Origin of the sequence: Gordonibacter sp. 28C (assembly GCF_003339845.1) — a bacterium.
In the GTDB taxonomy this organism is placed as follows: domain Bacteria; phylum Actinomycetota; class Coriobacteriia; order Coriobacteriales; family Eggerthellaceae; genus Gordonibacter.
This window is the reverse complement of record NZ_PPTR01000017.1, coordinates 1-50,881: the sequence shown is the minus strand read 5'-3', so window position 1 is coordinate 50,881 and position 50,881 is coordinate 1. Positions and strand designations below refer to the sequence as shown.

At 65.9% G+C, this 50,881-nt stretch carries 46 protein-coding genes and 5 tRNA genes; 26 read left to right on the top strand and 25 right to left on the bottom strand.

Annotated features, from left to right (window positions below; all coding sequences use genetic code 11):
• Positions 1-166: 166 nt before the first annotated feature.
• The 5 genes from C1878_RS15430 to C1878_RS15410 all read right to left on the bottom strand — a co-directional run bounded on the left by C1878_RS15430 (position 167) and on the right by C1878_RS15410 (position 1,136).
• Positions 167-242: transfer RNA gene (locus C1878_RS15430), tRNA-Gly, on the bottom strand.
• A gap of 44 nt (positions 243-286) precedes the next feature.
• Positions 287-360, bottom strand: a tRNA-Cys gene (locus tag C1878_RS15425).
• Positions 361-429: 69 nt separating this feature from the next.
• A tRNA-Gly gene (locus tag C1878_RS15420) sits at positions 430-505 on the bottom strand.
• Positions 506-757: 252 nt separating this feature from the next.
• Positions 758-832 (bottom strand) — tRNA-Val (locus C1878_RS15415).
• 151 nt (positions 833-983) lie between these two features.
• The gene (locus C1878_RS15410; RefSeq protein WP_114602490.1) at positions 984-1,136 is read right to left on the bottom strand and encodes an FmdB family zinc ribbon protein; all 153 of its coding nucleotides are present in this window, start codon (positions 1,134-1,136) and stop codon (positions 984-986) included.
• Positions 1,137-1,439: 303 nt separating this feature from the next.
• On the opposite strand from C1878_RS15410, the gene C1878_RS15405 reads away from it, so the two are divergent.
• Both C1878_RS15405 and C1878_RS15400 read left to right on the top strand, forming a co-directional pair.
• Positions 1,440-2,639 (top strand): GAF domain-containing sensor histidine kinase, encoded by a 1,200-nt coding sequence (locus C1878_RS15405; RefSeq protein WP_114602489.1) that lies wholly within the window; start codon positions 1,440-1,442, stop codon positions 2,637-2,639.
• On the top strand, positions 2,636-3,277 hold the full coding sequence (locus C1878_RS15400; protein WP_114602488.1) for a response regulator transcription factor: 642 nt from the start codon (positions 2,636-2,638) through the stop codon (positions 3,275-3,277). The genes C1878_RS15405 and C1878_RS15400 overlap by 4 nt, the downstream gene beginning before the upstream one ends.
• A 10-nt stretch (positions 3,278-3,287) precedes the next feature.
• Here C1878_RS15400 and C1878_RS15395 read toward each other — a convergent pair whose 3' ends face one another.
• The 6 genes from C1878_RS15395 to C1878_RS15370 form a co-directional block, all read right to left on the bottom strand.
• The gene (locus C1878_RS15395) at positions 3,288-4,178 is read right to left on the bottom strand and encodes a 4Fe-4S binding protein (protein WP_114602487.1); all 891 of its coding nucleotides are present in this window, start codon (positions 4,176-4,178) and stop codon (positions 3,288-3,290) included.
• A complete protein-coding gene (locus C1878_RS15390; protein ID WP_114602486.1) occupies positions 4,175-4,432 on the bottom strand; it encodes a chaperone NapD in 258 nt (85 codons plus the stop codon). Before C1878_RS15390 ends, C1878_RS15395 begins: the two co-directional genes overlap by 4 nt.
• Before the next feature lie 75 nt (positions 4,433-4,507).
• Entirely contained in the window at positions 4,508-4,840 is a 333-nt protein-coding gene (locus C1878_RS15385) for a nitrate reductase cytochrome c-type subunit (RefSeq protein ID WP_114602494.1), read from the bottom strand.
• 5 nt (positions 4,841-4,845) lie between these two features.
• Positions 4,846-7,413 (bottom strand): molybdopterin-dependent oxidoreductase, encoded by a 2,568-nt coding sequence (locus C1878_RS15380; protein WP_114602485.1) that lies wholly within the window; start codon positions 7,411-7,413, stop codon positions 4,846-4,848.
• 69 nt (positions 7,414-7,482) lie between these two features.
• Complete coding sequence (locus C1878_RS15375) at positions 7,483-8,091, bottom strand: 4Fe-4S dicluster domain-containing protein (RefSeq protein ID WP_241963789.1); 609 nt, start codon at positions 8,089-8,091, stop codon at positions 7,483-7,485.
• A gap of 141 nt (positions 8,092-8,232) precedes the next feature.
• The gene (locus tag C1878_RS15370) at positions 8,233-9,009 is read right to left on the bottom strand and encodes a teichoic acid transporter (RefSeq protein ID WP_114602484.1); all 777 of its coding nucleotides are present in this window, start codon (positions 9,007-9,009) and stop codon (positions 8,233-8,235) included.
• A 288-nt stretch (positions 9,010-9,297) separates the two neighbouring features.
• On the opposite strand from C1878_RS15370, the gene C1878_RS15365 reads away from it, so the two are divergent.
• Positions 9,298-10,401, top strand: a complete 1,104-nt coding sequence (locus C1878_RS15365; protein WP_114602483.1) for a TerC family protein — start codon at positions 9,298-9,300, stop codon at positions 10,399-10,401.
• 197 nt (positions 10,402-10,598) lie between these two features.
• Here C1878_RS15365 and C1878_RS15360 read toward each other — a convergent pair whose 3' ends face one another.
• Positions 10,599-11,510: a diacylglycerol kinase family protein gene (locus tag C1878_RS15360; protein ID WP_114602482.1), complete on the bottom strand. Its 912-nt coding sequence runs from the start codon at positions 11,508-11,510 to the stop codon at positions 10,599-10,601.
• A 78-nt stretch (positions 11,511-11,588) separates the two neighbouring features.
• Between C1878_RS15360 and rnd the strand changes: the two genes are divergently transcribed.
• From rnd to C1878_RS15330, 6 genes are all read left to right on the top strand, one after another.
• On the top strand, positions 11,589-12,734 hold the full coding sequence (rnd, locus tag C1878_RS15355) for a ribonuclease D (RefSeq protein ID WP_114602481.1): 1,146 nt from the start codon (positions 11,589-11,591) through the stop codon (positions 12,732-12,734).
• A gap of 352 nt (positions 12,735-13,086) precedes the next feature.
• Complete coding sequence (locus C1878_RS15350; protein ID WP_114602480.1) at positions 13,087-13,761, top strand: zinc metallopeptidase; 675 nt, start codon at positions 13,087-13,089, stop codon at positions 13,759-13,761.
• Positions 13,762-13,803: 42 nt separating this feature from the next.
• Positions 13,804-15,237: an exodeoxyribonuclease VII large subunit gene (gene xseA, locus C1878_RS15345; RefSeq protein ID WP_114602479.1), complete on the top strand. Its 1,434-nt coding sequence runs from the start codon at positions 13,804-13,806 to the stop codon at positions 15,235-15,237.
• Positions 15,234-15,485: an exodeoxyribonuclease VII small subunit gene (xseB, locus tag C1878_RS15340; RefSeq protein WP_114602478.1), complete on the top strand. Its 252-nt coding sequence runs from the start codon at positions 15,234-15,236 to the stop codon at positions 15,483-15,485. The genes xseA and xseB overlap by 4 nt, the downstream gene beginning before the upstream one ends.
• Before the next feature lie 14 nt (positions 15,486-15,499).
• On the top strand, positions 15,500-15,853 hold the full coding sequence (locus C1878_RS15335; RefSeq protein WP_114602477.1) for a histidine triad nucleotide-binding protein: 354 nt from the start codon (positions 15,500-15,502) through the stop codon (positions 15,851-15,853).
• A gap of 267 nt (positions 15,854-16,120) precedes the next feature.
• Entirely contained in the window at positions 16,121-17,362 is a 1,242-nt protein-coding gene (locus tag C1878_RS15330; RefSeq protein WP_114602476.1) for an acetate/propionate family kinase, read from the top strand.
• Positions 17,363-17,481: 119 nt separating this feature from the next.
• Here the strand turns inward: C1878_RS15330 and C1878_RS15325 are convergent, their stop codons facing one another.
• The gene (locus tag C1878_RS15325; protein ID WP_158539845.1) at positions 17,482-18,819 is read right to left on the bottom strand and encodes a sensor domain-containing diguanylate cyclase; all 1,338 of its coding nucleotides are present in this window, start codon (positions 18,817-18,819) and stop codon (positions 17,482-17,484) included.
• A 198-nt stretch (positions 18,820-19,017) separates the two neighbouring features.
• On the bottom strand, positions 19,018-20,016 hold the full coding sequence (gene pta, locus C1878_RS15320; protein ID WP_114602474.1) for a phosphate acetyltransferase: 999 nt from the start codon (positions 20,014-20,016) through the stop codon (positions 19,018-19,020).
• A 183-nt stretch (positions 20,017-20,199) separates the two neighbouring features.
• On the opposite strand from pta, the gene glf reads away from it, so the two are divergent.
• The 4 genes from glf (at position 20,200) to brnA (ending at position 23,255) form a co-directional block, all read left to right on the top strand.
• Positions 20,200-21,414: a UDP-galactopyranose mutase gene (glf, locus tag C1878_RS15315; protein WP_114602473.1), complete on the top strand. Its 1,215-nt coding sequence runs from the start codon at positions 20,200-20,202 to the stop codon at positions 21,412-21,414.
• 4 nt (positions 21,415-21,418) lie between these two features.
• On the top strand, positions 21,419-22,441 hold the full coding sequence (locus C1878_RS15310; RefSeq protein WP_114602472.1) for a glycosyltransferase family 2 protein: 1,023 nt from the start codon (positions 21,419-21,421) through the stop codon (positions 22,439-22,441).
• 303 nt (positions 22,442-22,744) lie between these two features.
• Positions 22,745-23,017 carry a BrnT family toxin gene (locus C1878_RS15305; protein ID WP_114602471.1) on the top strand — a complete coding sequence of 91 codons (273 nt, stop codon included), beginning with the start codon at positions 22,745-22,747 and terminating at the stop codon, positions 23,015-23,017.
• Positions 22,995-23,255 carry a type II toxin-antitoxin system BrnA family antitoxin gene (gene brnA, locus C1878_RS15300; RefSeq protein WP_241963788.1) on the top strand — a complete coding sequence of 87 codons (261 nt, stop codon included), beginning with the start codon at positions 22,995-22,997 and terminating at the stop codon, positions 23,253-23,255. The genes C1878_RS15305 and brnA overlap by 23 nt, the downstream gene beginning before the upstream one ends.
• A gap of 57 nt (positions 23,256-23,312) precedes the next feature.
• Here the strand turns inward: brnA and C1878_RS15295 are convergent, their stop codons facing one another.
• Together C1878_RS15295 and C1878_RS15290 are read right to left on the bottom strand one after the other, a co-directional pair.
• Positions 23,313-23,651 carry a transporter gene (locus tag C1878_RS15295; RefSeq protein ID WP_114602470.1) on the bottom strand — a complete coding sequence of 113 codons (339 nt, stop codon included), beginning with the start codon at positions 23,649-23,651 and terminating at the stop codon, positions 23,313-23,315.
• Positions 23,652-23,807: 156 nt separating this feature from the next.
• The gene (locus tag C1878_RS15290; protein WP_114602469.1) at positions 23,808-25,535 is read right to left on the bottom strand and encodes an OPT/YSL family transporter; all 1,728 of its coding nucleotides are present in this window, start codon (positions 25,533-25,535) and stop codon (positions 23,808-23,810) included.
• Between the two features lie 177 nt (positions 25,536-25,712).
• Between C1878_RS15290 and C1878_RS15285 the strand changes: the two genes are divergently transcribed.
• The 3 genes from C1878_RS15285 (at position 25,713) to C1878_RS15275 (ending at position 28,744) form a co-directional block, all read left to right on the top strand.
• Positions 25,713-26,531, top strand: a complete 819-nt coding sequence (locus tag C1878_RS15285) for a type III pantothenate kinase (protein ID WP_114602468.1) — start codon at positions 25,713-25,715, stop codon at positions 26,529-26,531.
• A 121-nt stretch (positions 26,532-26,652) separates the two neighbouring features.
• Positions 26,653-27,582, top strand: a complete 930-nt coding sequence (gene murB / locus C1878_RS15280; protein ID WP_114602467.1) for a UDP-N-acetylmuramate dehydrogenase — start codon at positions 26,653-26,655, stop codon at positions 27,580-27,582.
• Positions 27,583-27,685: 103 nt separating this feature from the next.
• Positions 27,686-28,744 carry a nucleoid-associated protein gene (locus tag C1878_RS15275; RefSeq protein WP_114602466.1) on the top strand — a complete coding sequence of 353 codons (1,059 nt, stop codon included), beginning with the start codon at positions 27,686-27,688 and terminating at the stop codon, positions 28,742-28,744.
• Between the two features lie 124 nt (positions 28,745-28,868).
• Here C1878_RS15275 and C1878_RS15270 read toward each other — a convergent pair whose 3' ends face one another.
• From C1878_RS15270 to C1878_RS15260, 3 genes are all read right to left on the bottom strand, one after another.
• Positions 28,869-30,791 carry a heavy metal translocating P-type ATPase gene (locus tag C1878_RS15270; RefSeq protein ID WP_114602465.1) on the bottom strand — a complete coding sequence of 641 codons (1,923 nt, stop codon included), beginning with the start codon at positions 30,789-30,791 and terminating at the stop codon, positions 28,869-28,871.
• 206 nt (positions 30,792-30,997) lie between these two features.
• Positions 30,998-31,216 (bottom strand): cation transporter, encoded by a 219-nt coding sequence (locus C1878_RS15265; protein WP_114602464.1) that lies wholly within the window; start codon positions 31,214-31,216, stop codon positions 30,998-31,000.
• An 84-nt stretch (positions 31,217-31,300) separates the two neighbouring features.
• The gene (locus C1878_RS15260; RefSeq protein WP_114602463.1) at positions 31,301-31,699 is read right to left on the bottom strand and encodes a metalloregulator ArsR/SmtB family transcription factor; all 399 of its coding nucleotides are present in this window, start codon (positions 31,697-31,699) and stop codon (positions 31,301-31,303) included.
• A gap of 560 nt (positions 31,700-32,259) precedes the next feature.
• On the opposite strand from C1878_RS15260, the gene C1878_RS15255 reads away from it, so the two are divergent.
• Complete coding sequence (locus C1878_RS15255) at positions 32,260-32,988, top strand: 4Fe-4S dicluster domain-containing protein (protein ID WP_114602462.1); 729 nt, start codon at positions 32,260-32,262, stop codon at positions 32,986-32,988.
• A gap of 69 nt (positions 32,989-33,057) precedes the next feature.
• Here the strand turns inward: C1878_RS15255 and C1878_RS15250 are convergent, their stop codons facing one another.
• Positions 33,058-33,618 (bottom strand): DUF308 domain-containing protein, encoded by a 561-nt coding sequence (locus C1878_RS15250; protein ID WP_241963787.1) that lies wholly within the window; start codon positions 33,616-33,618, stop codon positions 33,058-33,060.
• Positions 33,619-33,856: 238 nt separating this feature from the next.
• Here C1878_RS15250 and C1878_RS15245 point away from each other — a divergent pair, with 238 nt between their 5' ends.
• Positions 33,857-34,180, top strand: coding sequence for a metal-sensing transcriptional repressor (locus C1878_RS15245; RefSeq protein ID WP_114602460.1), 324 nt, complete (start codon positions 33,857-33,859; stop codon positions 34,178-34,180).
• 280 nt (positions 34,181-34,460) lie between these two features.
• Positions 34,461-37,088 (top strand): heavy metal translocating P-type ATPase, encoded by a 2,628-nt coding sequence (locus tag C1878_RS15240; protein ID WP_114602459.1) that lies wholly within the window; start codon positions 34,461-34,463, stop codon positions 37,086-37,088.
• A 4-nt stretch (positions 37,089-37,092) separates the two neighbouring features.
• On the opposite strand, the gene C1878_RS15235 is transcribed toward C1878_RS15240, so the two are convergent.
• Positions 37,093-38,220: a histidinol-phosphate transaminase gene (locus C1878_RS15235; RefSeq protein ID WP_114602458.1), complete on the bottom strand. Its 1,128-nt coding sequence runs from the start codon at positions 38,218-38,220 to the stop codon at positions 37,093-37,095.
• Positions 38,221-38,426: 206 nt separating this feature from the next.
• On the opposite strand from C1878_RS15235, the gene dinB reads away from it, so the two are divergent.
• Positions 38,427-39,800: a DNA polymerase IV gene (gene dinB, locus C1878_RS15230; protein WP_114602457.1), complete on the top strand. Its 1,374-nt coding sequence runs from the start codon at positions 38,427-38,429 to the stop codon at positions 39,798-39,800.
• A 119-nt stretch (positions 39,801-39,919) separates the two neighbouring features.
• Here the strand turns inward: dinB and C1878_RS15225 are convergent, their stop codons facing one another.
• Both C1878_RS15225 and C1878_RS15220 read right to left on the bottom strand, forming a co-directional pair.
• The gene (locus tag C1878_RS15225; protein ID WP_114602456.1) at positions 39,920-40,201 is read right to left on the bottom strand and encodes a GIY-YIG nuclease family protein; all 282 of its coding nucleotides are present in this window, start codon (positions 40,199-40,201) and stop codon (positions 39,920-39,922) included.
• Positions 40,202-40,348: 147 nt separating this feature from the next.
• Positions 40,349-41,227 carry a DegV family protein gene (locus C1878_RS15220; RefSeq protein ID WP_114602455.1) on the bottom strand — a complete coding sequence of 293 codons (879 nt, stop codon included), beginning with the start codon at positions 41,225-41,227 and terminating at the stop codon, positions 40,349-40,351.
• Positions 41,228-41,432: 205 nt separating this feature from the next.
• Here C1878_RS15220 and ileS point away from each other — a divergent pair, with 205 nt between their 5' ends.
• Genes ileS through C1878_RS15205 form a run of 3 tightly spaced genes read left to right on the top strand, consistent with a single transcriptional unit; the run spans position 41,433 to position 46,004 of the window.
• Positions 41,433-44,279, top strand: a complete 2,847-nt coding sequence (gene ileS / locus C1878_RS15215; protein WP_114602454.1) for an isoleucine--tRNA ligase — start codon at positions 41,433-41,435, stop codon at positions 44,277-44,279.
• 1 nt (position 44,280) lies between these two features.
• Positions 44,281-44,964, top strand: coding sequence for a signal peptidase II (gene lspA / locus C1878_RS15210; protein WP_114602453.1), 684 nt, complete (start codon positions 44,281-44,283; stop codon positions 44,962-44,964).
• Positions 44,961-46,004 carry an RluA family pseudouridine synthase gene (locus tag C1878_RS15205; protein WP_114602452.1) on the top strand — a complete coding sequence of 348 codons (1,044 nt, stop codon included), beginning with the start codon at positions 44,961-44,963 and terminating at the stop codon, positions 46,002-46,004. The genes lspA and C1878_RS15205 overlap by 4 nt, the downstream gene beginning before the upstream one ends.
• Positions 46,005-46,217: 213 nt before the next feature.
• On the opposite strand, the gene C1878_RS15200 is transcribed toward C1878_RS15205, so the two are convergent.
• Positions 46,218-47,021 (bottom strand): putative ABC transporter permease, encoded by an 804-nt coding sequence (locus C1878_RS15200; RefSeq protein WP_114602451.1) that lies wholly within the window; start codon positions 47,019-47,021, stop codon positions 46,218-46,220.
• 111 nt (positions 47,022-47,132) lie between these two features.
• Between C1878_RS15200 and hemH the strand changes: the two genes are divergently transcribed.
• Together hemH and coaBC are read left to right on the top strand one after the other, a co-directional pair.
• Entirely contained in the window at positions 47,133-48,149 is a 1,017-nt protein-coding gene (gene hemH, locus C1878_RS15195) for a ferrochelatase (RefSeq protein ID WP_241963786.1), read from the top strand.
• A complete protein-coding gene (coaBC, locus tag C1878_RS15190; RefSeq protein ID WP_114602450.1) occupies positions 48,149-49,369 on the top strand; it encodes a bifunctional phosphopantothenoylcysteine decarboxylase/phosphopantothenate--cysteine ligase CoaBC in 1,221 nt (406 codons plus the stop codon). The genes hemH and coaBC overlap by 1 nt, the downstream gene beginning before the upstream one ends.
• 607 nt (positions 49,370-49,976) lie before the next feature.
• On the opposite strand, the gene C1878_RS15185 is transcribed toward coaBC, so the two are convergent.
• The gene (locus C1878_RS15185) at positions 49,977-50,180 is read right to left on the bottom strand and encodes a cold-shock protein (protein WP_080143009.1); all 204 of its coding nucleotides are present in this window, start codon (positions 50,178-50,180) and stop codon (positions 49,977-49,979) included.
• A gap of 420 nt (positions 50,181-50,600) precedes the next feature.
• Between C1878_RS15185 and C1878_RS15180 the strand changes: the two genes are divergently transcribed.
• Positions 50,601-50,677: transfer RNA gene (locus C1878_RS15180), tRNA-Pro, on the top strand.
• The last annotated feature ends 204 nt before the right edge of the window (positions 50,678-50,881 follow it).

The following is a 50,881-nucleotide window of genomic DNA, read 5'->3' as shown; positions in this document are numbered from 1 at the left end:
AATACGAGCGTCGGTTTGACACTGCTTGTCGAGATCAGAGATCAAGTGAAGATAGATAGGCTCAAGCTGGAGCAAATCTCTGGCCTGAGCCTTTATTGCCTCTTGACAATGTTCTACTCATATTAAAAACCGGCCGAACGTTTCCGTTCGGCCGGTCGGCGTGTCATGGAGCGGACGACGGGGTTCGAACCCGCGACCCCGACCTTGGCAAGGTCGTGCTCTACCAGCTGAGCCACGTCCGCATGAAAGCGATTCGGTGCATGTCCGCCCTCCGGGGAGGAGCGAATGGAGGCGACGCCCGGATTCGAACCGGGGGTGAAGGCTTTGCAGGCCTCTGCCTTACCACTTGGCCACGTCGCCGTGCTGCAGCGATATTGTCAAGAAAAGGCCGGCCAAAACTGTTGAGTATGACCGGCCTCGTGCTGACGATGGAGCGGACGACGGGGTTCGAACCCGCGACCCCGACCTTGGCAAGGTCGTGCTCTACCAGCTGAGCCACGTCCGCATCGCGAGGAAATATGATACTGGAACGCGCCTGCGCGCGCAAGGGCTAATTTGAGAAATTTGCACCTCTTCGCTGGCGTCGCCGCCCGAACGACCGGCCGCAACGCGAGCGAAGAGGTGCCGGGGCGGGGCGGGGCCTGCGTTGCCGACGTCTTCTCGATGTCATGGTCCGCGACGGACGTCGAGCTTTTGGCGTGAGAAGGAACGAGTGACGAAAAAGGGCCTCGCAATGCGAGGCCCTTCATGAATTCCGTGGTGCGCGATGCAAGATTTGAACTTGCGACCCCCACCGTGTCAAGGTGATGCTCTCCCCCTGAGCTAATCGCGCACGCTCTCAAGCTGCGAGAACGTTTCCGTTCCAGCAAGCAGATAGTCTACCAGATCGCAGGCGTCTGTCAAAGCATAATTTTGAGAAATGGCGCCTTCCCGCGAGCGGAGGCCGAGCGCCGTCGGCCCTTTCGGCTCGCGGGGACGGTGCGTCAGTCCTCGTCCTCGAGCTTCTCGAAGTCGTGGTGGCCGCAGTTGGGGCAAGCGGGAAGCTTTTCCGTGTCGCTCGTTATCCTCACCACGTAGCCGCAGTTCTTGCAGCGGTAGCGTCCTTCGCCCGGCTGGTCGCCCGTATGGAATTCCATGGCGCGCTCCTTTCTTCGCAGCGGTTGCCGACGGTCTGATCCTAGCACGGCGCGCCAGGGGGCGAGTGGCGGGCGGTCAACAGCGCGTCGAGCGTTCGGCGACGCCACGGTACCCTTTCGCCGGCCCCCCGGGACCTTTCTTCCATGCACGTCGCCTCGCGGGCGTTCTCCCTGATGCCGGTCGGGAGGGCGAGCGGCTTTCTCGTGCATTCCGCAGGGGAATGGGGGATAATGGCACCTCGAAGGAGAACGGGACGACACGAAGGCGCGGCTCGAAGCCGCACGGGACGGGGGCGATGGGGCATGGGGGCATCCAACTTCACCGACGAGACGCTCGCAGGCGGCTGCGCCGAGTACCACGAAGCCGTGGAGGGCCTCAAGGCCCGTCACGGCTTCGATTTCGTGTCCATCGGGCTCACGGCGTTCATCGGCGCGGCGCTCAAGTGGGTGTACAGCGCCGGCGCCACCGGCGAGCGCCACCGGCGCATCGTGCTCGCACCCGGCCACGGAATCGGCGGCATCACCATCAAGTCGGGCAAGCCCATGATGTTCACCGACATCGATGAGGAGATCGACCCGCGCGAGTACTCGTCGTACCCCATCGTGTTCGCCGAGGACCTGCGCAGCTTCTGCGCGCTGCCGCTCAAGAAGGGCGGTCGCGTGGTGGCGGTGCTGCTGTGCGCGTACCGTTCGGTGAGCGACCGCCACGAGGAGAGCTACCGCCGGCTCATCGAGGATCTGGACGGCAAGCTGGCCGACTTCGGCGTGGTGTCGGACGATTTCATGGACTTCGAGAGCATAGCCGCGGAGAAGCGCGCCGACTCGGCCTCGAACCCCATCTTCGTCCGCTCGGAGCTCTCCCGTGTCATCGGCGCCCAGGAGGACGAGCGCAAGCGCATCTCGCGCGAGCTGCACGACGGCGTGGCGCAGGAGCTGCTGAGCATCTCGTTCCTGTTCAACCAGATGGCGAGCCATCTGGACGACGAGGGCGCCGGGCTTTTGGCCCAGGCGCGCAACACCGTCGACCGCATCTTGGACGAGCTGCACAACATATCGGTGGAGCTGCGCCCCTCGGCGCTCGACCACCTGGGCTTCCTGCCGGCGCTGCGTTCGCAGGCCGCCGTGTTCGAGAAGACCTACGGCACGGAGATCGTGTTCGAGGGCGGGCTGTCTTGCGAGCGTTTCGACCAAGCGCTCGAGACGCAGGCGTACCGCATTTGCCAGGAGGCCATCCTCAACGCCTGCAAGTACGCCGACACCGAGCGGGTGTTCGTGACGTTGGAGGACGCCGACGGCTGGCTGCATGTGAGCGTGGTCGACCACGGCCGCGGGTTCAACACCGCGAACCCCGAGATCAAGGGCAGCGGCTGCGGCCTGTACGGCATGCAGGAGCGCGCGAACCTCATAGGGGCGAGGCTCACCACCTCGTCGGGGCCGGGCGGCACCACGGTGACGCTCGTGGCACCCATGCGCGTGGTCGAGGGAAAGGAGGTCTCCCGATGATCCGCATCGTGCTGGCCGACGACCACGAGGTCGTGCGGGCCGGGTTCAAGATGATCTTGGAGCAGGACGCCGAGATGAAGGTGGTGGCCGAGGCCGCCGACGGCGCGCAGGCGTACTCCATCGTCGCGCGCGAGAGGCCCGATGTGCTGCTCATGGACATATCCATGCCGCCGGGGCAGAGCGGGCTCGTGGCGTGCGAGAAGATCGCGGGCGACTTCCCGACCACGCGCATCGTGATACTCACGATGTTCGCCGAGCCCGAGTACCTGTTCTACACGTTGCGCGGGGGCGCCGCCGGCTACATGCTGAAGAACTCCACGTCGGAGGAGCTGCTGGCCGCCGTGCGGGCCGTGGCCGGGGGTGGCAGCTACATCCACCCGAAAATGGCCGCCCTGCTCACCAAGCAGCTGGTGGGCGGCGAGGGGGAGGACCGCTCCTACCAGAGCCTTTCGAACCGCGAACTGGAGATACTGCAGCTTCTGGCCAAGGGGTACACGAACAAGGAGATATCCGAGCGTATATTCCTGTCGGTGAAGACCGTGGAGGCGCACCGTTCGAAGATATACCGGAAGCTGGGATTCAAGACGCGTGCGGACCTGGTGTCCTACGCGCTGACGCACAAGCTGCTGGACGTGTGAGGATCCGTTCCTACGAAGGCTCTTGCTCGGTCGGCTTCGCGCCTTTCCCCAATCCCATCGACAGGGCGCGGGTGGGGCAGGCGTCCACGCAGGAGCCGCAGGCCATGCAGTCGCCCGCGCGCACGACCGCGTCGCGCTCGGCGAGCACGGGATCGAGTATGGAAGGGTCGGCCAGGCAGGCCTTGCGGCAGGCGTCGCAGTGGATGCAGGCCGTGCGGTCGTACTTCACGTTCACCAAGCCCGCGCGCCCGATGGCCTCGTAGAAGCCGCCGAGCGGGCAGAGCGAGCGGCACCATACCCGGTGCCCCCAGAACAGCTCGGCCACCACGACGGCCCCGAGCGTCCACAGGCCCGCCACGCTGCCGAACAGGATGCCCTTGTTCACGGCCCCGATGGGCGAGAACGCCTCGAACACGGGGACGCTCGCCACGGCCGACAGCGCGAGCACCGCGAGCGCGATCCACAGCTTCGCGTGGCGCGGCACGGGGGCCTCGCTCACCTTGATGCCCAGTTTGCGCCGCAGCGCGTCGACCAGTTCCAACAGCAGGTTCGTCGGGCACACCCATCCGCAGAACGCGCGGGCGCGCACGAGCCCGTAGAACACCACGACCGGCAGCGCGAACAGCAGCCAGTCGAGTTCGAACGTTTTCGAGGCGGCGACGACCTGAAGGACCCCGAACGGGTCCAGGAGGGAGAGCCCTCCTACGGATGAAGAGGAAAGGCTGCCGAAAAAGGTGAGGTCGGCAGGGGTTGGAACAGGGTCGTCGCCGCCGACGGACACCCCGAACAGGCCCCAGCCGGCAAGAAGCAGCGGCGCTGCGAACAGCAGCACGGCCGCTATCTGCACCGCATGCCGCAGCCAGGACCATTTGAAGTGCGAGGTGTTCGGGGTGCGCTTCATTTAACGGCTGCCTTTCGCAGCGTGGGGTCGTCCTCGAAGTTGGCGTACACCAGGTTGATGCCGGTAACGCCCTCGATGCCGACGAACGTGCTCGCGATGGCGTGCGAGTCGTCGAGGGTCTCGGCCTCGACGGTCACCACGACCTTGCAGCCGTTCGTCTCGTGCACTTCGACGCCTTCGATGCGGCCGAGCTCTTCGGCCGCCCGCGCCGTGGCTTCGGGCATCGTCTCGACGACGAGGCTTGATATGACCATGATGCTCTCCTTGCTTTCAGGTGGAAGGGGCGGCGGAGGGGGCCGCCCCTTTCGAAGGGAAGGGCTTTCCGGGCGCTATCCCTGCACGTGGCACGTGTTGCACTGATCGTGCGTGGGATCGAGCTCCAGCGTCTGGGACGAGCCGTCGACGTAGTGGTCCTCGGGCAGCGCCACCGAGCCGTTCAGCATGGGGTTCGAGCGCTCGCTCGCGCCGTGGCAGCCGTAGCAGCCGGGGGCGCCCAAGCTTTCGAAGCGGCCGTCGTGGCTCGCGGGCATGAGCGGCGGCGCTCCGGCGGGCACGTTCGCGCTCGCGTCGTTCTTCGGCTCGGTGCCCGCGCACCCCGCCGCCGCCATCGTTCCGGTCAGCATCGCGAGCGCGAGGGCGCCGGCAACCAGTTGCTTCCTCATGGCTATCACCCCTCGACCTTCGTGATAGAGACGCAGGTCTTCTTGTAGTCGGGCTCCTTCGACAGCGGGCAGTACGTGTCCTGCACCGCCAGGTTCACGAGCGTCTCCTCGGCGAAGAAGGGCGCGAACACGATGCCCTCCTGCGGCTCGGTGCGGCCGGCCGTGGACGCCTTGATGTCGAACTCGCCGAAGCGCGACTTCACGTGCACGAGGTCGCCGTCGGCCACGCCCAGCTTGGACGCGTCGTTCGGATGGATGTTCAGCAGCGCCTCGGGCAGCGCGCGGTCGAGCTCGGGCACGCGGCGCGTCATGGTGCCGGTGTGCCAATGCTCCAGCAAACGCCCGGTGCAGAAGTAGAACGGGTACTCGTCGTCGGGCGTCTCCGCCGGCGGCTCGTAGGGTCGAAACACCACGGAGGGCTTCATGTTGCCCGACTTGTAGAACGACAGGTTGTTCGCCAGGCCCGGCTTGCCGTACTTCGCCACGCCGACCTCGTCGAAGCCGTCCTCCTGCTTGCCGTCTGCGAAGCGCCAGTGCGTCTCGAGCCACTTGCCGTCCACGTTGCGCACGGGCCACGTCATGCCGTGGTGCGCCAGGTACTCCTCGTAGGGGGCCAGCTGCTTGGCCTCCATCTTCAGCTTCGCGTCGAACGTTCCGTCGGCGTCGTCGTTGATGGCCTTGGCCTTGTCGTTCATCTCGGGGTTCGAGAAGACGCGGTACTCCTCCCACAGCAGGCGGTTCGTCTCGCGCGAGTCGTTTTTGAAGTCGTGCGCGGCCTTGTCGTAGATGAACCCGAACAGGTGGTCGAAGGAGTCCTTGCCGTCGATCTGCTCGCCGTCGAGCACGCGATGCGCCACCTCCATGAACGCCCACAGGTCCCACTTGGCCTCGCCCGGCGGGTCGACGGCCTTCTCGAACACCGCGGAGCGGCGCTCGGCGTTGCCGAACTGGCCTTCGCGCTCCACCCACAGGGCAACGGGCAGCACGACGTCGGCGTACTGGGTGGACAGGGTGGGGTACACCTCGTTCACCACGATGAACGTGTCGAAGATGCCTTGTCTGTCCTCGCCGCGGCCCAGGAAGCGCTGCAGGTTCGGCATGGACTGGGCCCAGTTGTTGTGCGCGGTCCACAGAAAGTCGATGTTGCCCTTCGACATCTCGCGGAATATCTTCACCGTGTGCATGCCGGGCTTCTGGATGGCGTCGAGGTAGCCCTCGGGCAGGTCCCAGATGGCCTCGGTGTAGCGGCGGTGCTGGGCGTTGGCCACCAGCAGGTCGGCCGGCAGGCGGTGCGAGAACGTGCCCACCTCGCGGGCCGTGCCGCACGCCGTGGGCTGGCCGGTGAGCGAGAAGGGGCCGCAGCCGGGACGGGCGATCTTGCCCGACAGCAGGTGGATGTTGTACAGGTTGTGGTTCATCCACGTGCCGCGGTTGTGCTGGTTCACGCCCATGGTCCACAGCGACATGATGTTCTTGTCCGGGTCGGCGAACTCGAACGCGAGCGCCTTCAGGTCCTCCACCGGCACGCCGGAGAGCTCTGACGTGTACTCGAACGTGTAGGGCGCCAGGCGCGCGGCGTACTCATCGAACGTGATGGAGGTCACCGCGTCGACCTTCTGGCCGATCTCGCTGGCGTCGTAGCCGTCGTCGGTGGCGTTGCCGATGTCCTCGGTGCCCTGCTTGAACTGCAGGTGGTCGTTCACGAACGCCTCGTCGTACTTCTTGTTCTGCACGAGGTAGTTCGCGATGCAGTTGGCGATGGCCAGATCGGTGTTGGGCTTGAACAGCATGACGGTGTCGGCGCTGACCGACGTGCGGGTGCGCAGCGTGCCCAGGTCGTAGTGCTTCACGTTCTCGCCCGAGAGCTTCCGGGCCGTGAGGCGCGAGTACAGCATGGGGTGCGCCTCGGCCATGTTGGCGCCCCAGGTGACGAACACGTCGGCGTTGTCGAGGTCGGCGTAGCAGCCGGCCGGCTCGTCGGTCTGGAACACGTTCATGAAGCCCACCACGGCGCTGGCCATGCACAGGCGCGCGTTCGGGTCGACGTTGTTCGACAGCAGGCCGGCCTTGATGAACTTGGCGCAGGCGTAGCCCTCGGTGATGGGCTGCTGGCCGGAGAGCCAGAACGCCAGGCGGGACTTGTCGGCCTTCCACGTTTCCTTGAGCTTGGAGGAAACGAGTTCGAGCGCCTCGTCCCACGAAGCCTCGCGCAGGCCCTCGTCGGTGCCCTTCGTGGACTTGTCCTCGCGGATGAGCGGCTTCGTCAGGCGGTCGTCCCCGTAGAGGATCTTGCCCAGGAAGTAGCCCTTCACGCAGTTGAGGCCCTTGTTCGAAAGGTTCTCCGGATCGCCCGTGACGCTCACGAGCTTGCCGTCCCTCGTCTCGCAGATAACGCCGCAGCCGCAGCCGCAGAACCGGCACACGGCCGTGTGCTTCTGGCCTTCGCCGCCGCCCGCCGCCGCGCCTTCGCCGCCGCTTGCGCAGCCGGTCATCGACGCAAGGCTGCCGGCCGCTGCGGCGCTTGCCAGCGCGACGGCCGTTGCCTTAACGAACGCTCGTCTTGAGATGTCCATGGCACCCCTCCTTCTCTCCCTTTTCGCTCTTCACTCGCTATTCCACCGTTTCCTCGAACGGATTGATGGCTAGGCTCCTTCGCGTGCCCGGTCGGCGAACGCCTCGATGCGGATGGCCACGTTCGGCTCGTCCACCACGCAGCGCTCCACGCACAATCCGCACCCCGCGCACCGCTCCTCGTCGATGACGGGGGCGAACACGGAATGGATGGCGTCGCCCTCGCGCATGCGGTAGTCGATGGAGATGGCCTGGTCGATGAGCGGGCAGGTGCGGTAGCACACCTCGCAGCGCATGCCCTGGAACGCGATGCACAGGTCCTCGTCGATGACGGCCGTTCCCATGCGCACGTCCGCGCGCTGCTCCACGTCGCGAAGCGCCCCGGTCGGGCAGGCGCGGACGCAGGGGAAATCCTCGCATAGGCGGCATGCTTGGGCGCGCGCGTCTATCGCAGGCGTGCCCACGGCGAAACCTTGGTCGCCGGGGGCGGGGAAGAGGGCCAGGTACGGGCACGCCTCCATGCACTTGCCGCACTTGACGCAACGGGCGGAGAAGTCCTTCTCCCCCTGCGCGCCGGGAGGCCGGAGCAGGCTCGCCTCGCCTTGGACGGCGTAGGCAACGCCCTGGAAGGCCACGACGGCCGCGGACAGGCCGGCTACGACGCTGGATAGTCTCATCATTCCCCTTTCCTCACCTAGTATGATGCGCTTGCGGCGAGGTCCTGCCAATCGGGGTAGCCCCGAGGCGGCGAGGGGGAAGCCCCTGTAAAAGGGGAGGGTTTTATACTATAAGTTAACGAGGATAATTGACGTCGAGGCGCCTTACGCGTACAGGCGGATGCCCACGTACACGGCGGTTTCCGGCAGGCCTTTTATGCTGTAGACGCTCGAGAGCCCTATGGCCGACACGCGCCAGTGGTAGGTGCCGTCGCCCACGGCGACCGTGCCCTCTTGGAACGTGTTGCCGGATTCGTCGACGCCCATCTCGCCGGCCGTGGCCGGATCGAAGCCCTCGGAGGCGATGGCCGTCTGCACGGCGGCCTCCACGCTGCCGGAAGAGAAGTCGGCGTACTTGACGCGCATGTCCGCGTAGTCGCCCGGCTCTGCCGTGAACTGCCACGAGCCGTTCAGCAGCAAGGTGGCGTCCGTCGCCGACAGGCTGGACACGTTGCTGTACATGAGGAGGGCCTGGGCCTCGCTCACGTCGGCGGGCAGCTTGATGAGGTCGATCTTCCCGCTCGTGTCGCCGCTCAGGGCTCCCTTGTCGGCCACGCTCCAGCCCGCTTCCGCGAACGCCGCCTTGATGCCCTCGACGTCCATTCCCACGAGCGACGCGAGGTTCGGCAGGCTCTCCATGGAGGCGGGGCGCGCGAGGTTCTGCTCCATCGTGGCCTGCGCGCGCTCGGCCGAATGCGACACGTTGTCTATGACGTTGAACAGGAAGACGCCGCCGATGATGGCGGCGACCAGGACGAACGCGGCCATGACGACCATCTGGGGGCGCGGTGCGTCCAGCGGTCGGGCAAGCGAGCTGCCGTCCAGATAGCGGACGGGACCTTCTCCCGCGTCGTAACCGTTTTTTCGCGCGTTGAAAAACATGAGCGTACTCCTGAGGGGTTTGTGTGCTTTGGGCATTATATCATTGTTCGCAAGGCCTCCGTGGTAGGATACGACCTGCCCATGGGGGAGTAGTTGGCACGGATCAACGTGCGGTGCGTTCAACATCTTGGCGCTGCGGCGTCTGGCGTACCTTAATCAGCGAGACTCATGGCGCGACGCCTGCGCGAGCCGGCGTCGCGCCATGAGTTTTTTTATGTGCTGGAACCTATCGGGCCGGACGGGAGCCCCGCGCAACGGCGGAGGCTTGGAAACGACGAAGGAGCAGCATTGGATCTCTCGATCTTCACGTCACCCGAGGCTTGGATCAGCTTGGTCAGCCTCATTTTCCTGGAAATCGTGCTCGGCGTGGACAACCTGGTGTTCATCTCCATCACCACGAACCGGCTTCCTCCCGAGAAGCAGCACATCGGCCGCAAGCTGGGCCTGGCCGGCGCGCTCGTCATGCGCATCGTGTTCCTGTGCTTCGCGTCCTTCCTCGTGCACATGACCGCCCCGCTGTTCACCATCGACCTGGGCGCGTACGCCCACGGGTTCTCGGTACGCGACCTCGTGCTGCTCATCGGCGGCGGCTACCTTATATACAAGGGCATCGCCGAGCTGCGCGAGACGCTCAAGCTCACCGAGGTCAAGGCCGAGCATTCCGAGGAGCACAAGGCGCTGCACCTCATCTCCCTGCCGCAGGCCGTGGGTACCATCATGGTCATGGACGTGGTGTTCTCCATCGACTCGGTCATCACGGCCGTGGGCATGGCCGACCACCTCATCATCATGATCATCGCCGTCATGCTGGCCGTGTTCCTCATGATGATCTTCATCGACCCCATCTCGAACTTCATCAACGGCCACCCCGAGATGAAGATGCTCGCGCTCACGTTCATCGTGGCCATCGGCGGGTTGCTGGTCATCGACAGCGTGGGCTTCCACACGGGCATTGAGCTTCTGCACATGCCGCTCGAGAAGCTCATCGTGTACTTCGCCATGGTGTTCTGCATCGTGCTCGAGCTCATACAGATGCGCTACAACGCGAACTTCCTCGCCTGGCGCAAGGAGCGCTGGAAGACGGAGACGGCCGCGCAGATCGAGAACGTGCGCGCCGAGATGATGGAGCAGATGGAGCGCGAGGCCGCCGAGGACGCCGCTTCCGACAAGGGCGCCGACGGAGAGAAAGGTTCCGCCCCCGAGCGCATCCAGCCCATCATCATCGGCAACAACGTGTACGTGATGATGCCGATGGCCGGCGAGGACGCCGCCTCGTTCAAGGAGCTCATGGCCACGTCGAGCACGGCCAACGCCTCGTTCGACGCCCCGCTCGAGTTAACCGCGCAGGTGGAGGACGCCGAGCCCGTGTACGAGGAGCCCGAAGGGAAGTAGGGGCCCTTTGTCATCCTGAGCGAGCGAAGCATTCGACAGTCCGGTGGACTGTCGAACTCCCGAGCACGCGGAGCGAGCGCAGGGAGGCCCCGCGAAGCGGGGACGAAGGATCATCGGTAACGGAAGGCCGCCTGCGCTGGAGATCCTTCGGCTGCGGCGGCTTCGCCGCCTCCGCTCAGGATGACGATCGGGGGTGCCTACGCCTCGGCGAAGAGGTCCCAGCCTTCTTCCGAGATGAAGAACCGGGCGGCGCGGCGCATGATGTGGGCGGTGAACGGCGTGGTGAGGCGGGTGGCCTCGCCGTCGTACTGCACCTCCATGGGCGGATCGGCCTCCACGCGCACCTCGCGGGCGCGGTGCAGCTCCAGCGACCCCGTGCGGTCGGGGAAGTCGCCGCCGCGGTCGAGCAGCCCGGCGAGCACGGCGGGGATGAGCTCGAAGGCATTCTGCGCCTTGAGCACCACCACGTCGAACACCCCGTCGCGCGGCTCGTTGCCGTGCGTGACCGTGATGTCGAACTGGATCTTCGAGAAGTTCACCAGAAGGATGCCCAGCCCCTCGCTCTCCACCGTCTCGCCGTCGAGCGTCAGCTTGAACTTCGACGTTTGCGGCAAGGGGTTCGCGATGGCCGCGGACAGGTAGGCCATGGGCCCCAACAGGCGTTTCGCCGGAGCGGCCCCGTGCATGATGGCGGCGTCGTAGCCGGCGCCCGCCATGATGCCGAAGCCGAAGCGCCGACCGTCCACCTCGATCTCGCCCAGATCGAAGTCGAGCGTTCGATCCTCGCGCACGAGCTTCGCCAGCGCATGGGGTTCCAAGGGCGAGGCCAGGTTCGCGGCCAGCAGGTTCGCCGTGCCCGCGGGGAAGGGCAGGATGGGGATGCCCGTGTTCGCCAGCCGGTAGCTCACCGTGGCCACCGTGCCGTCGCCGCCGCTCGCCACGACGGCGTCGAACGCCTCCGCGTCGTCCAGTAAGTCGCGCACGTCGGTGGTGCCGTCGGTCGAGCGCAGGCACACCTCGTCGCCATCGCGGGCGAACGAGCGGACGAAGTCGTACACGGACCCTTCTCCGAAGCCCGATGCCAGGTTGTTGATGACGAGCAGTTTCACCGATTCCCTCCCCGTTCTCTTTGTTATGATGGCATAGTACAACATGAAACGCGGATGACAAGGCAAGGAATCTCGTACATGTATATAGCTACCCAAGAAAACCTCGCGGCGTTCGTCGAGCGTGCGCGCACCTCCAGCGTGCTCGCCATCGACACGGAGTTCCTGCGCGAGAAGACGTACTACGCGCGGCTGTGCCTTCTGCAGATGGCCACCGACGACGAGGTGGTGATCGTCGACCCCTTCGAGATAGACGACCTGTCCGTGCTGGAACCCCTGCTCACGGACGAGGGCATCGTGAAGCTGTTCCACGCCGCCGGGCAGGACTTGGAGATAATCCTGCGTGAGGTGGGCGTGCTGCCGCGCCCCGTGTTCGACACGCAGATCGCCGCGGCGCTTTTGGGCCACACCCAGCAGATCGGCTATGCGGCGCTCGTGCATGCGGAATGCGGCGTGTCGCTCAAGAAGATCGATTCGTTCACCGACTGGTCGCGCCGGCCGCTGTCGGCCTCCCAGCGCGACTACGCGGCCGACGACGTGGTGTACCTGCCGCGCCTGTACGAGGGCATGCGCGCGGCGCTCGAGGAGAAGGGCCGGCTGCATTGGCTCGACCACGACTTCGCCGAGCTCTCGGATCCCGCGCGCTTCGAGACGAACGAGCGCGAGCGCTTCCGCCGCCTCAAGCGCGTGTCGCAGCTTTCGCGCCGCCAGCTTTCGGCCGCTCGCGAGGTGGCGGCCTGGCGCGAGCTGGAGGCGCAGCGCCGCGACATCCCGCGCAAGTGGGTGATCACCGACGAGCAGGTCGTGGAGGCATGCAAGCGCGAGGCCCGCACGATCGACGAGCTGTTCATGGTGCGCGGCCTGTCGGACCGCCTGTCCACGAAGGACGCGCGGGCCGTCGTGTCGCTCATAGCCTCGGCGCTCGACGCGCCCCCCGACACGTGGCCGGAACTCGACCGCTGCTCCAAGAGCGAGCCGAACGTGGACGCCCAGCTCGACCTCATGAGCGCCTTGGTGCGCTTGCGCGCCAAGGAGAACGGCATCGCGTTTCCCACGCTGGCCAGCCACGACGACCTTGCTCGCGTCGCACGCGGCTACCGGGACGGCGTGGACCTTCTGCGCGGATGGAGGCGCGCCATCGTGGGCGACGAGCTGTTGGAGCTTTTGGAGGGCCGGCTGGTTCTGAGCCTCGCCGGCGACGAGCTCGTGGTGGAGCGGCGCGATTGAGCGACGCCGCTTCACGGCGATCCCCGGTTCTTCGGGAAACCCCGTAGGGGCGATCTCCTGATCGCCCGTTCCGGTGCAACCGGAAAAGCAACCGAGGGCCGCGCATCTCGCGCTTCGCGCGAGCGGGCGCTCAGGAGAGCGCCCCTACGAAGGGCGGCGCGGGGACGCGGAGGACTCTGGGCGGCGGCGCGGTGCGGGGCGATTAGCGAAACGATGACGGACGTTTGATGATTCGGCGCTGTTTGCAGCGCGCTTATTGCCGGGTTTCGCGCTTTTGTATAATACAGGTGTACGGTAAAAGCGGCTGAAAGCGGCCGCGGACGCAACCTCTTCGAAGGAGTGGTTTCATCCTATGTTTTTCGGATTGAGCAACGGATACCTGCTGCTGATCGTGGTCACGCTTGTCATCGGCGGCTTCGCCACCTGGTACGTGAACTCGCAGCTCAAAAAATACACGAAGGTGCCCATCTCCAACGGGCTCACCGGCGCCGAGGCGGCGCGCCGCATGCTGTCCTACTACGGCGTGACGAACGTGGCGGTGAACCGCGGCGGCGCGGGGCAGGACTTCTTCGACCCGCGCACGAACTCGGTCACGCTCTCGCCCGACGCGTTCGACGGCCGCTCGATCACGGCCACGGCCACCGCATGCCACGAGGTTGGCCACGCCTGCCAGTACGCCGAGAACTACGCGCCCATGAAGATCCGCAGCGCCATCGTGCCGGTGGTGAACCTGGCGTCGAACGCCTGGATATTCCTGCTCATGATCGGCATATTCGCGAACATCGCGCAGCTCACCACGCTCGCCATCGTCATGTACGCCGTGGTGGTGCTGTTCCAGATCGTCACGCTGCCCGTGGAGTTCAACGCCTCGCGCCGCGCCATGACGTACATGGACACCATCGCGCTGCCGCAGTCCGAGCAGGGCGGCGCGTTCAACGTGCTGCGCGCCTGCGCGCTCACGTACGTGGCGGCGGCCCTCACGTCCATCCTGCAGCTGCTGTGGCTGCTGGGCCAGCGCCGGGACTAGCGGCGCCTTATGGGGACTCAGGGAGTTGGGGGGCGCGCGACCATGGCCGACGCGCTCGAGCGGGCGCGGGCGGCGACGTCCGGCGCGGCCGATGCCCCCGCGGGCTCCGGCGCGGACGGGGCGCCCGTCGCGCTTTCCGTGTCGGCCGCCATGGCGCTCGCCAAGGGCGCGCTCGAGGGCGTGTGCGTGCGCCTGGTGGGGGAAGTGTCCGAGGTGTCGTGCAAGCCGGGATACAAGGCCGCCTACTTCACCGTCAAGGACAAGGGCGCATCGCTGCCGTGCATGATGTGGAACAACCGCTACGAGAAGTCGGGCGTGCGCCTGGCCGTGGGGCAGCTCGTGGAGCTGACCGGGCGGTTCACCCTGTACGCGGCGAAGGGCCGCATGAACTTCGACGTCTTCTCCGTGGAGCTCGCCGGCGAAGGCCGTCTGCGCCAGCAGGTGGCGGAGCTCGCCCGCCGGCTGGAGGTCGAGGGCCTCATGGCCGCCGAGCGCAAGCAGCCCCTCCCGCCGTACCCGCTGACCGTGGGGCTGGTGACGTCGCCGCGCGGCGCGGCCGTGCACGACGTGCTGCGCACGCTGCGCCGCCGTTTCCCCGTGGCGCGCGTGCTGTTGGCGGGCGTGCCGGTGGAGGGTTCCCAGGCGCCGGCGGGCATCGTCGAGGGCATGCGGCAGGTGCTGCGCGGCGGCGCCGAGGTGATCCTCGTGGTGCGCGGCGGCGGGTCGTTCGAGGACCTCATGCCGTTCAACGACGAGGGCCTGGCCCGCGCCATTTCGAAATGCCCCGTGCCCGTGGTGACGGGCATCGGCCATGAGCCCGACACGTCCATCGCCGACATGGTGGCCGACGTGCGCGCCTCCACGCCCACGGCCGCCGCCGAGGCCGTGAGCCCCGCGCGCGAGAGCCTGGAGCACTTGTTCGAGGCGCGGGCGCGCTCGCTTTCCTCCTGCGCCGGCCGTGCTGTGGAAAGGGCCGCCTCCGACGTGCGCCGCTGCGCCACGCGGCCGTTGTTCCGCGATGCGAACCTGCTGTTCGCCGCCGAGGCGCAGGGCCTCGACCTGGCGGCCGAGCGGCTGTTCCGGGCCATCCCCGCGAACCTCGACCGCGACCGCGATCGCCTGGCGCGCGGGCGCGAGCGGCTGGCGCGGGTCATGCCCGTGCACGCGGAGCGCGAGCGCGTCCGCATGGAACGGCAGCGCGACCGGCTCGCGGCCGCAGGCGGTTTCCTCGTGCCGCGCTTCGAGCAGCAGGCGGGGCTTGCCGCGGCGCGCCTGCACGACCTGTCGCCGCTCGCCGTGCTCGCGCGCGGCTACGCCGTGGCGCGCACGTCCGACGGCGCCGTGCTGCGCCGCGTCGAGCAGGCGCCGGCGGGTTCGCTCGTCGACGTCGCCGTATCGAACGGCGAGCTCACCTGCCGCGTGGAGGACGCGCGGCGCATAGACATGTCCGTTGAACCGTGGGAGGAGTCCGCATGACCGAAGAGGCGAAGCCGATCGACGAGCTGACGTTCAGGGAGGCCATGGCCGAGCTGGACGGCATCGTGGGGGTGCTGGAGAGCAACACGCTGGAGCTGGAGGACAGCCTGAAGAGCTACGAGCGCGGCGTCGCCCTGCTCGGGGCGCTGCAAGGCCGCCTCGCGCAGGCCCAGCAGAAGGTCGACGTGCTCATGGGCGAGCTCGTCGGCGAGGCGGACGACGCCGCGCGCGACGCGACGTTGTCGTAGAAGGAGGAGGAACCATGCGCAAGGACGACTGCCTGTTCTGCAAGATCGTGGCGGGGGAGATACCGTCGACCAAGGTGTACGAGGACGACCGCGTGCTGGCGTTCCGCGACGTGAACCCGCAGATGCCCACGCACGTGCTCATCGTGCCGAAGAACCACTACGACAACATCGGGGACGGCATCCCCGACGAGGAGCTGGGCTATCTGTTCAACACCGTGCGGAAGGTGGCCGAGCTCGAGGGCGTCGCCGAAAGCGGCTACCGTGTGATCGTGAACACGAACGACGACGCGCAGCAGTCCGTGCACCACATCCACGTTCACGTGCTGGGCGGCGCCCCCATGAACTCGGGCGACCCTTCGCAGAAGTAACCCGCGAGCTCGCATAGCCCTCCGTAGGGGCGCTCTCCAGAGCGCCCGCTCGCGCGGAGCGCGAGAACGCGGCCCTCGGTTGCTTTCCCGGCTTCGCCGGAACGGGCGCTCTGGAGAGCGCCCCTACGGGTTTTCCCGTGCCCGTTCGTCCGACCTTTTCGGTGAGCGGCATGCCGTTTGCCGAAACTAGGGCTTGCACCCATTCAACGACCGCATCGCTTCCCTAAAATCAATGATTTAGGAATTGAGCCCAAAGGAGGCAGGTCGTTGAACGTACTCGTTATCAATGCAGGATCATCTTCCTTGAAGTACCAGTTGGTGAACGTCGAGCAGCACGAGTTGCTGGCCAAGGGCATCTGCGAGCGCGTGGGCTCGGCCGAGGCGTTCCACAAGCACGGTCTCGACAAGAACGAAGAGGTCATCGACGCCAAGATGGCCGACCACGACGACGCCATGGCGCTCGTGCTGGAGTCGCTCACCTCGGGGCCCGCGAAGGCCATCGACTCGCTGGACGAGATCGACGCCGTGGGGCACCGCATCGTGCAGGGCGGCAAGTACTTCGACCGCTCGGTGCTCATCGACGACGACGTCATCCAGAAGATCGACGAGCTGGCCGAGTTGGCGCCGCTGCACAACAAGGCCGCGCTCATGGGCATCAACGCGTGCCTGAAGCACATGCCGGACGTGCCCATGGTGGCCGTGTTCGACACGTCGTTCTTCCAGACGCTGCCCCCCAAGGCCTACATGTACCCCTTGCCCTACGAGCTGTACGAGAAGTACGCCATCCGCAAGTACGGCGCGCACGGCACGTCGCACCGCTACATATCCGAGCGCGCGGCCGTGGTGCTGGACGAACCGCTCGACGAGCTCAAGCTCATCACCTGCCACCTGGGCAACGGCTGCTCCATGTCGGCCATCGACCACGGCGTGGCGGTGGACACGTCCATGGGCCTCACGCCGCTCGACGGCCTCATGATGGGCACGCGCTGCGGCGCGGTCGACCCGGCCATCGTGCCGTTCATCATGGACCACGAGGGCCTTTCGACCTCCGAGGTGAACGACCTCATGAACAAGAAGTCGGGCCTGCTGGGCATCTCGGGCATCTCCAACGACCTGCGCAGCGTGCGCGACGCCTCCGAGAAGGGCGACGAGCGCGCCATGCTGGCCTACGACATGTACTCGAACTCGGTGAAGAAGTACATCGGGCAGTACATCGCCGTCATGGGCGGCGTCGACGCCATCGTGCTCACGGCCGGCGTGGGCGAGAACTGCGAGAAGATGCGCCGCATGATCTTCACGGGCCTGCAGCCGCTCGGCATCATCCTCGACGAGGAGAAGAACCGCCAGCGCGGCTTCGAGCGCGAGATCTCGGCGGACAGCTCTCAGGTGAAGATCATCATCATCCCCACGAACGAGGAGTACATGATCGCCCGCGACACCTACGAGATCGTCCACGAGCAGATGCGCGTGGACGGCGCCGTGTTCGACGAGGAGCCGGCGCTGGCGTAAGGCCGTTTTCGGACTTCGATGGGAGGGTCCCTTCGCCGTCGGCGCGAAGGGACCCTCTTTGCATGCTCGGCCGGCGTTCGCCTCCGCTCCCCGAAGCCGGGGCGCCCTCCGCCTTCCCGCTACCGCGCGGTTGGTCCCGGTGCGGCCGCGGCGTTCTGATAGTAGACCCACTTGGCGTGGTACATGGCCTCGTCGGCGTCGAGCAGCATCTTCTCCACGTTGTCGGGCATCGCCTCCCAGCGCGTGCCGATGGCCACGTGGGCGGCGCTGTTCTCGAACGCCTCGTCGAGCCTTGCGGCGAATGCGCGGAACTCCGGCTCGTCGAGTCCGACCGCGATGGCCACGAACTCGTCGCCACCTATGCGGTACAGCGAGAACCGCTCTCCCAGCGCCTCGCGCATCGTGTCGGCGCAGGCGCGCAGCAGCTCGTCGCCCTTGGCGTGGCCGCAGAGGTCGTTGATGCGCTTCATGCCGTTGACGTCGAGGAACACCACGCCCAAAGGGGCCGTTTCGTTGGCAAGGGTCTCGATGTCCTGCATGTAGCGGTTGCGGTTGTACAGTCCCGTGAGCGAGTCGTGGTAGCTCAGTTGCACGAGCAGCCGCTCGTTCTCGATGCGCTGCAGGGCCATCGAGTAGAAGTAGCACAGGGTGCGCAGCAGCGGGGCGATGTCGCGGATGATGTTGCCCGGAGGGTTCTCTATGATCAGGAACCCCGTCACCCCACCGCCCTGCTCGATGGGCGCGGCCACGGTGCTGTCGATGTCCAGCTCGTCCAACGCCGCGTACTCTTCGGCGCCGATGGAGCTCTTTAGCTCGCGCAGGTTCTCCACGACCACGCACTCGCCACGCTCGAGCACCTCGATCCAGCGGCGGAAGGGCGCTACGTCCACGTTCTGCAGCTGGTCTATGCGCGGGGAGGTTCCCGCGTCGCACCATTCGTGGGTGTTGCGAAAACGCTCGCCGTCGTAGTCGAGGATGAGCGTGCGCCGCGCCTTGAGCTCCTTGCCAAGGCGCCGGACCATGTTCTCGGCGGCGCGGTCCGCGTCCGTCTCCCGGTACAGGTCGCGCACGCAGTCGAGGATGATCTCCTCGCTTTGGTGCAGGTTGCGGAAGCGCATGCCCTCCTCTTTGCGCGCGGTGATCTCGAAGCCCACCTCGATGCGGACGTCGCGGCCGTTCCAGTCGACCAGGCGGTCGTTGAGCAGGTGGCGGACGCCGGTTATGGGGTTCGTGTACTCCCATACGTAGCATTCGTCTCGAGAGAGGAAGCGGTTCGTGCAGAACGGGCAGGGGGCGTCGCGGTGCTGGAGGAACTCGTAGCATTTGAAGCCGGTGATGTCCTCGTCGGGTCCGACGCCGAACAACTCGCGGCCGGGGCCGTTGAGGTACAGAAGGTCGTACGTTTCGATATCGGATATGTAGACGGGGTCGATCCCATCCTCTTTGAAGTCGGTCAATGGTCTACCTGCTTTGCGCTCCGGCCATGCTCTTACGTTGTCTGACGGTGTGATAAAGCCTGTAAAGCCAGTATAAACCATAGCGACTTGGCGAATTGGCGGGGGGGGGGGGTTTTTTGTCCGTTGAATTTCGAAAGGAGCGGGGCCGGCGTGCGCTCGCACGGCTCCTTGCGGGGTTTCGAGGTCGGAGCGGGGCCGCTATTCGGCTTTGTTCGCCTGGGCCTGCACGCAGGTGATGGCGATGACGCCCACGATGTCGTCGGCGACGCAGCCGCGCGACAGGTCGTTCACGGGTGCGGCGATACCCTGCGTCACCGGGCCGTAGGCCTCGGCCTTCGCCAGGCGCTGCACGAGCTTGTAGCCGATGTTGCCCGCGTCGAGGTCGGGGAAGATCAGCACGTTGGCGCGTCCTGCCACGGGGGAGTCGGGCGCCTTCGACGCGCCAACGGACTCCACGATGGCCGCGTCGAGCTGCAGCTCCCCGTCGAGAGCGAGCTCGGGCGCGAGCGCCTTGGCTATCTCGGCAGCCTCCACGACTTTGGCGGCGTCGGCGTTCTTGGCCGACCCGTGGCTCGAGTGGGACAGCAGCGCCACGCGGGGCTCCTCGCCCATGAGCGCCTTCCACGACTTCGCGGAGTTCACGGCGATGTGCGCGAGCTTCTCGCTGTCGGGCTGCACTTCCAAACCGCAGTCGGAGAACAGGAACGTGCCGTCGCTCCCCAAGTCGCAGTCGGGCACGCACATGACGAAGAACGAGCTCACCAGCTTCACGCCGGGAGCGGTCTTGAGTATCTGCAGGCTCGGCCGCAGCACGTCGCCCGTGGCATGGCAGGCGCCGGCCACCATGCCGTCGGCCAGGCCCTGCTTCACCATCATCACGCCGAAGTACAGCACGTCGTCCATGAGGGCCAGGGCCTGCTCGGGCGTCATACCCTTGTGGCGGCGCAGCTCGTAGAGGGCGTCGGCGAACTCGCTGCGCTCAGGCGCCGTGCGCACGTCGACGATGCGGGCGCCGTCGAGGGCGTAGGGGCTCGCCTCGATGGCGCCCGCATCGCCCAGGATGACGAGGTTCGCCACCCCCTCGGCCAAGATGCGCTCGGCCGCTTTGAGCGTGCGCTCGTCGTCGCCCTCGGGCAGCACGATCGTGCGCTTGTCGGCCTTCGCACGGGCCAGCATGGATTCCAGAAATGCACTCATCGGCATTGTCCTTTCGCGTTCAAATGGAACTCGCACGGCAACATGCATGCGAAAATAACGATACTTGTATGATAGCGTGCATGCCGCTTTCATTTTTCGGTAAACTGGCTTCTCGGTGCAATATGCGCATACTTCGGGTCGGAGCGGCCCTATCGCTAGTATAAGACAAGAGGAAGGTTCCCCATGGGTGTGCAGTACTGCGATTTCAAAGACGTCGACATGGACGATATCGACGCGGTGGTGGTGGGTAGCGGGTTCGCGGGCGGCGTCATGGCGCGCGAGCTGGCCGAACGAGGCGGAAAGCGCGTGCTCGTGATCGAGAAGCGCCCCCACATCGGCGGCAACATGTACGACGAGGCCGACGAGGCCGGCATCCTCGTGCACCGCTACGGGCCGCACATCTTCCACACCAACGACAAGCGCGCCTTCGATTACGTGCGCCGCTTCACCGAGTGGCGCGACTACGAGCACGAGGTGCTGGCCGACTGGTACGGCACCTACCTGCCGGTGCCCTTCAACAAGAACTCCATGGAGATCGCCTTCGGCGAGGAGAAGGCCGCGCGCCTGACCGAGAAGCTCATCGGCAAGTTCGGCGACGAGCGCAAGGTGACCATCACCGAGCTGCGCGAGCAGGACGACCCTGAGTTGTCCGAGATCGCCGACTTCGTCTACAAGAACGTGTTCCTCTACTACACGCAGAAGCAGTGGGGCCTCACGCCCGAAGAGGTCGACCCCTCCGTCACGGCGCGCGTGCCCGTGTTCGTCTCGCGTGACAACCGCTACTTCCAGGACGCCTACCAGGGCATGCCCCTGCACGGCTACACGCCGCTGTTCGAGCGCATGCTCGACCACGAGAACATCCAGGTGTGCCTGGGCGTGGAAGCCGAGAGCGTGTTCGACCTGGAGTTCGAAAGCGACGAGGAGGACGCCCCGCTGTCGATCATCAACATCAAGGACCGCCCCTTCGACGGCCCGATCGTCTACACCGGCCCTCTCGACGAGTTGTTCCTCTCGCGTTTCGGCCGCCTTCCGTACCGCAGCCTGGACTTCGTGTACGAGACGCACGACGCCGAGCACGTGCTGCCCTGCGGCACGGTGAACTTCACGGTGACGGAGGACTACACCCGCATCACCGAGTTCAAGTACCTCACCGGGCAGGAGAGCGACAAGACCACCATCATGAAGGAGTACAGCCACTCCTACGACGACCCGAAGACGCAGATCCCGTACTACGCCATCGTGGGCGAGGAGAACGCGGCGCACTACGGGCGCTACCGCGCGCTGACCTCCGCGCTGCCGAACTTCCACCCGCTGGGGCGTTTGGCCGAGTACCGCTACTACAACATGGACGTCATCATCGGACGCGCGCTCGCGCTGGCCGACGAGCTGGTGGGGTAGGACCGTGAAGACCATCTCGTTCGCCGTTCCCTGCTACAACTCGGCCGAGTACATGGACGCGTGCATCGAGTCCATCCTGAAGTGCGGCGACGACATCGAAGTCATCATCGTCGACGACGGTTCGACGAAGGACGACACGCCTGCGAAGGCCGACGAGTGGGCCGAGCGGCATCCGGACATCATCCGCGCCGTGCACCAGGAGAACGGCGGGCACGGCCAGGCCGTGAACACGGGGCTCGCGCACGCCACCGGGCGCTACTTCAAGGTGGTGGACTCCGACGACTGGCTCGACGAGCACGCCATGGCCGAGATCATGGCCTACCTGCGTCGCCAGAACGAGCTGCCCGATGCCACCGACCTCGTCATCGGCAACTACGTGTACGAGAAGGTCCACGAAGGCGCGCGGGCCGTCATGCACTACCGCAACGTGTTCCCCGAGGGCCGCGAGTTCGGTTGGAGCGAGGTGGGGCACTTCGGACAGAGCCAGTACCTGCTCATGCACTCGGCCATCTACCGCACCGAGCTTTTGCGGGACATGGGACTCGAGCTTCCGAAGCACACGTTCTACGTGGACAACATCTTCGTGTACGTGCCGTTGCCGCATGTGAAGACCCTGTACTACCGCGACGTGGACATGTACCGCTACTTCATCGGCCGCGAGGACCAGAGCGTGAACGAGAACGTCATGATGGGCCGCATCGACCAGCAGCTGCGCGTGACGCGCCTCATGATCGACGCCGTGCGCCTGCCCGACGACGTGCCGGAGAAGCGCCTGGAGCGCTACATGGAGAACTACCTGTCCATGATGATGTGCATCTGCTCCATCTTCCTGCGCATGATAGGCACCGACGAGGCGGAGGACAAGCGGGAGGACATCTGGGACTACCTCAAGGAGAGGAACCCCGACGTCTACCGGCGCATCCGCCGCAGCGCCCTCAACACGGGCACGAACCTGCCCACCGGATTGGGCCGCAAGATCGGCATCACCGGCTACCGCATGGCGCAGAAGATTTTCAAGTTCAACTGACGGGAAGGCGGCTTCGGCCGCCTTTTCTTCCCGTGATCTGCTGTAGCATGCTATACTGGTTGAAAAGAGCCAGTGCAAGCGCTGTCTTTTGCTTTATCGGCAGCCCATAGATGGTCGCGACGTTCCCCGCGGCCCGTACCACGCTTGCAAGATCCTCGAAGCCGGAGGAACCCTGCGAGGTGGACCATGAGGCATTTTTCTCTGAAAGAGTCAAGTAATATTGAACGTGTGTTTAATATAGGGCGTATCGATATTGAAATAATATCAAAACATTGTATAGTTGAATTTGCATAGGGGTTGTCTATGCTGTTCGAATACGACCCCGAAAAAAGCGCTCGAAATCTCGATAAGCACGGCATCGATTTCGAGGACGCGCAAGCACTGTGGCTCGATCGCGATCGCGTCGAGTTCAGATTGGAACATACGGGCGAACAGCGTTACGGCGTGCTTGCTCGATGGGCGGGCATCTGCTGGCTGGCCGTTGTGGTTCATCGTGGCGAGCGCGTGCGTATCGTATCGACACGGAGGGCGACGCGGAAGGAGGCTGCTCTGTATGACCAAACCAATAACCGCTGAAGAACTCGACCGCATGGTCGACGCAGGCGAGGACGTAACCGACCTCGTCGTGGCCGACTCAATTTGCCAGCCTGGAAAAGAAGACGAGCCTCGAAAGGTGAACGGCACCATGCCGAGCTGGCTCGTGGACGAGCTCGATATCGAGGCTCGCCACTTGGCCGTGAGCAGGCAGGCCGTCATCAACATGTGGCTTGCGGAGAAGGCGGAGGACAGAAGGCGGACGAGGACGCTCGCATAGGGTTGAACGCCGCGCGACGAAGGCGGTCGCAAGCGTTTATCGTCTGGCGCGCTCGCGTTATTTGCGGCGCACGAACTCGTAGAAGGCGAACATGATGGAGACGACGGTGAGCACGCCCACGATGAGCTCCGACATGTTGTTCGCGTAGTCGGCCTGGTCGGGGTAGAGCGCCCCGACGACCAGGAAGCCCGCGCACCAGATGAGGCCAAGTGCGAGGATCGTTCCCGTGGCGAAGCGCATGACGGTGGAGCCTGCTTTCCACAGGCGCTGGTAAGCGGCCTTCTTTTCCTCGGGGTAGTCGCGGTTCCTGTTCAGACGGTACTTGATCCCGCCGCCGACGACGCCGCATGCGATGCCGGCGGACAGCGCGGCGCACAGGCCTATGATGAGCTCCATGAATCCTCCGTGGCGGTATCGGTCGCTTCGGACGACGACGCGGCGGATGCGCATCGTCGTCGTACAGCATGGTACCACGAAGCGCGCAGAGCCGGGTTCCTGCGGGGATAACGCGTGATGCGTGGCAGATCGCGTTATCCCCGCCGCGCCGGGCCCCTATGCCCCCATGCCCATGAAGACGGCGGCCAGCGCCACCAGCACGCCCACGATGGATTCTCCGCCGAGCAGGCCGCTCGACACGACAAGGCCGGTTTCTCCCTGCGCCTTCGCCTTGGCCGCGGCCTCCTCGGCTGCGAGCCCCTTGCGGCGCAGCTTGCACACGGCGTCGTAGGCCACCTTCGCCATCGCGCCCAGAAACGCGGTCAGCGACATGTAGAAAGGCAGGTAGATGCCCAGCCCCAGCATCATGGCGGGAAAGTTCAGCAGGTAGAGGACGAAGCCCGCCGCAAGCCCGATGCCGAACGCCGGCACCGACGGGATGCCCGACACCATGGTGGCCACGACGGAGGCCTGCGCCGACACGAACGACGCCGTGGGGCCGAACGACTCGGGCCCGTAGGCGCTCACGAGCACGGCCATGACGGCCACGGCCACGCCCGCGCCCAGCACGGCGCCGATGGCCTGGCCGATCCACTGGGCTTTGGGGTTCGTTCCCAGCACGTGCCCGGCGTGGAAGTCGTTCATCACGTCGCCGGCCAGGCCGCACGCCACGGCCACGATGCCCGCCACGAAGAACAGCTGCACCTGCGGCACGCTCGAGGCGGCGGCCACGGCCAGAAGCACGATGAGCCCGAAGATCTCCATGGGGTCGATGCCCGTCTGCCCCACGCTCTGCGCGCTCATGGCGGTGGCGACGAAGGCCAGCAGCACCACGATGACGGCCGGGACGGGGCCCAGCTGCAATCCGAAGCAGGCGATGAGGGCCACCGCCGCCACGGCCAGCGCGGCCAGCCCGGCGGTGACGCGGAAGCGGCCGTTGCGCAGGCGTCCGTCCTTCGCGCCGTCGGCCGGGGAACCCAGGGTGCTCGCGGCGGTGAGGCCGAACGCGTTCGAGCTGCGGGCGTCGCGCAGCATGCGCCACGCCTTGGGCAGGATGTTCTTGCATATGACGCCCAGTCCCGCGCCCATCATGACGCCCATGCCGAGGCTCGACACGATGCCCTGCGCGGACGCCACGTCCCAAAGGCCCGCGGCCGCGCCTCCCACGACGATGCCGAAGTTCGCCAGCAGCGCGCCGACGAACCACACGACCACGGCGCCCGTGCCCACGAGGAAGCCCACGGCCAGGAGCATGGGCGACAGGTAGACGCCGAACGCCACGCCGGGGATGGCGGCGTTGCCGAACAGCATCGCCGGTATCACGCCGAAGAAGTCGCGCAGCGCCGTGAACGCGCCGGCGAAGCCCATGGAGCCGAACAGCTTCCAGCCGGTCTTGCCGCCGGAGTTGCCCGCGATGAGCGTCTGCGCGGCCGCTTCGCCGATGGGGTACTCCAGTTCGGCGTCCTCGATGAAGTGACGGCGCAGAAGCGCGGTGCACACCAGGCCCAGGATGACGCCCGAGACGGCCACGAGGAGCATCTCGAACCAGCCGACCTCGTCGGCGTAGCCCAGCATCCAGATGCCGGGGATGGTGAACGCCAGGCCGCCCGCCACCATGGCGCCCGCGCTCATGACGGTGTGCGTGACGTTCGCCTCGTTGAGGTTGGCCTTGCCGCGGCCGAGCGCTTTCAGGAAGAACAGGGAGATGATGGCGGCGAACACGATGGGCCAGGGAAGCGCCCCCATCTTGAGGGCCGTGTAGACCGACGCCGCGGTGATGATCGCGCAGCCGACGCACCCGATGGCGACGCCGCGCAGGGTCAATTGCCCTTTCAAGGCTTGCATGATCTGCTCCTTCTCGTATATCCGCTTCCCCTCTCTTCGGGAAGTCGGGTTACTGATGAGACGGGTACAGTATAATCGGGTCGAGCGTTGGACGACATCGTCAAATTCGCAGTATTGGGCAAAAAGAGGGCGTTTCGCACGGTTTCGGGGTGCGCGGCGCGGAAGGCGGGTTGCGCCATGGAGGCTGGAGTGCAGGATGCGGGTGGAATGCTGGCGGTGGACGTGGGCAACACCGTCACGCGGCTGGGGCTGTTCGCGGACGGCGCTCTGGCGGCTACGTGGGAGGCAACCACGGCCGAGCACTTGACGGTCGATGAAGCGCGCCTCGTCGTCACGGGCTTTCTCGACGCGCTCGCGCGGCGCTCGGCGGACGAGGGGGCCCCGTCGAGCGCAGGCGACGCCATCGTGTCGTGCGTCGTGCCCGACCTCACGGATGTATGGGCGTCTGCGTTGCGGGCTGAGTGCGGCCGGCGGCCGCTCGTGGTGGGGCCCGGCCTCAAGACCGGCATCAGGATGCGCTATCGCGACCCCGCCGAGGTGGGGCCCGACCGGGTGGCCGACTTGGCGGCGGCGCTCGCGGACTACGGCGGGCCGCTCGTGGTGGTGGACCTGGGCACGACGACGAACTTCGAGGTGGTCGACGCCGAGGGCACGTTTTTGGGAGGCATCATCGCTCCAGGGCTGGCGCTGGGCGCGAAGGCGCTCGCGCAGGCTGCCGCGCGCCTGCCGCATGTGGAGCTGAAGGCCCCCGCATCGGTGATCGGCACGTCCACGCGCGAAGCCGTGCAGGCCGGCGTGGTCATGGGCGAGGTGGCGCGCATCGACGGGCTCGTGGACATGGTGCTGGCGGAGCTGGGATGCGAGGCCGAGGTGGTGGTGACGGGCGCGAACGCGGCCGCTATGGCGGCGTTGCTTCGTCACGACGCGCGCGCCGACGACACGCTCACCCTGCGCGGTCTGCATCGCCTGTACGAGCTGAATCGCAGGAAGCCGTAAGGACGGGCTGCTGTCCGCCCGGCGCGACGGGTCGCAACCGGTTGTTCTCTTTGCGGCAAGCGCGCGGACGTTCCCCGGCCGCGCCTTCTTGCAAAAACCACCACCCGAAAGGAGGAACCTCATGGATGCCGAACTTCTTCAGGAGCTGCGCGCGATCGTCGGCGAGGGCGGCGTTCGCTGCGGCGTGCCGCTGTCCGAGCTCACCACGTTCCGCATCGGCGGGCCGGCGGAGTGCTGCGTGGAGCCGCGCAGCGAGGACGAGGTCCGCGCGGTCTTGGCCGTCTGTCGCCGCAGAGGCGCGGCGTTCCGCGTGCTGGGGCTGGGAAGCGACGTGCTCGCGGCCGACGAAGGCGTGGGGGGCGTGACGGTTCGCCTGGCGGAGAACCTGTCGGCGCTCGAGGTGGACGGAACCGTCGTGCGAGCGCAGGCGGGGTGCTCGAACGCCGAGGTGGCCCGCGCCGCCTGCGCGGCGGGGCTTTCCGGCTACGAGTTCGCCTGCGGCATTCCGGGCACCGTGGGCGGTGCCGCCATCATGAACGCGGGCGCCTACGGCGGCGAGTTCAAGGACGTGTGCGCGTCGGTGCGCTGCCTCACGCCCGAAGGCGAGACGGTCGACGTGGACGCCGAGCGCGCCTCGTGGTCGTACCGGCATTCCATGATGGACGAGGCGGGCTATATCGTGCTGGCCGTCACGTTGTCCCTCCGACGCGACGACCCGCATGCCGTCCAGGAGCGCATGGACGACCTGGCGCGCCGCCGCGAGGAGAAGCAGCCGCTGGACAAGCCGAGCGCCGGCAGCACGTTCAAGCGCCCCGAGGGACGCTTCGTGGGCCAGCTCGTGCAGGAGGCGGGCCTGCGCGGCTACCGCGTGGGCGGCGCTCAGGTGTCGGAAAAGCACACGGGCTTCGTGGTGAACGCGGGCGGCGCCACGGCCGCCGACGTGCGCCGCCTTATCGCCGACGTGCAGGAGCGCGTGCGAGAGAGCGCGGGCGTGGAGCTGGAGCCCGAGGTGCGCCTGTGGGGTTTCGAGGAGGACGAAGAACCCGTCTGATGCGCGTCTGGGGATTCTCCGATCTTCGCGCCGGCGCGCGCCCGCTTCCGGTATCCTGATCATTCGCAATCGTTCCCGGACAACCGAACAGCGGAGAGGCTTCATGAAAATAAACCACGCGATCCTGCACGTGTTCGACTTCGTGTCGTGCGTCAACGTGTACGCCCAGGAAGAACTCGACCTTTCGAACAAGAACGCGAAACGCTACGTGACGAGCCATGCGAAGAAGGCGCTCGGCAACATCGACAGCAAGCGCGGCGCGTTTTCCGACGACAGCATGTTCGCCGAGGAGCTGCGCGCGTATTTCCGCGGCCAGCGCGAGTTCGCGGACCTGTCCGTCCAGGTGGCCGAGTACATCGCCGGCGAGCTGGGACGCATGGAGAAGACCGAGTCGGCCGACCTGCTGGTGATCGACTTCGAGGACGACCCCGACAGCACGGTGCGGGAAATGACCGACGAGGAAGCCGAGGCCGCCTACGAGGCGCGCGGCAAGCGCTACTTCGCGTTCATGCTGCTGGAGGCAAAGCAGGCCTACATGCACGAGGCGGGCTACGGCGAGAGCGGTGCGCAGCGCGTCGACATCGCGCGCCACCACGCCATCCTGCCGAACCCGTCGCAGAAGGTGCCGTCGTTCGCGCTCGTCGAGTCGAAGACGCTCGCGGTGTCGTTCTGCGACAAGGTGCGCACCATCGCGGGCGAGGAGCGCTGGCTCATCCCCGACGGGCTGCTGCAATGCTCGATGGAGGCGTCCAGCAAAGAGGTGTTCGACACGGTGACGCGCCTGGTGGAGGAAGTGGCCGAGGAGTACGGCGCCAACGCGGCCGTGGCGGTGTCGAAGGCGAAGGCCTACGTGGCCGAGAACGCCGACGAGTCCGACGAGCTGGCCCCGTGGGATTTGGGCGAGGAGGTGTTCGAGGACGAGCCGTTGCAGAAGCGCTTCGAGCAGGCGCTTGCCGAAGAGGCCCTGCCCGAGCGCGTGACGGTGGAGAAGAACGTGGCCAAGCGCGTGGCGAAGAGCCACAAGATACGCACCGACACGGGCATCGACATCACGTTCCCGGCCGAGTACGGCGAGAACCCCGACTTCATCGAGTTCGTGAGCGGCCCGAACGGCCTCATCAACATCGAGCTGAAGAACATCGGGCACATAGAGAACCGCTAGCGCGGCACCCCCCCGTAGGGGCGGGCTGCTGCCCGCTCGCCGCATTGGGCTTCCGATAAAAAACAACGATGCGGCGAGCGCATGGCGCGCTCGCCGCATGATTTCTCTTTGCCGGGGAACCCCGTCATTTCCTCACGTTCATCGCCCTCATGGCGTTCAGGATGGCGATCACGGCCACGCCCACGTCGGCGAACACGGCCAGCCACATGTTGGCGATGCCCACCGCCGCCAGGATCAGCACGAGGAACTTGATGCCGAGGGCGAACACGATGTTCTGCCACACGATGCCCATGGTCTTGCGCGCTATACGCATGGCCCGTGCGATGTTGGACGGCTTGTCGTCCATGAGCACGACGTCGGCCGCCTCGATGGCCGCGTCCGAGCCCATCGCGCCCATGGCGATGCCGATGTCGGCGCGCGTCAGCACGGGCGCGTCGTTGATGCCGTCGCCCACGAACGCGAGCTTGCCCTTGCCGGTGCCCCTCTCGTGCGTCTCCTCCAGAAGCTTCTCCACTTCCGCCACCTTGTCCTGGGGCAGCAGCTGCGCGCGGAACTCGTCGATGTCCAGCTCCTTCGCCACGGCGGCGGCCACGTCGGCGCGGTCGCCGGTGAGCATGACGGTTTTCTTCACGCCGGCGGACCGCAGCGCGGCGATTGCCTCGGCTGCATCGGGCTTCACCACGTCGGCGATGACGATGTGGCCGATGTACTCGCCGTCCAGCGACACGTGCAGGATGGTGCCGGTCAGCTCGCACTCGCAGCAGCCCACGCCGCATTCGCTCATGAGCTTGTCGTTGCCCACGAGCACCACGTGCTCGTCGATCTTCGCGCGCACGCCGTGGCCGCTCTGCTCCTGCACGTCGTCGATGCGCTGCTGGTCGATGGGCCCGCTGTACGCCTGCTTCACCGACAGGGCGATGGGATGGTTCGAGTACGCCTCGGCGTGCGCGGCGATGGACAGCAGGCGGTCGGGATCGATGTCCGATTCGGGGTGGATGGCGACCACGTTGAACGAGCCGTCGGTGAGGGTGCCGGTCTTGTCGAACACGACGGTTTCCGCGGAGGCGAGCGTCTCCAGGTAGTTGCTGCCCTTCACCAGGATCCCCAGGCGCGAGGCGCCGCCGATGCCGCCGAAGAACGACAGCGGCACGCTGATGACCAGGGCGCACGGACACGACACCACAAGGAAGATCAGCCCGCGCTGCACCCACTCGGACCAGCTTTGGCCGAGCAGAAGGGGAGGGATGACGGCCAGGAGCACCGCGATGCCCACCACGGCCGGGGTGTAGTAGCGCGCGAAGCGGGTGATGAAGTTCTCGGTCTTGGCCTTCTTCTCGGCCGCGTTCTCCACGAGCTCGAGGATGCGGCTCACGGTGGACTCGCCGAAGGGCTTGGTCACGCGCACGGTGATGAGGCCGGTCATGTTGACGCAGCCCGAGATGATCTCGTCGCCTTCGCGCACCTCGCGCGGCACCGACTCGCCGGTGAGGGCCGCGGTGTCCAGCTGGGACGCGCCGGACAAGACCACGCCGTCGAGCGGCACCCGTTCGCCGGCCTTGACGACGATCTCGTCGCCCACGGCCACCTCGTAGGGGTCCACCTGCACGAGCCGCCCGTCGCGCTCCACGTTGGCGAAGTCGGGCGCGATGTCCATCATGTCGGCGATGGATTTTCGGCTCTTGCCCACGGCGTAGCTTTGGAACAGCTCGCCCACCTGGTAGAACAGCATGACGGCTGCGCCTTCGGCCATGTGCGGGTCGCTGTCGGGGAACAGCACCAGCGCGAACGCGCCGATGGTGGCCACGCTCATGAGGAAGTTCTCGTCGAACACTTGGCCGTGGCCGATGTTCCTCGCCGCGCGCAGCAGCACGTCGTAGCCGGCGATGAGGTAGGGGACGAGGAACAGCGCGAACTCCGCCCACAACGCCGCCGTCTCGCTGCCGAGCCACGTCGCCAGCGGCATCAGCTCCGCCACCACGTACACGACGACGAACAGCGCGATGGCGAGGAGGATGCGGTTCTTCGTGCGTTTCTGTTTCTTGTTCATGTTTGGCAACCTTTTTCGTTCGGGTTTGTCATCCTGAGCGTAGGCGGCGAAGCCGCCGGAGTCGAAGGATCCCGTGCGGCGCCAGCAGGAAGTCTCCCGGCTGCCGCAATGCGGGATCCTTCGACTCCGGCCTACGGTCTCAGCTCAGGATGACAAGCTGCTTCGCTCGCTCAAGATGATAGGGTGTATGATGTACGATGCTAGAATCAGCGCACGATGACGCAATCGGGCTCGCACTTCGCGCAGATGCGCTGCGCCTCGTCGAGCACCGCGTCGAAGCGATCGTCGTCGGCCTCGAGCACCAGCTTTTGCGTCATGAAGCTGATGGAGGCGCTCTTCACGCCATCGATGCCGTTGATGCCGCTCTCCATTTTGGCGGCGCAGTTCGCGCAATCGAGGTCTTGGAGTTTGAAGGACTTGCGCATGAGGGTTCCTTTCGTTTCGATGCCATCCTGAGTGCGGCGCGCGGCGCGGAGTCGAAGGATCCCGTGCCGCGGCAGCCAGACGAGCTACTCGCAGATGTGGGTGAGGCCCTGGGAGAGCATGGTGTACACGTGGTCGTCCGACAGCGAGTAGATGACGTTCTTGCCGTCGCGCTGGAACTTCACGAGGCGCGCCTGCTTGAGGGTGCGCAGCTGGTGCGACACGGCGCTCTGCGTGGCGCCGATGAGCTCGGCGATGTCGGCCACGCACCGCTCCGTGCCCATGAGGGCGTAGAGTATCTTGATGCGCGTGGTGTCGCCGAACACCTTGAACAGGTCGGCCAGGTCGTAGAGCAGCTCTTCGTCGGGCAGGCCTTCGGGCGGCTGGTCGGGCGAGAGGTGCTCGGCGCTGCCGCATGCGCAGCCGTGGTCGTGCGCCGCTTGCGCGGTCGCCGGTTCGCTTTGGCTCGTTCGTTTCGTTTTCATTTTTCGACCTCTTATCATATGAACAACTGTTCATAAGTATAGGGAGAGCGCCCAGGCTGTCAAGAGGGTAGGGGCATGTTTTCGCATGCCTCCTCATGATTTTTCTTTTCGCTTTTGAAATTCAATTTTTCAGCATGTGAAAACGATTCGTCTAGTATCGATTTCGACTCTCGAAAGCGAATAACGAACAAATGTTTCACGTGAAACAATGAAGCGGAACATCATGACGATGCAAACAAGGAGCGACGGAATAAGGATGCTACCGGAGTGCGACGGGGTAAGAATGCTACTGAGCTCGATGGCAGAGGCGCGGATGCCAACGATGGAAGTTTCGGATGCGGAAAACGGAAGTTGATAATCGAAGGCGGCCGGCAATGCGAAATCGAAAACGAATTTTCGATTCGCGGAAGGACGTGGCGTGATAAGAAGTGGTCTTTCTGTTGTATTTACAACGGAAAGACTATAGCCCCTCTGCTACGCTTCATCGATATGTTGGGGCAAGGCACGAGGCTGGTAAGTTCGGCCGCTGGAAGAACGAGGACGTTGCGAAGGGAGCGGTTATGATCCGCACGGTAATAAAGATAGATGACGTGGCATGCGACGGATGCGGGCTTTGCGTGAGGGCGTGCCATGAAGGTGCCATCGGGCTGGTGGGCGGCAAGGCGCGGCTTCTGCGCGACGATTACTGCGACGGACTGGGCGACTGCCTGCCCGCGTGCCCGACCGGGGCCATCTCGTTCGTGAAGCGCGAAGCCGCCGCCTACGACGAAGGGGCGGTGCTCGCGGCGAAGAGCGGGACGGAGGGTCGCCCGGCGGACGGGTGCCCCGGGTCGCTCTCACGGTTCTTTGTCGAAGAGGACGATGCGGCGAAAGATACGGCCAGCTCCGTATCCCGTCCTTCGATTGGCGAAGACGTCGGGGTTTCGAAGTCCGAACTGGCCCAATGGCCTATTCAGATCAAACTCGTGCCGGTGCAGGCGCCGTGTTTCGCAGGTGCCTGCGTGCTCGTGGCGGCCGACTGCACCGCGTTCGCCTGCGCCGACTTCCACCGTCGTTTCATGCGCGGGAGAACCACGGTGGTCGGCTGCCCCAAGCTCGACGGCGTCGACTACGCGGAAAAGCTGACCGAGATATTCGCGCGCAACGACGTGGCGTCGGTCGCCGTCGCCCGCATGGAAGTGCCCTGCTGCGGTGGCCTCGAACAAGCCGCCCGTACCGCACTCGCCCGCAGCGGCAAGGACGTGCCCCTCGAGGTCGTCACTATCTCGACGCGCGGCGAGGAGCTTTAGCCGATCCGGCGGCGAGCCGCACCTGCCGCGGAGCGGAGCGCTTGTCCTGCGAAGAAGCCGCGCGCTTCGCTACGCCTCGGCCTCTATCCTCAGCTTGCCGTGCGTGCGGTGTAGCTTGAAGGGGTACACGATGAGCTCGATGCCCAGCAGGATAAGGTGGTGCTCCAGGTTCGCGAACGGGTTCACGACGAGCAGCACGGCCAAGACGAGCTGGAACACGCAGAAGGCGAGCGCGATGACGAAGGGCTTCCTCTGCTTGATGTCGGAGAATATGTCGTCGAACTCCCGTGCGGCCTTGAACAGCCCGAGCAGTCCCCATACGATGCCGATGAACATGGTGGAGTTCGCTCCATGCACGATGATGACCAGGCCGAGCACGCACAGCACGATGGCCGACCCCATGCTCGACCGACCCGCGTCGGCGTCGCGCTCGCGCACGGCCGCCACGATGCTGCCCACGGACGAGAGCACCATGGGCACGCCGAGGTACCACGGAAGCGCCTCCTCCGCGAATTCCGGAAACAGCAGGCAACACACGCCCACGATGGGGAGCAAGAGCATCGAGATCACGGCCACCTGCACGCTGGGTCTGCTCTCTTTGACGTCCTTCACTGATTCGACGGTGGTCACGGCGTTTCCCTTCGGTCGGTTGGCGGGCAATTCTACCATTCGCACGCAGCGATTCCGCATCCTCGGCTCAAAGGACGGCAGATTTCCGCATGTCGCTATTCGCCGTCGCTATGCGCCCTTTGCATGACGTCGCCTCAACGTTCTGGCAAATAGCGCTTGACAATACCCCTATGGGGTATATACTTGCCGCTGTAAGATACCCTCCAGGGGTATAAAGCGACGTTCGAAAGGAGCGGCGATGACGGATATGGGCGAGTGCACGGGCGCGTCATGCGCGTGCCGCCGCAAGGAGACGCCGCGCGACGAGGCGCTGCAGGCCGATCTGCAAAAACGGCTCAACCGCGTTATCGGCCAGCTCAACGGCGTGAAGGCCATGCTCGACGACAACCGCTACTGCGGCGACGTGCTCACGCAGCTGGCGGCGGCCGAAAGCGCCGTCCACAGCGTGTCGAGCAAGCTTCTGCAGAACCATCTGGAGACGTGCGTGGTCGAGCAGATCCAGCGCGGCAACGTCGAGGTCGTCGACGAGGTCATGCAGCTCATGAAGAAGTTCTCGCGCTAGCTAACGCCGCAGCACCCGAATGTCATCCTGAGCGGAGCACCGAAGGTGCGGAGTCGAAGGATCCCGTGCGGTGACAGCGGGAAGAGTTACAGCTGGCGCCGCACGGGATCCTTCGTCCCCGCTTCGCGGGGCCTCCCTGCGCTCGCTTCGCGTGCTCGGGAGTTCGACAGTCCACCGGACTGTCGAATGCTGCGCTCGCTCAGGATGACAAACAGCACTACGCTCGCTCAGGATGACAAACCAGGCATTGTGCTTGCTTAGGCCGCTGGAAAGGACAACGATGAAGCAGACGTTCGATGTGACGGGCATGACCTGCGCGGCGTGCTCGGCGCGCGTCGAGAAGACGGCGAGGGCGGTTCCCGGCGTGAGCCATGCCGCGGTGAACCTGCTGAAGAACAGCATGGAGGTCGACTACGACGGCGATCCCGGCACGCTCGCGGCCGTGAGCTCGGCCGTGGACAAGGCAGGCTACGGCGCCGTTCCGCGCGCGGCGAAAGGAGCGGCTGCCGGAAGCGGTTCCCCGGCCCGCGCGGCCGGCGCGCCGTCTCCGGTGAGCGCCGCGGCCGCAGAGGCCAAACGGGTGAAGACCCGGCTCATCGTGTCGTTCGTCTTCACCGTCCCCTTGTTCTACATCTCCATGGGCCACATGTTCGGTTGGCCGCTGCCGGGGTTCCTCGCGGACGAGCGGAGCATCATGGCGTTCGCGCTCACGCAGCTGCTGCTGCTCGCGCCCGTGGTGTTCGTGAACTTCAAGTTCTTCCGCGTGGGCTTCAAGACGCTCTTCCGCGGATCCCCCAACATGGACTCGCTCATCGCGCTCGGCTCGACCGCCGCCACGGTGTACGGCGTGTACGCCATGTACCGCATCGCCTACGCGCTCGGCGCGGGCGACCTGCACGCGGCGCACATGGCGGGCATGGACCTGTACTTCGAGAGCGCGGCCATGATCCTCACGCTCATCACGCTGGGCAAGTACTTCGAGGCGCGAGCGAAGGGCCGCACGACCGACGCCATCGCCTCGCTCATGGATCTGGCGCCCAAGACGGCCGTGCGCGTGGGCGAGGACGGTTCCGAGGAGCAGATCCTGGCCGACGACGTGCGCGAGGGCGACGTGCTGGCCGTGCGCGCCGGCGAGGGCGTGCCGGTTGACGGCGTGGTGGTGGAGGGCTCGGGCTCGGTGGACGAGTCGGCCATCACGGGCGAGTCGGTGCCGGTGGACAAGGCGGCGGGCGACGCGGTCACGGGCGCCACGGTGAACCGCACGGGCTACTTCACCATGAGGGCCACGCGGGTGGGCGACGACACCACGCTGGCGAGCATCATCCGCCTCGTGGACGACGCCACCAGCTCCAAGGCCCCCATCGAGAAGATAGCCGACCGCATCAGCGGCGTGTTCGTGCCCATCGTCATCGTCATCGCGCTGGCCACGTTCGCCATCTGGATGGTGCTGGGGTCGGGGCTGGAAACGGCCATGTCGCACGCCATCTCGGTGCTCGTGATCTCGTGCCCGTGCGCGCTCGGGCTGGCCACGCCCACGGCCATCATGGTGGGCACCGGGCGCGGCGCGAAGAGCGGCATCCTGGTGAAGTCGGCCGAGGCGCTGGAGGGCGCGCACGACGTGAGGACCGTCGTGCTCGACAAGACCGGCACCGTGACCGAGGGCGCACCGAGCGTGACCGACGTTGCGGCGGCCCCGGGCGTGCCGGAGGAGCGCCTGTTGGAGGCGGCGGTGTCCGTCGAGGGCCGCTCAGAGCATCCGCTGGCCCGCGCGGTGTGCGCGTACGCCCGCGAGCGCGGCGCGTACCCCCTGCTGGTCGAAGATTTCAAGCAGGTGCCGGGCGAGGGCATCGCGGCGCTCGTCGACGACGTCCCCGTGCTCGCCGGCAACCTGCGCATGATGGAGTCCCGCGGCGTCGACGCGGGCGACCTCGCGGCGGCCGCCCACGCGCTCGCGGACGACGGCAAGACGCCGCTGCTCTTCGCCGCAGACGGCGAGCTGCTCGGCGTGATCGCCGTGGCCGACACGGTGAAGCCCACGAGCCGCGCCGCGGTCGAGGAGCTGCGCGCCATGGGCGTGCGCACGGTCATGCTCACGGGCGACAACGAGCGCACCGCCGCCGCCATCCAGCGCGAGGTGGGCGTGGACGAGGTCATCGCCGGCGTGCTGCCGGAAGGCAAGGAACGCGAGATCCGCCGCCTGTCGCAGGCCGGCAAGGTGGCCATGGTGGGCGACGGCATCAACGACGCGCCCGCCCTCGCGCGCGCCGACATCGGCATCGCCATCGGGGCCGGCACCGACGTGGCCATCGAGAGCGCCGACGTCGTGCTCATGAAAAGCGACCTCATGGACGTGCCGGCCGCCGTCCAGCTGTCGCGCGCCACCATGCGCAACATCAAGCAGAACCTGTTCTGGGCGCTGTTCTACAATGCCGTGTGCATTCCCGTGGCGGCCGGCGCGCTGGCGTTCATGGGCGTGAACCTGAACCCCATGATAGCCGCTGCCGCCATGTCCTTGAGCTCGGTGTGCGTGGTGAGCAACGCGTTGCGCCTGCGCGGCTGGAAGCCGAGGTTCTCGGCGGCGGCCCTCGCCGCCGAGCCCGCGGCCGAGAACGTCTCAGGCGCGTCCGAAAGCGCGCCTGCGAACCATGTGGAATCGGATTCGATCGGCACAAAAGCGCCTCAAGGGAAGGAGATCGTCATGGAGAAGACCCTGCACGTGGAGGGCATGATGTGCGAGCACTGCGTCAAGCGCGTGAAGAAGGCGCTCGAGGGCGTGGAAGGCGTCGAGGAGGCCGTCGTCGATCTCGACGCGGGCACTGCGACGGCGAATCTGTCGCACGACGTGCCCGACGAAATGTTGAAAGCGGCCGTCGTGGACGCCGACTACGAGGTCACGGGCATCGAGTAGGCCCCTAGCACCCCACGATGATCTCGCGCAGGGCGGCGATGAGCTTCTCGTTGTCGTCGCGCGTGCGCACCGCCACGCAGAAGTACTTCCCGTTGGCGAGGCCCGGCGTGCCCTGCAGCTTGCGGATGAGGAACCCGGCTAGCTGCAGGCGCGCGGCCAGCTCCTCGGTGCTCGCCACGCCCAGGTTCAGGTCGGGTCCGTGGTCGAACGCGCACATGACGTAGTTCGCCTCGGCGGGGAATATGTCGATGCCCGGCACCAGGCTGAGCATGCACTGCATCCACGGTATCTCGGAATCCAGGAACTCGCGCGTGCGCTCCAGGTGCTCGGCTTCGGCCAAGGCCAGCTCGCCCAGGACTTCGGCGAACATCGGGACGCCCGAGCTGTCGTAGAAGCGCGCGATCTGCGCGACGGTGTCGGGGTGCGCCACGCAGTAGCTTATGGGAATGCCCGGCATGGCGTACGGCTCGCAGAACGAGCGGACGACCACGAGGTTGCGATGCTCCTTGACGAGCGGCACCACGCTCTCGCCGCCCAAGGTGAGTTCGATGGAGCGTTCGTCCACGACGACCCATGTGCACGCGTCCAGATAGGCCAGCAACGTGGGAAGCGGCAGCAGGCGGCTCGTGGGGTAGCCCGGGTTGGCCAGCACCGCCGCATCGAAGAGGACGCCGTGGCGCGCCGCCGAGACCGGGTCGGGCATGACGAAGCCCGCAGGGCTCGTGATCTCCACCACGCGGTGCCCGGCGTTTCCGGCCGCCAGCGCGTATTCCACCGGTCCCGGAACGGCCACGCCCACGGTGCAGGGCTGGTAGGTTTGCGCCACGGCGCGCACCATGTCGCCCACGGTAGATCCCACCAGGAACGATTCCACGGGCATGCCGTGCTGGCGTGCCAGCGCGCTGCGCAGCGTGTGCGCCTCGCGGTCGGGGGAGTAGTTCAGCTCGCCGGCGGCGAGCGCGGCCTCCATGGCGCGGATGAACGAGGGCGGGGTGCCCAGCGGATTGGCCGTTCCCGAGAAGTCTATCCAGTTCATCTCGGTGCGCAGCTCGTAGGGCGGGGAGAGCAGCTGCTCAGGCAGCGCGGTGACCGCGGCGCGCACGCCGGGTGCCGCATCGCATCCGTTCGACATTCGTCTCTCCTTCCCGTCTCTTCCCTTGTGCGGACCGCGGTGGGCTTGAGGGGAATCTGGGGGGACGTTTCAGCAGGTGGCAGATTCAAGCGCGGCCGTGTATGTCAACCACCCCGCCCGCGTCGAGGCGCGGAGGTTGCGGGGAAATGATTATCCTAGCACAAGTTTCCAACGGCCGTGCCCGGCATGGTAGACTAATTCGCGCAATGAAAGAAGAATTCCCGCAGACCGCCGCGTCCTTTCCGGACGCCTCTGCTCCCGACGTCGCCGCCGGGGGCATCGACGCGCGCGGCGGCGGTGCGGAGGGCCTCCTTCCGCTCGAGCCGTGGGAGGGCCCCGCCATCCTGTTGGTGGATCTGGACGCGTTCTTCGCTTCGGTGGAGCAGCTGGACCATCCCGCCTGGCGCGGCAAGCCCGTCATCGTGGGCGGCGACGCGGACAAGCACGGCGTGGTGTCCACGGCGTCCTACGAGGCGCGCCGCTTCGGGGTGCACAGCGCCATGCCCGCATCCATGGCGAGGCGCCTGTGCCCGGACGGCATTTGGACGCACGGCCACTTCGATCGCTACCGCGAGATGTCGAACGCCATCATGGACATCCTGCGCTCCGAGACGCCCCATGTGCAGCAGGTGAGCATCGACGAGGCGTTCTGCGACGTGAGCCCCACGCCGGTGAACCGCGAGCACCCTGCGGCCGTGGCGCGCCGCATCCAGCAGCGCGTGAAGGAGCTGGGCGTGACGTGCTCCATCGGCGTGGGCACGTCGAAGACCGTCGCGAAGATCGCCTCGGACATGGACAAGCCCCAGGGGCTCACCGTGGTGTACCCCGGGCGCGAACGAGGCTTTCTGGCGCCGCTTCCCGTGCGCGTTATGAGCGGCATCGGCGCGGCGGCCGAGCAGAAGCTCAAAGGCCGCGGCATCGAGACGCTGGGGGATATTGCCGACGCCGGCGAGGCGGCGCTCGTGCGCCTGTTCGGCAAGAACGGCCACGTCATGTACGTTCGGGCCAACGGAGGCGACGACGCGCCCGTCGTCACGGACGACCCCGTGAAGTCGGTGTCGAACGAGACGACGTTCGCCGTGGACCTCACCGAGCGCGACGAGGTGGAGGCCGCCATAGCCACCATGGCCGCGAAGGTGGGGCGACGCCTTCGTCGCAAGGGGCTCGCCGGCCGAACGCTCGGGTTGAAAGTGCGCTATGACGACCGCACGGTGCGCTCGGTGCAGCGCCGCCTGGATCATCCGAGCGACGACGAGCTGGCCTACACGCCCTTGCTCTACCGCATGATGGACGAGGTGTGGCGCCCCGGCACGCCCGTGCGGCTCATCGGCGTGAGCATGACCGGCTTCGCCGCCGAGGAGGGCGTGCAGGAGAGCCTGTTCGACCTGGGAGACGTGGCTCCCAACGACAACGACGTGGAGCCCGTGATAAAGGACGAGGGGAAGCGCCGCGGCCTCATCGAGGCCACCGATCTGGTGAAGAACCGCTTCGGCGAGGATGCCGTCCGCTTCGGCCGCGAACTGCGCGCCGACGAGAACACCACCGGCTCCGCCAGCAAGAACCCGGCGGACTACAAGTAACTCCAGGTTGTCATCCTGAACGGAGGCCGTAGGCCGGAGTCGAAGGATCTTCGGCGAAGGGAATCCTCCGTGCTCGAAGATCCTTCGACTTGCTTCGCTCGCTCAGGATGACAAGCGGCTTATTCTGCGGCGAGATCTCGCCAGTCGGGATTCAACGATTCGACGAGCGCGTTCTTTTTCTTGCGGCTCCAGCCTTTAAGCTGCTTTTCCCTTTGTATCGCATCCTCGATGTGCCCGCATTGCTCGTAATACACGAGATCGATGACGTTGTACTTGTCGGTGAAGCCCGGCAGGGCATGCGACTTATGCTCGGCGACCCGGCGCTCAAGGCTGTTGGTCACGCCGACATACAGGACGGTGCGTCCAGGATTGCTCATGATGTACACGTAGTATTCGTGCATGTCGGAGGAGTTTTCCGACCGGATGCTCCCAGGTTGTCATCCTGAGCGAGCGAAGCGAGTCGAAGGATCTTCGGCGAAGGAAGTCTTCCGTGCTCGAAGATCCTTCGACTCCGGCCTGCGGCCTCCGCTCAGGATGACAGAGGGCGATTACCGTTTGTCGGCCAGGAAGAACAGGGCCATCGTTCCCGGGCCGGAGTGGGCGCCGATGACGGGGTCGACGTAGTTGATGACGACCTCCTTCACGCCGAAGCGCGATTTCACCTGCTCGGCCACGTACTCGGCCTCTTCAAGGCAGTCGCCGTGCGTGATGAACACCATCTGCTCATCGATGGGGGCGATCGCCGACTTCTCCATGTGGTCGACCAGCGCGTTCAGCGACTTCTTGCGGCCGCGCACCTTCTCCAGCGGGACGAGGCGGCCCTCGTCGTCCACGTGCATGACCGGCTTGATGTTGAGCATCGTGCCAGCCCAGGCGCTCGTCTTCGACACGCGCCCGCCGCGGAACAGGAACATGAGGTCGTCCACCGTGAACCAGTGCGCCAGGTTCAGCTTGTGGTCTTCAACCCAGTCGCGCACCTCGTCGATGGAGGCTCCGGCGCGGGCGCGCTGCACGGCGTGCCAAATGAGCAGGCCCTCGCCGCCGGAGGCGGCCAGCGTGTCCACGGCGAAAAGCTTGCGGTCGGGGAACTCCTTCGCCAAATCGCGCATGAGCAGCTCGGTGGCCTCGTAGGTGCCGGACAGGCCGCTGGAAAAGCCCAGGTACAGGATGTCGCGACCCTGCTCAAGCAACCCGCGCATGAGCGCCTCGGACTCCGCGAGGTTCGGCAGCGACGTGGTGATGACCTTGCCGTCGCGCATCATGGTGTAGAACTGCGCCAGGTCGGTGTGCTCGCCCTTGAGGTAGCTTTGGTACACGGTGTCCTCGCCGTTCACCATGAAGGTGAGGGGCAGGATGTGCAGGCCGAACTCGTCGATCATGTCCTCGATCAGGTTGCTGCTCGAGTCGGTGACGATCTCAAATTCCATGTCGTTCCTCCGATGCGCGTGGCCGCCGCGAAACGGCGTCGTTGTATACCCTGCAAAGTATACCTATATCTCAGGCGCCGCCTATGTCACAATTTTGAAAAGTAAGGCGAAGCGCCGGGGAAAGCAGGCGGTTTCGCCTATACTATACAGGTTTGAATCTGAAACGCCCTGACACGCATGCACAGGATGAAAGGTACGGCACCCCGTGGCGAACAGTTACAAAGAGACGATGAACCTGCCGAAGACCGACTTCGCGATGCGGGCGAACCTGCCCGAAAGCGAGCCGAAGCGTCTGGCGAAATGGGAAGAAGAGCATATCTACGAGCAGGTGCTCGAGAAGAACAAGGACGGCAAGCCGTTCATCCTGCACGACGGCCCGCCGTACGCGAACGGCCCCATCCACATCGGCCACGCCTTCAACAAGGTCCTCAAGGACTTCGTGAACAAGTCCCACGCGCAGCGCGGCTTCTTCACGCCGTACGTGCCCGGCTGGGACTGCCACGGCCAGCCCATCGAGCACATGGTGGAGAAGACCCTCGGCCCCGAAAAGATGGCGAAGATCGACCAGCCCACGCTGCGGCGCCTCTGCCGCGAGTGGGCCGAGAAGTACGTGGGCGTGCAGCGCGAGGGCTTCAAGCGCCTGGGCGTGAACGCCGACTGGGAGCACCCGTACCTCACGTTCACGCCGAGCTACGAGGCGGGCAACGTCGAGGTGTTCAAGAAGATGTATTTGGACGGCTCGGTGTACCGCGGCCGCAAGCCCATCCACTGGTGCAAGCGTTGCCACACCGCGCTCGCCGAGGCCGAGATCGAGTACTCGGACGAGACGTCGCCCTCCATCTTCGTGAAGTTCAAAATGGACCTCATGCCGGGCATGTTCGAGGCCGCCGGGGCGACCGGCGACGCCTACGTGCTCATCTGGACCACGACGCCCTGGACGCTGCCGGCGAACACGGCCGTGTCGCTGGCGCCCGACGCCGACTACGTGATGGTGCAAGCGGACGGCTCCAACATGATCATGGCGCGCGAGCTGGTGGAGCAGGTGGCCGAGATCGCGGGTTGGGAGTCCTACGACCTCGTGCGCGGGGATGGCGGCGAGCCTGTCTCGCTCAAGGGCCGCGAGTTCACCGGCCTCACCTACACGTGCCCCGTCCGCCAGGACCTCAAGGGCACCGTCATCTACGGCGACCACGTCACGCTGGATTCCGGCACGGGCGCGGTGCACACGGCTCCCGGCCACGGCCAGGACGACTACCTGGTGGCGCTCGAGTTCGACGTGCCGCTGCTCATGCCCGTGGACGACAACGGCGTGCTCACCGACGAAGCGGGCCCCTTCGCGGGCCTCGACGTGGACGAGGCGAATCCGGCGATCATCGAGTGGCTGCGCGAGCGCGGCACGCTGGTGGCCGAGAAGAAGATCCTGCACAGCTACCCGCACTGCTGGCGCTGCCACGAGCCGGTCATCTTCCGCGCCACCGACCAGTGGTTCGTGTCCATGGACAAGAACAGTCTGCGCGAGAACGCGCTCAAGGCCATCGAGCACGACGTGGAGTGGATCCCCGCGTGGGCGTCGAACCGCATCGGGTCCATGGTGGCCGACCGCCCCGACTGGTGCATCTCGCGCCAGAGGTCGTGGGGCGTGCCCATCCCCGTGTTCAAATGCGCGAAGTGCGGCAGCACCGTGGCGAACGAGCAGACGTTCGACGCGGTGATCGACCTGTTCTACCGCGAGGGCGCCGACGCGTGGTTCACGCGCGAGCCGTCCGAGTACCTGCCGCGCGGCGTTAAGTGCGAGACGTGCGGATACACGGAGCTCGTGCCCGAGAAGGACATCTTGGACGTGTGGTGGGAGAGCGGCGTGTCGCACACCTCCGTGCTGAAGCATCGTGCCGACGAGGGCCTGCGCTTCCCGGCCGACATGTACCTGGAAGGCTCCGACCAGCACCGCGGCTGGTTCCAGTCGTCGCTGCTCACCAGCATGGGCGCCTACGGCGTGCCGCCGTACAAGTCCGTCATGCACTGCGGCTTCACGGTGGACGGCGAGGGTCGCAAGATGTCGAAGTCGCTGGGCAACGGCGTGGACCCGGCCGACGTCATGGCGAAGAGCGGCGCCGACGTGCTGCGCCTGTGGGTGGCCAGCGTCGACTACTCGCAGGACGTGAGCATCTCCGACGAGATCCTGCAACGCACCTCCGAGGCGTACCGTCGCATCCGCAACACGTTCCGCTTCCTGCTGGGCAGCTTGGACGACTTCGACGACGAGCGGGACGCCGTCGCCGATTGGGACGCGCTCGAGCCCCTCGACCAGTGGGCGATGGTGCGCACCCGGCATCTGCTGGCCGACGTGGACGCCGCCTACGACGCCTACAAGTTCCACTACGTGTACCGTGCGGTGTACGACTACATCGTGAACGACCTGTCCGCCGTGTACATGGACGCGACGAAGGACCGCCTGTACTCCGAGGCGCCCGACTCGCCGCGCCGCCGCGCCGTGCAGACGGTGCTCATGAACATCTTAGAGGTGCTCGTGCGCGTGCTGGCGCCCGTCCTGTCGTTCACGACCGACGAGGTGTGGGAGCACTATCCCCAGGCCATGCGCGAGCGCGCCGGCCGCCCGTCGAACGTGCAGCTGGCCGGATGGCCCGAGCTGTCGGACTTCATGCCCGCCATCCCTGCGGAGGCCGAGCGCGTGGCCGAGGACTTCGGCGTGATCATGGGCGTGCGCGAGATCGTGACGAAGGCGCTCGAGGACGCGCGCGGCGAGAAGGTCGTGAACAAGAGCCAGGAGGCGGCCGTTACCGTGACGGCGCCGAAGAGCGTGCTCGACGCGGTGGAGCGCTACGACGCGGCGGTGTTCGAGGAGCTGTTCATCGTGGCGTCGGTCGCGTTCGTCGAGGGCGACGAGCTGGCGGCGGCGGTGGCGAAGACCGAGTCCGAGAAGTGCCCGCGCTGCTGGAACTACCGCGAGCTCGGCGGCAACGCGAATCACCCGCTCGTGTGCGAGCGCTGCGGCGACGCGCTCGACGCCATCGGCTACGCGGAAAGCGAGTAGCATGCCCAATCATCCCGAGCGGAACGACGGGCAGCCCCTCGTCCGTAATCCGGAGCGAAGCGAGGGGCAGCCCCCCGCCTGTCATCCGGAGCAGAGCGACGAAGGAGCGGAGTCGAAGGATCCCGCCCTTTCGGAAAAGGACGACGCCCGACAGCAACCGAAGGCGGAGCGCTCGCGCAACACGCTTGTGTTCGGCGTGGTGGCGCTCGCCTGGCTCGCCCTCGACACGCTCACGAAAAGCTTCTTCAACGGCTCGCACTCCCTGGGCGAGGTGATAGCGGGCCCGTTTCTCGGGCTCGTGCGGTTCCGCCTCGTGCACAACACGGGTGCGGCCTGGGGCATGTTCGGCGATTCGACGTTCCTGCTGGGCGTGCTGTCGATCGCCGTGTGCCTCGTGCTCGTGGCGTACCTGTTCTTCCTGTCGCCCCGTCCGAGCCTGATCGAGGTGGTGGGCGTGGCGCTGGTGGTGGCGGGCGGCCTGGGCAATGCGTTCGACCGTTTCACGCTGGGCTACGTGGTTGACTTCATCGAGCCCGTGTTCATCGACTTCCCGGTGTTCAACGTGGCCGACATCGGGGTGACATGCGGTTTCGTTTTGTTCGTTGCGGGGATGGTTCTTGCGTACCGCCGTGCCGACCGGGAAGCCGCCGCGCTGGCCGGCGGCGAAGGACCGCGGGAACGATGACGCGGTCGCTGTGCCATATCGTGGACGCCGCCGATGCCGGCGCTCGCCTCGACGCGCTCATGGCAGAGCGCGGCCTGTACCCCAGCCGCAGCGCCGCCGCGCGCGCCATCGAAGAGGGCGCCGTGTTCGTGAACGGCGCCACCGTGCCCAAGAAGCACGCTGTGGCGGCCGGCGACACCGTGGTGTACGAAGCGCCCGAGGAGGAGCCCGTCCATGCGCTTGAGGGCGAGCCCATCGACCTGGACATCCGCTTCGAAGATGAGAACCTCATCGTGCTGTCGAAGCAGGTGGGCCTGGTGTGCCATCCGTCCGTCGACCATTACGACGGCACGCTGGTGAACGCGCTCGTCTACCATTGCGGGGCCGGGAACCTGTGCAACGTGCAGGGCGAGGACGACCGCTTGGGCATCGTGCACCGGCTCGACCGCGACACGAGCGGTCTCATGCTGGCGGCGAAGACCGACGAGGCGGGTTACGCGCTCATGGAGGATATACGCGCCCGCGCCGTCGACCGCCGCTATCTGGCGCTCGTGCACGGCGTGGTCGCGCACGACACCGGCATGGTGGACGCCCCCATCGCCCGCGCCGAGAAGGAGCGCACGCGCATGGCCGTGCGCGACACGCCTTCCGCGCGCGACGCCGTGACCACGTTCCGCGTGCTCGAGCGCTTCGAGCACGGTCCGCGCGACGACGGCTACACGCTCGTCGACTGCAAGCTGTTCACCGGGCGCACCCATCAGATACGCGTGCACATGGAATACGCCAAGCACCCGCTCGTCGGCGAGCCGGTCTACCGCTCCCGCGCGCCCAAGGATCCCAGCGCCGACCTCGGACTGCACCGTCAGTTCCTGCATTCGTTCCGTTTGGATTTCGCCCATCCCGAAACGGGGGAGGAGCTGTCGTTCGCCGACGGCCTCCCTGCCGACCTGCAAGCCGCGCTCGACGGCCTGGCAGGCCGCAGCATGGGTCGCACCGAAGCCGGCGAAGAGGTGCTCGAACTTCTAGAGAGATCCCCGAGGCCGAGGTCCCTGTCATCCTGAGCGAGCGAAGCATTCGACAGTCCGGTGGACTGTCGAACTCCCGAGCACGCGAAGCGAGCGCAGGGAGGCTCCGCGAAGCGGGGACGAAGGATCCCGTGCGGCGGCAGCCGTCAGTCTTCCAGCTAACGCCGCACGGGATCCTTCGACTCCGCGCCTAACGGCGCGCCGCTCAGGATGACAGAGGGAGCCGCCTCCGCTCAGGACGGCAACGCGCTACTTCTTCCCGTACACGCTCATGTTCTGCATGCGCGATTGCAGGAAGCTGTCGGGGAAGTGCTCGTCGAAGAACCGCTGTTCCCACGTGGCGGCGGGGACGCCCACGGCGCGCTGCCCCTCGCGGTCGAGCGCCAGCACCGTGACCACCACGTCGACGGCCAGGAAAACGGTCATGGCCGCCGTGAGGGCGCGTGCGAGCGCGCTCTTGGCGTCCACGTGCGAGAACGCCTGCTTGACCATTGGCAGGATGACGCGGACCCACACCAGCCCCAAAAGCCCCCACATCATGCCGAACGCGAAGTTCGTGCGTCCGTTTATAGATCCGAACGTGCCCGTGTAATCCCAGGCGATAGCCCCCCAGAAAAACTCCATGCCCCAGCTGGTCACGTACTCCAGCGCCGAACCCACTACCATAGCAACCAGGAATATCACCAGGTTGTGCGAATGGTAGAAGCGGTTCAGGAACAACGTCAGCGCCACGGCGCCCACGCCGTAGATGGGGGAGAAGGGGCCCCACACGAGCCCCGCCCGGCTTTCCAGCCCTCCGTAGACGATGGCGTGGAACGCGGTTTCCACCACCAGGCCGAACACGCAGCCTCCCACGAACAGCCAGAACAAGGTGAAGAAGTCGAGGCGCAGGTAGCCGGTGTTGTGAAAAACCTGGGCTTTGACCTCCTGCTTCACCTCGCGAAGCAGGCCGGTGCCCTCCGTCTCGCCGGCGCATGCGGACGCCGCCCCTTGAGAGGCGGGCTCGTCGCCCTCCGCGTCGGGCGAACCCGGGTTTTTCGATTCTTTCTCCATTCGTCCGTTCCTCGAAGGGCCGATAGGGATAAACTATAGCAGATTTACCATGTGGGATCGAAACCGTTTCGCTTCGGCGATCCGCTCGGGAACGGGAAGGGGATCGACATCGTGCAAACAGGGGACCGCACCGGAATTCTCCTGGTGAACACCGGCACGCCGGGCGAGCCGCGGCCGCGCGCCGTGCGGAAGTACCTCGCCCGGTTCCTCATGGACCCGCGCATCGCCCCCATGAACCGCGTGGGCTGGTGGTTCGTCCTCCACCTGTTCATCCTGCCCAAGCGCGGGCGCGCGTCGGCGGAGAAGTACGGGAAGATATGGACCGATGAGGGCTCTCCCTTCACGGTGGCCCACGACAAGCTCACGCGCGGTCTGGATGCCCAGCTCGAAGGCGAGGGCCTCGACGTCGTCGTGCGCTGCGCCATGAGCTACAGCGCCCCGTTCGTGGACGACGTCGTGCGCGAGCTCAAGGATGCCGGCTGCACGCGCCTGGTCGTGCTGCCGCTCTACCCGCAGAGCGCCCACTCCACCACGGGGTCGGTTTCCGACGGCGTGGAGCGCGCGTTGAGGAAGGCGCGCTGGGACGCGCCGTGCGACTTCGTGGACAACTACCACGACGACCCCACCTACGTGCGCGCCATCGCGGCATCCATCAGGCACGTCGGGTTCGACCCCGACTCGGACGACAAGGTGCTGTTCTCGTTCCACTCCATTCCGCTCGTCGACATCGAAGCGGGCGACACCTACGAGCTGCAGACGGGCGCGTCGAGCCTCCAGATAGCCGGCGAGCTGGGCATCGAGCGCAACCGCTGGACCATCGGCTACCAGTGCCGCTTCGACAAGGGCCGCGAGTGGCTCTCGCCGTTCACGCGCGACGTGCTGGCGCGCTGGGCCGAAGCCGACGTCGGCCGCGTGTTCTTCGTGTGCCCGAACTTCGCCGTGGACTGCCTCGAGACGCTTTACGACATCGAGCACGAGTTGAAGCCGTACTATTTCGACCAGATCAGGAAGGCCGGCCGCGAGCCGCGCGAAGACGATTTCGCGTACGTGCCCTGCCTCGACAAGAGCCGCGCGCACGTCAAGGTGCTCGCCGACGTGCTGCGCCCCCATGTGGAAGGAGGCCGTTGATGGCCGCTGAGGAGAGCTGCGCCCCCGCAGCGCAGAAAACGGTGCTCGTGGGTGTGACGGGCTGCATCGCGGCGTACAAGAGCTGCGAGATCGTGCGCCTTCTGCAGAAGGCCGGCGTGCGGGTGAAGGTGGTCATGACCGAGCATGCCACCGAGTTCGTGGGGCCCACCACGTTTCGCGCCCTCACCCACGAGACGGTGGCCGTGGGCCTGTTCGACGACCCGTCCGATCCCATCCACCACGTGTCGTTGGCGCAGGAAGCCGACGTGTTCCTCATCGCGCCGTGCACGGCCAACGTCATCGCGAAGATCGCGAACGGCCTGGCCGACGACCTTTTGACCACGACGGCGCTGGCCTGCACCTCGCCGCTCGTCATCGCACCCGCCATGAACGTGAACATGTACGAGAACCCGGCGACGCGCTACAACATCGGCAAGCTGCACATACGCGGTGCGCGCATCGTCGAGGCTGGCGACGGCTACCTAGCCTGCGGCGACGTGGGCCGCGGCCGCTTGGCGGAGCCGGCCGACATCGTGGCCGCCGTGCTGGAGGAGCTGGGCGTGAGCCGCGATCTGGCCGGACGGCGCGTGCTGGTCACGGCCGGGCCCACCGTGGAGCCCATCGATCCGGTGCGCTACATCTCGAACCATTCGTCGGGAAAGACCGGCTACGCCATCGCCCGGGCAGCGGCGCGGCGGGGGGCCGACGTCACGCTCGTGTCGGGCCCGACGGCGCTCGCGACGCCCGAGGGCGTGCGCACCGTGCACGTGAAGACGGCGCGCGACATGCTGGCCGCCGCCGAGGAGGCCTACCCGGCGGCCGACGTGGCCGTGTTCTCAGCCGCCGTGGCCGACATGCGGCCAAAGGAGGCCGCAGCGCGCAAGCTGAAGAAGGGCGCGCCCGGCACCGACCTCGGCACCATCGAGCTCGTGGAGAACCCCGACATCCTGGCAACGCTCGGCGCGGCCAAGCGCGTCGGGCAGGTGGTGGTGGGCTTCGCCGCCGAGACGGAGAACGTGGTGGCCAACGCGCGGAAGAAGCTCGCGACGAAGCATGCCGATCTCATCGTGGGCAACGTGGTGGGCGAGGGCCGCGCCTTCGGCACCGACGACAACGAAGTGTGGCTCGTCTCCGCCGACGACGTGGAGGAGTTCCCTCTCATGTCCAAGGAACGCCTGGCCGACGAGATCCTCGATAGGGCCGTGCAGTTCTTTGGATAACGTCGGCGGCAAGCGCCCCTTCTCTTTGCGGGGAGGGGCGCTTGCCATTCGGAAGAAAACCCATTCCAAGCCCGTTCCTGCTAAAAAAAGACGTTTGTGAACGATTTATCTCGTCATTTTATATATAAGCGAATGTATCATTAAATAAAATCCCAGATGAATCGCTTGCCTCTTTTATTATTCTCGAATAGGATCATGCATAACCGTGATATTTTAGCAAAAACAAGCGACCTCGAGGAATTTTACCATCCGACACCGGCCGGGCGTAGCATCTCGAAGATTCGCGCCACCGAGAGGTTTGAGGCCTCGACGGCTTTCCGTCGCGACGCGGAGAACGGGTTCGATCCTGCTGAAGAGCGGGGACCGACGAGCGCGTCGACGAACAGAGCGCGACAAAAGAAAAGTCTCCGAGGTGCCGGGCGAGGCGAATGCGTTGGGATCGGCCGCGCAGCCGGCATGCGATTCGTGTTGCCGTTGCTCGTGGAAACGAAGGATCGAGGCCCTTTGATGGATTCCGGTCCTTCCTCGTCGAGGGCTTCCGACGTGCTTCCTCGATAAAAAAAGGGCCGCATGAGCGGCCCTTCAACGTACTTAGATGATGATCGGACTAGATGGTGTGAACCATCGTCGCCTGGCTCTTGCCGTTGTTGCCGACGGCGACGGTGAACTCGACATGCGCGTTCTCTTCAAGGGTCTTGAAGCCGTCGGTCTGGATCTCGCTGAAGTGGACGAACAGATCGTCGCCGCCCTCCTGGGAGATGAAGCCATAGCCTTTGTCAGCGTTGAACCATTTAACTGTACCAGTAGACATGCAAACCTAACTTTCTGCCCCGAAGGGCAACAACGGGCAGGACAGGCACGCGCCTGTGACCCCTGCCAACAACAGCGGCACTGTACCGCGTCAACCAGTGTACGCGCTCGCGCCCCTTATTCCGTCGCGGTTCGAATAAAAGACGCTTGCACACGCCATCCACACGTTTGGACTCGCGCTCGGCGCTCGCGCTCCGTGGTTCGAGTGCGAGCGCCGCCTTCGAACGGCTCGTACGCGCACCGGGCGAAGCTTGCCCGCCTTGCCCGGTGCGCGGTTGTGCGTTTGCGCAATTCTGTTTGGCGAAATCGGACAATAATCGAGGAAGATGGCAAATTTCATCTTGAAATACGCGACAACTAACGGTAATATGATCAAGCTGTCTTGCGAGGGAGCGTGTCAAGAACCTTCGTAGGCGCACAACGGGTTGTGGCGCAGTTTGGTAGCGCACTTGACTGGGGGTCAAGGGGTCGCAGGTTCAAATCCTGTCAACCCGACCAGCTATTACGGCAGGTCATCGGGAATTACATCTCGGTGGCCTGTTTTGCGTTTTGCGCTCAACGGATCCGATACGCCTAGGGTTATAGGCCAAAATTTGTACCTTGAGTCTAATCGTAATCAATACGGTAGGGACCTGTTGTGTGAAGCTCGTGCCATGAGACTGCATTACCCCATCTAAGTATCGCTTCATCTCTTTCTTGGAG

What these genes read in the sequence shown, in the direction of transcription:
- C1878_RS15270 (WP_114602465.1), bottom strand. Translation starts at nt 30,791, where the DNA reads ATGAACAAGAAACAGAAACGCACGAAGAACCGCATCCTCCTCGCCATC.
- dinB (WP_114602457.1), top strand. Translation starts at nt 38,427, where the DNA reads ATGAAAGAAGAATTCCCGCAGACCGCCGCGTCCTTTCCGGACGCCTCT.
- C1878_RS15375 (WP_241963789.1), bottom strand. Translation starts at nt 8,091, where the DNA reads ATGATGAGACTATCCAGCGTCGTAGCCGGCCTGTCCGCGGCCGTCGTG.
- C1878_RS15255 (WP_114602462.1), top strand. Translation starts at nt 32,260, where the DNA reads ATGATCCGCACGGTAATAAAGATAGATGACGTGGCATGCGACGGATGC.
- brnA (WP_241963788.1), top strand. Translation starts at nt 22,995, where the DNA reads ATGACCAAACCAATAACCGCTGAAGAACTCGACCGCATGGTCGACGCA.
- C1878_RS15245 (WP_114602460.1), top strand. Translation starts at nt 33,857, where the DNA reads ATGACGGATATGGGCGAGTGCACGGGCGCGTCATGCGCGTGCCGCCGC.
- coaBC (WP_114602450.1), top strand. Translation starts at nt 48,149, where the DNA reads ATGGCCGCTGAGGAGAGCTGCGCCCCCGCAGCGCAGAAAACGGTGCTC.
- pta (WP_114602474.1), bottom strand. Translation starts at nt 20,016, where the DNA reads ATGAGTGCATTTCTGGAATCCATGCTGGCCCGTGCGAAGGCCGACAAG.
- C1878_RS15395 (WP_114602487.1), bottom strand. Translation starts at nt 4,178, where the DNA reads ATGAAGCGCACCCCGAACACCTCGCACTTCAAATGGTCCTGGCTGCGG.
- C1878_RS15335 (WP_114602477.1), top strand. Translation starts at nt 15,500, where the DNA reads ATGCGCAAGGACGACTGCCTGTTCTGCAAGATCGTGGCGGGGGAGATA.
- C1878_RS15400 (WP_114602488.1), top strand. Translation starts at nt 2,636, where the DNA reads ATGATCCGCATCGTGCTGGCCGACGACCACGAGGTCGTGCGGGCCGGG.
- C1878_RS15290 (WP_114602469.1), bottom strand. Translation starts at nt 25,535, where the DNA reads ATGCAAGCCTTGAAAGGGCAATTGACCCTGCGCGGCGTCGCCATCGGG.
- rnd (WP_114602481.1), top strand. Translation starts at nt 11,589, where the DNA reads ATGTATATAGCTACCCAAGAAAACCTCGCGGCGTTCGTCGAGCGTGCG.
- lspA (WP_114602453.1), top strand. Translation starts at nt 44,281, where the DNA reads ATGCCCAATCATCCCGAGCGGAACGACGGGCAGCCCCTCGTCCGTAAT.
- C1878_RS15265 (WP_114602464.1), bottom strand. Translation starts at nt 31,216, where the DNA reads ATGCGCAAGTCCTTCAAACTCCAAGACCTCGATTGCGCGAACTGCGCC.
- C1878_RS15305 (WP_114602471.1), top strand. Translation starts at nt 22,745, where the DNA reads ATGCTGTTCGAATACGACCCCGAAAAAAGCGCTCGAAATCTCGATAAG.
- xseA (WP_114602479.1), top strand. Translation starts at nt 13,804, where the DNA reads ATGGCCGACGCGCTCGAGCGGGCGCGGGCGGCGACGTCCGGCGCGGCC.
- xseB (WP_114602478.1), top strand. Translation starts at nt 15,234, where the DNA reads ATGACCGAAGAGGCGAAGCCGATCGACGAGCTGACGTTCAGGGAGGCC.
- C1878_RS15275 (WP_114602466.1), top strand. Translation starts at nt 27,686, where the DNA reads ATGAAAATAAACCACGCGATCCTGCACGTGTTCGACTTCGTGTCGTGC.
- C1878_RS15390 (WP_114602486.1), bottom strand. Translation starts at nt 4,432, where the DNA reads ATGGTCATATCAAGCCTCGTCGTCGAGACGATGCCCGAAGCCACGGCG.
- C1878_RS15295 (WP_114602470.1), bottom strand. Translation starts at nt 23,651, where the DNA reads ATGGAGCTCATCATAGGCCTGTGCGCCGCGCTGTCCGCCGGCATCGCA.
- C1878_RS15225 (WP_114602456.1), bottom strand. Translation starts at nt 40,201, where the DNA reads ATGCACGAATACTACGTGTACATCATGAGCAATCCTGGACGCACCGTC.
- murB (WP_114602467.1), top strand. Translation starts at nt 26,653, where the DNA reads ATGGATGCCGAACTTCTTCAGGAGCTGCGCGCGATCGTCGGCGAGGGC.
- C1878_RS15220 (WP_114602455.1), bottom strand. Translation starts at nt 41,227, where the DNA reads ATGGAATTTGAGATCGTCACCGACTCGAGCAGCAACCTGATCGAGGAC.
- C1878_RS15240 (WP_114602459.1), top strand. Translation starts at nt 34,461, where the DNA reads ATGAAGCAGACGTTCGATGTGACGGGCATGACCTGCGCGGCGTGCTCG.
- glf (WP_114602473.1), top strand. Translation starts at nt 20,200, where the DNA reads ATGGGTGTGCAGTACTGCGATTTCAAAGACGTCGACATGGACGATATC.
- C1878_RS15205 (WP_114602452.1), top strand. Translation starts at nt 44,961, where the DNA reads ATGACGCGGTCGCTGTGCCATATCGTGGACGCCGCCGATGCCGGCGCT.
- C1878_RS15200 (WP_114602451.1), bottom strand. Translation starts at nt 47,021, where the DNA reads ATGGAGAAAGAATCGAAAAACCCGGGTTCGCCCGACGCGGAGGGCGAC.
- C1878_RS15235 (WP_114602458.1), bottom strand. Translation starts at nt 38,220, where the DNA reads ATGTCGAACGGATGCGATGCGGCACCCGGCGTGCGCGCCGCGGTCACC.
- C1878_RS15410 (WP_114602490.1), bottom strand. Translation starts at nt 1,136, where the DNA reads ATGGAATTCCATACGGGCGACCAGCCGGGCGAAGGACGCTACCGCTGC.
- C1878_RS15370 (WP_114602484.1), bottom strand. Translation starts at nt 9,009, where the DNA reads ATGTTTTTCAACGCGCGAAAAAACGGTTACGACGCGGGAGAAGGTCCC.
- C1878_RS15405 (WP_114602489.1), top strand. Translation starts at nt 1,440, where the DNA reads ATGGGGGCATCCAACTTCACCGACGAGACGCTCGCAGGCGGCTGCGCC.
- C1878_RS15385 (WP_114602494.1), bottom strand. Translation starts at nt 4,840, where the DNA reads ATGAGGAAGCAACTGGTTGCCGGCGCCCTCGCGCTCGCGATGCTGACC.
- C1878_RS15285 (WP_114602468.1), top strand. Translation starts at nt 25,713, where the DNA reads ATGGAGGCTGGAGTGCAGGATGCGGGTGGAATGCTGGCGGTGGACGTG.
- C1878_RS15350 (WP_114602480.1), top strand. Translation starts at nt 13,087, where the DNA reads ATGTTTTTCGGATTGAGCAACGGATACCTGCTGCTGATCGTGGTCACG.
- C1878_RS15185 (WP_080143009.1), bottom strand. Translation starts at nt 50,180, where the DNA reads ATGTCTACTGGTACAGTTAAATGGTTCAACGCTGACAAAGGCTATGGC.
- C1878_RS15380 (WP_114602485.1), bottom strand. Translation starts at nt 7,413, where the DNA reads ATGGACATCTCAAGACGAGCGTTCGTTAAGGCAACGGCCGTCGCGCTG.
- C1878_RS15260 (WP_114602463.1), bottom strand. Translation starts at nt 31,699, where the DNA reads ATGAAAACGAAACGAACGAGCCAAAGCGAACCGGCGACCGCGCAAGCG.